The sequence below is a fragment of the Exiguobacterium sp. Leaf196 genome, assembly GCF_001423965.1.
Taxonomy (GTDB): Bacteria; Bacillota; Bacilli; order Exiguobacteriales; family Exiguobacteriaceae; genus Exiguobacterium_A.
In genome coordinates this window covers 1-57,671 of sequence record NZ_LMPV01000008.1, presented here as the reverse complement: position 1 = coordinate 57,671, position 57,671 = coordinate 1, and the positions used below count along the sequence as shown (strand labels likewise).

Here is a 57,671-nt window from a genome sequence, read left to right as displayed (position 1 = left end):
TTTTCATCTACGAGTAACCCAAGCTATGGTTTGCCGACGTTACCTGAATTCGAAACAGATTGGTTGACAGCTGAGGTTCAAGTACGTATCGTTAAAGATGCCGAGCACCGCCTTGGAACATTAAACCGAGAGGAAGAACGTGTATGATTCAGCAACGCACTGTTCGCGCTTGGCTCGCTAGTCGCATCAAAAAATAATTTAATCACTTGATTACGTATTTTCCAAAACGATATAGTGCGTCAGCGCGCATACAAAAAGAGCCGAAGCGGATTCCCGCCTCGGCTCTATCTGTTTATTTAGAAATCAATCCTTCTTTAATCAAGAAATCACGCGCGACTTTTTCAGGACGCTGCTTCTCAACATCTGCTTTGTAGTTCAGTTCTTGCATCGTTTCATCCGTGATTTTATCCTTCAATGTGTTGAGGACTTTTTTCAGCTCTGGATGTTCTTTAAGGGTTTCTTGACGAACAAGTGGTACCGCATAGTATGGTGGGAAAAACTCTTTATCATCTTTGAGTACAGTCAAATCAAACTTCTTTAAAAGACCGTCTGTTGAAAAACTATCGATGACATTCGTTCGACCGTTCGTCAATGCTGTATAGCGAAGTCCTCCATCAACTGGTTGTACATCTTTGAACTTCATATCCGGATACTTCTTCTTTAGACCAAGATAACCATCCTCACGGTTCGCGAATTCAATCGTTGAACCGAGAATCAAGCGATCACTGACTTTTGACATGTCCGACACTGTCTTCAAGTCGTACTTCTTAATGTCTTCTTTTGTCATGGCAAGAGCATACGTATTGTTGAAGCCGATCGGATCTAGGACATCGACCTGACTTTTTTCGGGAATCATCTTCCCGACTTTTGCATAGACCGTTTTCGGATCCGTCTCGACTTCCTGCTTGAGCACGTCGATCAACAATGTCCCTGTGTACTCGACATACGCGTCAATCTCCCCTTTTTCAAGCGCCCCGTAAGCGACCTTCGTCCCCCCGAGATTTAATTGACGTTCGACTTGTAGATCCGTTTTATCTTCAATTAAATCCGCTAACATATTTCCAAGAATCAACTGTTCCGTAAAGTTCTTCGATCCGATGACGATCTTATCTTCCTTGAGGAAAGAATAAGCGACTGTACCACCAACCAATAGGAAGACGATGCTTGCGATTGCGATCTTGCGTCCCGCTGACATCGCTTTACGGCGCTTCCGTGCCTTGTTTTTAATTCGACCATCTGCGAGCGGAATACCGTTCGGCGCCACCGAATATTCAATCCGGCTGACGACGAAGTCGATGATAAGCGCTAAGATACCAGCTGGAATCGCTCCGGCGAGAATCTGGTTATTATCAACCGTTTGAATACCTGAAAAGACAAGGTAACCAAGACCACCGGCACCGATGAATGCTGAAATCGTCATTAAACCAACCGCTGTGACGGCTGAAATCCGAATCCCTGCCATCATGATCGGTAAGGCAAGCGGAATCTGGACCTTACTGAGGATTTGACGATCCGTCAAACCAATTCCTTTTGCTGCTTCAAGCGTATCTCCCGGAATACTCGATAGACCTGTGTACGTATTTTTGACGATTGGCAAGAGTGAATAGAGCACGACCATGATGATCGCTGGTGTCGATCCGATACCGATGAACGGAATTAAGAAACCGAGTAAGGCAAGACTCGGGACGGCTTGCACGACGCTCGTCAGCGCGAGGACCGGTTTTGCGAACTTTTGATAGCGCGTGATTAAAATCCCGATCGGAATCCCAAGGACGACGGCGATGACGACGGCAAAGACCGTCAGCTGTAAGTGCTCCAGTAATAAGTCACCGATTTGATCGGTATTATTTTTTACATAATCAAAGAAACCGTTCATTGAACTTCCTCCTCATGAATGAATTGCTCACTCAAGACGGAAAGTAAGCTACTACGCGTGATTAATCCTCTTAGTTTTCCTGTTGCATCTGTTACCGGCAGATAACCTGTCTCTTCCTGATTCATGACTTCAAGGACATCAAGTAACGAATCGTGTTCATTGACGGCAATGATTTCGCCCTCCATTACTTCTTCAATTCGTTGGCTCTTATCCGGGATCGTTTGGATGTTCTTTAACTTAATCAGCCCTTGTAAAACGCGGTCACGATCAGTGATCAATAGACTGTCGACTTTTCGCCCACGCATGATTTCAATTCCCTGTAGCAATGTACGTTTGCCACTGATTGAAACTGGATTCTCAATCATGATATCTTCTGCCTTGATGAATTCTGGACTACTCCAAATTTTATTTTTTCCGATGAACGATTCGACATATTCATCTTTTGGATGACGCAGGATTTCTTCTGGAGTATCGAACTGAACGATCTCCCCGTCACGCATGATACATATCCGATCCGCTAACTTGATCGCTTCATCCATATCATGAGTGACGAAAACAATCGTCTTTTTCACTTCCTCTTGTAAGTTGAAAAGCTCTTCCTGCAAATCATTACGAGTAACGGGATCGAGAGCACTGAACGGCTCATCCATCAGGATGACATCAGGATCATTCATCAGAGCACGCGCGAAACCGACACGTTGCTGCTGTCCGCCACTGAGTTCGCTCGGATAACGATCAATAAATTGTCTCGGATCAAGCCCGACCATCGTTAATAGTTGTTCTGTCCGCTGATCCATCTCATCGTGATCTTTCCCCTCAAGTCCAGCAATCAATTGAATGTTTTCCCGGACCGTCATATGAGGGAACAGACCAGTTTGCTGAATGACATATCCCATATGGCGTCTTAATTCAATCGTATCCGTCTTCATGATATCCTTCCCATTGACCAAAATTGTGCCTGAAGAAGGTTCGATCAATCGATTGATCATTTTAAGTGATGTCGTTTTCCCACAACCACTTGGTCCGATGAAAACAACGAGTTCACCCTTTTGAATCTCGAGCGATAAGCCTTTTAAGACGACATTTTCCTTAAACTGCTTGCCGACGTTTTTGAATTCGATCATTCCTTCTCACTCCTTTTTACTATTTCCATATATTATGTTTTCCCAAAAAGGTTACGGTTTAAACAAATTTCCATTAAATCAGTTTTATTTCTTTGAAAAAGGGGAAATTTTTAGTTCTTTTTTTAAAAATAAAGGGAATACGTAAATAAAGAGTACTGATAAAGCATGTTTTGATGAAGGAGGCCCTTAACGATGAACATCAAGAAACCCACCATCATGATGATCGGATTGCTTCTCCTAACCCCACTTTCAATTCCCTCACAGGTCGATGCAGCGAGTTCTACGTTTGTCACAAAAGGAACGACGACCAAAAAAGTCGTCGCATTGACATTTGATGACGGTTCAGATGGAACGAACATTGCCAAAATATTAAGTGTCTTAAAAAGTAATCAAGTGAAAGCTACTTTCTTTTTAACAGGCAGTGGTGCAAACAACCATCCTCAATCGATTAAAAACATCACAACCGCCTCTCCAACACATCAAATCGGCAATCACTCGTATTCACATCCGGATTTTACGACTTTATCAGCAAGCCAAATGACAAGTGAATTATCCCGGACGGAGTCGCTCATCCGATCCTTGACCGGAAAAACGACGAAACCGATTTTTCGGGCGCCGTTCGGTGCGAGTAACAGTAAGGTATTGAGTGTCGTCGGAGCGGCTGGTTATACGAAAACGATTCAATGGAATATCGATTCGACGGATTGGAAAGGCATCTCTTCAACAGCTATCTTGGATCGTGTGTTACCAAAAGTCGTTCCTGGATCAATCATCCTCATGCACACTGGGGCTGGTGCGAAAGGAACACCAACCGCCCTGCCGACGATGATTTCAAAACTAAAAGCAAAAGGCTATTCGTTCGTTACGATTTCAGAACTGTTGCGTTCTACGGTCCCAACCGGTACGACGTATACTGTCAAAGCGGGCGATACACTCTATTCGATTGCCCGTAAATACAATGTCTCGGTCTCTGCCCTCGCGAGTGCGAACAACATCACGAATTGGAGTCTACTCAATGTCGGTCAAGTCTTAAAAATCCCGACAACGACGTATACGGTTAAAGCGGGTGATACACTTTACTCGATTGCGACACGTTACGGCGTCACCGTCACAGCATTAATGCAGGCGAACGGCATCACAAATCCGAATCTCTTACTCGTTGGACAAGTCTTGAAAATCCCAAAATGAATATACTGATCACAGCAAAAAAAACGATTCCTCTCTAGTCGCGAGAAGAATCGTCACATGTATGAAAAACCGGCGAGATTGCGCCGGTTTTTTTGTCGTCAATCGCTTGACCCCTCACCTCTTATGACTCCGAACGGACCCCATTGATTCCAAGATCACACTGAACTAAGTCCGCATATGTTTGTCGACGGACGACTTCGCGGGATTCCCCGTCCCGAACGAAGACGAGTGCCGGACGTAAGAATTGATTGTAGTTGCTTGCCATCGAGAAGTTATACGCTCCCGTTCCAAATACAGCGAGGGTATCGCCACTCTTTGGCGTAACTAACTGCGCTTTTTCAGCGACGAGATCACCTGATTCACAAGCTGCTCCAACGACAGTCATTTCGGTCGTTTCGCCACTCATCCGGTTAGCGATGACGGTTTCATAAACCGCTCCGTAAAGTGCGGGACGAATGTTATCCGTCATTCCACCGTCCACCGAAAGATATGTCCGGACGCCTTCGATCTCTTTGATTGCCCCAACTGTATAAAGTGTCGTCCCTGCATTCGCAACGACCCAGCGTCCTGGTTCGATACCGATTCGAGGACGTTCGATGCCAAGTCGTGCCGTTTCCGTCTCAATGACATCCATGACGCGTGCGATCGTCGCTTCAAAATCAAGTGGCTGGTCGTCCTGCGTATAGGCAATTCCGAACCCACCTCCAACGTTGACTTCGCTGACTGTGAAATCATGTTGTACACGAATTGTTTCGACGAAGCCCATCATCGTCCGAGCCGTCTGTTCGAACAGCGACGGATCTTGGATTTGCGAACCGACATGACAATGGATGCCAAGTAACGATAGATGTTCTGATGCTAAAATCGCTTCGATTGCGTCCAGGTAATCTGACGCATGTGTCGAGAAACCGAATTTCGTATCGACACCACCTGTCTGAATTTTCGCATGCGCTCCACCGATGACTTGTGGCACGATCCTAATCAAGACATGAACCGTTCGACCAGCTTGTGCCGCAATCGCTTCCAGTTGTGCAATCTCTGCAAAGTGATCGATGACGATTCGTCCGACACCTTCTTCGACAGCATACTGAAGATCAGCCGTTGATTTATTCGAACCATGGAAATAAATTCGCTCTGCTGGAACGCCCGATTGACGGGCGATGAAGAGTTCCCCGCCCGTGACGACGTCAATTCCAAGACCATGACGCACGACTTGTTCATACACCGCACTGACAGTCAATGCTTTAGAAGCGAAGGAAGCATACGTATTCGGATACTTATCAAGGAAGTGTTCCCGGACGGTCGCCAGTCGATCCGTCAGCTCCCGTTCTGCCATCACGTACAATGGTGTTCCGTACTGTGCTGCAAGATCGGTCGCTGCGACACCATCGATGTGCAACGTGTTGTTTTCTTCTGTCAGGTATTGACTTCCATACATAATAAGTTCCTCCTTATAGATACTGATGCGTCAAACGCCAAGACCGGGCACACATCTGCTCTGAATTGTTCGCTGCTCCTGTCCGAGTAATATCGTCAATTTCAACGCCATCCCCGTATAGCACGACCTCGTCTCCGACCTCAACCGTCCCATCGACAGCGACGAACGTATGACTCATGAATAATTTATTGATGACCGGATAAGGTTTTTCTTTAATATGAACAGGCAGAGCGGCACGCCCACGGACGACACCGTCTCCATAGCCGACTGGTAAGATGGCAATCCGCATCGGTTCTGTACTCGTAAAGTTCGTCCCGTACCCAACGTGTTCACCCGGTCCGATTTCGCGAATTTCAACGACCTCCGTCGTCATCCGGAGCGAAGGAACGAGCCAGTCCATCTTTTCAATCGGTGAATAGCCGAATAAGAAGATTCCAGGGCGGACATAATTACAAAATGCGAGACGCGGATCGTGTTTGACGATCGTCGCACTGTTTTCCGAGTGCATATACGTAAACGTATGGCGCTTTCGTAACACATCGGCAATGGCGACGAAACGTTCGACTTGTCCATCGTGATCCGCATCCGGCTCATCGGCAAGCGGAAAATGTGTATATAAACCTGTTAAAGCGAGCGAATCTGCTTGCGCAAGCGCAAGAACAGCTTCCGCCTCTTGAAGCGAACTGACACCAAAACGATTCATCCCGACGTTGATCTTCAAATGTAACTCGATTCCTTGCAGCTGTTTACTGTTTAGGGCGAGCCATTCTAGCGATGAGACACCGAGTGCAATTCCGAAACGTCGTGCTGTTTCAAAATCCTCCGTCGGATTCATCACCAGTACATAACTGTCTGGAAAATTCGTTTTGATTTCAATGGCTTCATACAACTCGGCGACAGCAAAGTGCTGAACATCAGACGCCGTCAGCGTTTCGACCATCTCGAGCATGCCTAAGTTGTACGCATTGTTCTTGACCACGGCAAAAATATGTTTACGTGATCGAGCGAAGACCGATGCGACGTTCTGTCGCACCGCCTTCCGATCGATCGTGACGAGTGTACGCGTCGTCATTCTGCGACAGCTGGTGTCACATACGTCAACCAATCCGCATATTGCGGCAATTGACCTGTGACGGCTTGACGGTAAAGATCGAGCAATTCATCTGCGACGTTCCGTGTTCCGCCGTTGATGGAGATATGATCGATTTCACCGACACTCGTGATTTCAGCAGCTGTTCCTGTTAAGAAAATCTCATCTGCGACATATAACTCATCGCGTCCGATGTGACGTTCGACGACAGGATAGCCTTGATCTTGTGCCAAACGGATGATGACTTGGCGTGTGATACCGTCGAGTACTGAACAATCAAGTGACGGTGTATGAATCGTTCCGTTTTTAAGAAGGAAAAGATTCGCAACACTCGCTTCACTAACGTTTCCGTTCATGTCGAGCGCGATTGCTTCATCAAATCCATCACGGATGGCTTCACCTTTTAAGAGTTGTGAGTTCATATAGTTGGCAGCCGCTTTCGCTTGCATCGGCATCATCGTTGATGAGACGCGGCGGTATGATGCGACTTTAGCACGGATGCCAGCACCTTTATCGAAGTATTCCCCAAGCTCCCAGCAAGAGATGCCGACATGAACCGTCGTATCTTTCGCCATCAATGCTTGCCATGGCGTACCGAGGAACACGAATGGACGGATATAACAAGATTCGAATCCGTTTTTCGCAACTAGATCAATCGTCGCCTGGACGAGTTCATCAACCGTATACGGAATTGTGACGTGGTAATAGGCGCAACTACGGAAAAGACGTTCGATATGTTCCTTCAATTGGAAAATCGCCGGTCCGTCCGGTGTCGCGTAGGCACGAATTCCTTCAAAGAATCCACTACCATAGTGAATCGCATGTGACATGACGCTCGTGTTCGCATCTTTTGGATCATGAAAGACTCCATCTAACCAAATTGCTTCTCCATACTGTGTATCCACTGCCATGTGTTTTCCTCCTCTTCGACGTCAATCAGAGTGAACGTAAATCATCCACCAATTGCGTCTTCTCTTCTGTTTTCGCATCTTTCTGTTTGATGACACGTGCAGGTGTTCCGGCAACGACGCTTCCAGCAGGTACGTCTTCTGTGACGACACTACCGGCAGCGACGACGGCATCTTTACCGACTTTGACGCCTTCGAGAATGACTGCATTCGCACCAATCAAGACACCGTCTTCAATGATGACAGGTGTTTTTGAAGGCGGTTCGAGGACACCCGCGACCACGGCACCTGCGCCAACATGAACGTTTTTCCCGATCGTCCCACGTGCACCGACGACAGCGTTCATATCAATCATTGTACCATCTCCGATCGATGCGCCGATATTAATGATGGCACCCATCATAACGACCGCGTTGTCACCAATGACGACATGATCACGAATCCATGAACCTGGTTCGATTCGCGCATTCAAATGACGTGTATCAAGCATAGGTACCGCACTGTTGCGACGGTCATACTCCACATGAACATCCGTGATGCGATCTGAATACTTTTCTAAGAAAGTAGCCGCAAGTCCTGCATCTGCGAAGAAAATTTTTGATTCATCTGATCCGAACGCTGTAGCACCTTCGATCGTCAAGCCCGCCAAATCGCCGTTGACATAAAGTTTTACCGGTGTTTGTTTTTTTGCATCTTTAATGAATTTAGCAATTTCGTAAGCATCAGTGAGTAACATGTGAATCCTCCTGTGTGTAGAGCGTCTCTAACGTATAGAGTCCCGCTGTTTTTTGAATGAGTGCTTCAGCTGCTTTGATCGCACCAGAAGCAAATACTTTTTTCGATAGCGCTGTATGTTTGATTTCAATCAACTCGTCGACACCTGCGAATAAGACTTCGTGTTCTCCGAAGATCGTTCCACCGCGCATCGCATGCATCCCGATCTCGTTCGTCTCCCGCTTTTGCCGCGTCTGTGACCGGTCATACACAGGTGTGACGTCACGTGCCGTCTGAATCGTTTGCAGTAACAACTCGGCCGTCCCACTTGGAGCATCGACTTTTTGATTATGATGTTTCTCAAGCAATTCGATGTCATACGCCCCTGCCAGTGGCACCAGTGTCTTCAGTAGTTGCTGTACCATTGCGATACCATACGACATGTTATACGACTGGAAGATCGGAATTTCTTTTGCAGCGTTCTTGATGGACGCAAGCTCCGCTTCAGAAAAACCAGTCGTCGCGATAACGAGTGGCGTCTTTGTCGCCAGCCCGTATGCGAGTAGATCCGGTAGCAAACTCGGATGCGAGAAGTCGATGATCGCATCGACCGTTTCTGACATCTCCGTCAGCTCGGCATATGAAGCGATTGTATCGGATGACTTCGTCCGGTCAACGATCGCAACGACACTTTGCGCTGCTAGTTCGACGACGTATTGTCCTGTCGCCCCATAACCGTGTAACGCGAGTCTCATCGAACCACTCCTTTGTAAGCACGCATTGTTTCAAGTAAATGGGCATGACCCACTTCCGATTGACGGACGAGTGGCAAGCGCGGTGCACCGACAGCAAAGCCAAGTTCTTCAAGCGATGCTTTAACTGGAATCGGATTGACGTCACTGAACAAAGCACCGATGACTGGTAACAAGTCTGCCTGAATCCGGCGGGCCGTGGCGAGATCTTGCGCGAGTAACGCTTCAGCAAGTGCTTGTGTCTCTGCTGGATACGGATTTGAAAGAACCGAGATAACCCCCTGTGCCCCCCATGCCATGTAAGGTAGGATTTGATCATCATTTCCACAGAAGACCGCGAAGTCTTCCGGAATCGCCGCCATCAGTTCGCCCATGAAGCTGACGTCTCCACTCGCTTCCTTAAACGCTTGGATGCGTGGATGACGTGCTAACGTCACTGCGGTTTCGACTGCGATCGCAACGCCTGTCCGCGACGGAACGTTGTACAGCATGATCGGTAATTCGGTTGCATCAGCGACCGCCGTGAAGTGCGCGACGAGACCGGCTTGTGATGTTTTATTGTAGTACGGTGTGACGAGCATCGCTGCATCCGCACCAAGGCGTTCTGCGAGTAACGTCTTCTCGATTGTTACTGCCGTGTTGTTCGAACCCGTTCCGGCAATGACGGGTACTCGTCCTGCTGTGACTTGAACGGCAGTCGTCAATAGTTGTTCAAATTCCGTGTTTGTCAGTGTCGAACCTTCTCCTGTCGTCCCTCCGACGACAAGTGCCTGAATCCCTGCTGCGAGTTGTTGCTCGATCAAGCGTTCGAATACGTGTAGATCCAACTCGCCTGCTTCATTAAATGGTGTGACGAGCGCTGTACCTGCTCCTTTGAACATGAAGAACTCCTCCTTTTTTATGAATGAATCGACTGTTCGATTGCTTGGCGTGCGACTTGTACGGCGTTTGACGCGGCACCTTTTCGAATGTTGTCGGCTACACACCAGAGATGGAACGTGTTCGCGAGACTATCATCTTGTCGAATCCGACCGACGTAGACGTCGTCCGTCCCGCTTGCGTCAAGTGGCATCGGATAACGCGTATTTGCGACATCATCGATGAGGACGACGCCCGGTGCGCCTTCCAGTGCTTCACGGATCGCTTCGACCGTCGTCGGTTGTGTAAACGTGACGTTGATTGCAACCGAGTGAGAATTCGTGACTGGAACCCGTACACATGTCGCACTGACTGGTAATGCTGGAAGATTGAAGATTTTCCGTGTTTCATCAATCATCTTCTGCTCTTCTTTCGTATAGCCGTTCTCAAGGAACACATCGATATGCGGCAAGATGTTATCGTGAATCGGATGCGGATAATTGACGGGCTCTTCTCCGCGTGCCCCGCGTGCCAGATCCTCGATTCCTTTTTGACCGGAACCGGATACGGCCTGATACGTCGTATAGTTGATCCGTTCGAATCCCAGTGACTGGAGCGGTGCTAAAGCGACGACGGATTGAATCGTCGAACAGTTCGGATTTGCGATCAAGCGGTCTGTCGCTTGAATCGCTTGCGGATTGACTTCTGGCACGACGAGTGGAATCGTCTCCTGCATCCGGAAGGCACTTGAATTATCAACGACGAGTGTTCCGTTTTCAGCTAGTAATGGGGCATATTGCTCACTGATCGTTCCGCCTGCTGCGAACAACGCGACATCGATCCCGTCTTCCGTGATGTTTGGCGTCAGCGCTTGGATCGTAATATCTTCTCCCTTGAACTGCACCGTGTTCCCTGCTGAACGAGCAGAAGCGTAAGCGGACAGGCGGCTGACCGGGAAGTCCAGTTCTGCAAGTACTTGTAACATTTTTTGACCGACGGCGCCGGTTGCTCCGATGACGGCTACATGATACATGCTGTTTTCCTCCTTATAACTCGAACGCGTTTGCAATCGCTGCAACCGTCCGTTCGATATCTGCTTGTGCAATCGTATACGAGATACTGATTTCTGATGTCGTGACTTGATAGAACGGGATGTTCTCCGCTCGGAAGATCGCGAACAACTTTGAGGCAACACCTGTCGCATCTCGCATTCCGATTCCGACGACAGACAACTTCGCGTGCTGATCGTGGCGGTCGACCTTGACTGTCGTGAAGCGATCCATGATATCTTTCAATGCTTCGTCGAGGAACTCTTCCTCGTCGAGTGGACAAGAGAACGATAAGAAGATGTCACTGTCGAACGTCGTTTGACTGATCATGTCGATATTGACGTGACGGTTCGATAAGAGTTCGAAGATATCGGCTACTGCTGCGTTCGTTTGCGGTACGTGTTTAATTGATACCGTCAAGACGTTCTTCGTGACACTGACACTCGTGACCGCTTTTTGTTCCATTGTTTCCGTCGCTTCCATGATCCATGTTCCCCTTTTTGATTCAAGTGTTTTCCCGACGAAGATGTGTACGCCGTATTTTTTTCCTAATTCGACACTCCGCATTTCCATAACCTTCGACCCGAGAGCGCTCATCTCCATCATCTCATCATATGAGATGTGCGGAATCGGTTGAGCAGTGGCATGGATTCGTGGATCAGCCGTATACACACCGTCGACATCAGTGTAGATTTCACACCGTTTATCAAGGACTGCCGCAAGAGCAACAGCCGTCGTATCCGATCCGCCTCGTCCAAGTGTCGTCACGTCACCAAGTTCGTTGACACCTTGGAATCCGGCGACGATGACAACATCGTACGTTTCGAGTTTTTGTCGTAATAGATCTCCATCGATCTGTTTGATTTTACTTTTCGTATGCACGCCCATCGTGCTGATCCCTGCTTGCGCGCCCGTTTGCGATAACGCTTTGACGCCAAGTGAGTTGAGAGCGATGCTGAGTAATGAAATCGTCTGTTCTTCTCCGATGGCAAGCAACCGATCGAGTTCTCGCCGCTCAGGGCGATCCGTGATGGCTTGTGCCTGAGCGATCAAAGAATCTGTCATCTTGCCCATCGCCGAAACGACGACGACGAGTTTTTCACCTTCGGCTGCGCGACTCTTCAAATAATTCGCAATAGACTGAATCTGTTCGACAGTCGCAACCGAGCTTCCACCAAATTTAAGTACAGTTGTCACAATCCTATCTCCTTTGTCCCGATACAGAAAAAAACGACGGGCCGGTAGGAGCGTTCCTACGGCCCGTCGTTATCACGATCGGACAAACGAAGACAAAGTCATTCGTTCTTTTACGTAAGATAGCGCTCCGAAACATCGGTTTCGGCAGTACAACGGATCTTAACCGTTGTACCAGCAAATAAGAAGAAGCATCTTCTCGTTCACTTCGGCGGACTTCCCCTTTCACATCATTCAGCATGCTTGCCTTCAAGAATGATGCTACTCATGTCATCCGCGCCTCTATCTGTCGGTTGTTAGTTACAGTTATAGCAGACATCTTTTGTTAAATCCAGTCATTTGACTGATTTTTTTCAAAATTCGTCAATTCGCAAGATGCTGTTTCGCGAGTTCGAGTTGCTCCGAAACGGCAGCAAACCCTGTACCGCCGTAGCTTGTCCGGCGTGCCACTGCTTGAACCGGATCGAGGAGCGGATAGACGTCTTCTGTGATATCAGGATGGAACGTTTGATACGTCTCGAGATTCAAGTCCTTCAGGAAACAACCGTTCTGCACACAATAAAGGACGGCTTTCCCTACGATTTCATGCGCTTCCCGGAACGGTATGCCTTTCGTTACAAGGTAGTCGGCGAGTTCCGTTGCATTCGAGAAGTCTTGCATTGTCGCCTTCTTGAGCGCTTCGGTCTTAAACGTCGCGGATTCAATCATTCCGGTGAAGATTTGAACGGACTTGAGAACGGTATCTGCTGTATCGAAGACCCCTTCCTTATCCTCTTGCATGTCTTTGTTGTAAGCGAGTGGTAATGCCTTCATCGTCGTCAAGAAGCCCATCAGGTTGCCGTAGACGCGACCTGTTTTTCCACGAATCAATTCAGCAAAATCAGGGTTTTTCTTTTGTGGCATCATGCTCGAACCTGTCGAGAAGGCGTCAGACAACTCGATGAAGCCGAATTCTTGCGACGCCCAGATGATGATTTCTTCACAAAAACGTGAGAGATGCATCATGACGGTCGAGGCGATTCCGAGATATTCAATGACGAAGTCGCGATCGGAGACAGCATCGAGACTGTTCGGATAGACCGACTCAAAACCGAGCAACTCGGCAGAACGGAAACGGTCGATCGGGAACGTGGTCCCCGCGAGCGCGCCTGCCCCGAGTGGTGATTTCCGGATCCGTTTTTGATTGTCCGTCAATCGTTCGACATCGCGTTCGAACATCCAGAAATAAGCGAGCAAGTGATGCGCAAGCGAGATTGGTTGTGCCCGTTGCAAATGCGTATACCCCGGCATAACCGTCTCGATATGTTGCTCAGCTTGTTCCGTAATGACCGATTGGAGCTCGCGTAATGCCGTCGTCAACGCTTCGACATGCTGCTCCATCCATAGATGTAAATCGGTTGCGACTTGATCGTTTCGGCTCCGTGCCGTATGCAGTTTCCCTGCAACTGGACCGATCTGTTCCGTCAACAAACGCTCAAGATTCATATGAATGTCTTCGTCCGCTAATGTGTAGGAATGGTCCTTTAACGTCGCTTCGAGTTGCTTTAATCCTTGCTGGATTTGTGTCCACTCATCTTGAGCGAGAATCCCTTGTTCAAATAACATCTGTGCATGTGCGAGACTGCCTCTCAAATCAACGCTTGCTAATTTTTGATCGAACGTGATTGATGCTCCGAAGGCTTCCGCTTGAGCGGAAGCACTTTCCGTAAAACGTCCACCCCAGAGTTTGGTCATTTCGTTACACCCGCCTGACGATGTACACTCGCATGCGTTGAAACGGCAAGACCGTGTAATTTGATGAAGCCTTTTGCTGCTTCATGATCGAATGCATCTTCTTTCGTGTACGTCGCAAGTTTCTCATCATAAAGCGAGACAGCCGACTGACGACCTGTGACAGTTGCATTTCCTTTGAACAGTTTAACGCGAACTTCTCCTGTGACGTCCTGTTGTGTCGCCGTCAAGAAAGCTTTCAATCCTTTCGTCAATGGCGCATGGAAGAGACCGTTGTAGATCGTTTCTGCATATTGTTTGCTGAGTAATGGTTTGAAATGCGCGACGTCCTTCGTCAATGTAATCGTCTCGAGTGCAGCGTGCGCTTTGAGTAAAACAGTTGCGCCTGGGCACTCATAGACTTCCCGCGATTTGATACCGACGAGACGGTTCTCGACGTGGTCGATCCGTCCGACCCCATGTGCTCCAGCGATGATATTCAGTTCCGTAATCAGTTTCGCTAATGGATACGTCGTCCCGTTGATAGAAACTGGAACACCTGCTTCAAAGCCGATAATGACTTCTTCTGCCTGATCCGGAGCGTCTTCTGGTGCTACCGTCAACGCATATGCGTCTTGTGGTGGTTCTGTCCATGGATTTTCTAGGACGCCACATTCATTACTCCGTCCCCAAAGGTTCATGTCAATCGAGTATGGGCTATCGAGGTTGATCGGGATTGGCACATTGTTTTCTTTCGCGTAGGCGATCTCTTCTTCCCGTGACCATTTCCATTCCCGAACCGGTGCGATGACTTCGAGTGACGGATCAAGTGCCGCGACCGAAACTTCGAACCGGACCTGGTCATTCCCTTTTCCGGTACATCCATGTGCGACCGCCGTTGCACCATATTCATGCGCGACTTCGACGAGTTTTTCTGCGATCAACGGACGCGAAAGCGCTGAGATCAACGGATAGGCATTTTCGTAATGGGCGCCATATTGAAGTGCTGGCAAGACAAAGTCTTGTGCGAATTCTTCTTTGACATCGAGAACGATTGATTCGATCGCACCGACGAGGAGTGCTTTTTCCTTGATGACGGATAAATCTTTTCCTTCTCCGACATCCATGCATAAGGCAATGACATCATAGTCCTTGCTCAACCATTTGATGGCTACTGATGTATCGAGTCCTCCAGAGTACGCTAAGATTAATTTTTGCTTTGACATGTATAATTCCCTCCTGGTTTTTAATTCATTTGTCTGTATAAAAATTCACTATGAATTATATATATACATAGAAAACAAAAAAAAGAAACCCTTTTTGCAGGATTTCTTTCAAAACAACTTACATTTTCTTCTCCATCGTCCGGTGTGGAATGCCCGCATCGTCGAATTCATCGGAGACGATCGTATACCCAAGACCTTGATAAAACGGGATGGCTTGGACTTGTGCACCGAGTGTCAGCAGTTGTTTTCCTTCACGTCGCGCGATACGTTCCATCGCCTGCATCAACTCACCACCGTATCCTTTTCCTCGGGCTGTCGACAGCGTCGCCACACGTTCCACCTTCATCCGTTGGTCGTCATATGGACGTGTGCGACCCGTTGCAACCGGTCGACTCTGTTCATCGAGGACAAGCAGATGAATCGCTGTTTCATCATGTGTATCGTATTCAAGATGACGTGGTACGCCTTGTTCCTCGACAAAGACACGCTCCCGGATCATCCGAACGGCTTGTTGTTGTTCTGCTGTACGTACTTGAATGACTGTCATGACTGATATTCCTCCCGTAATCGATCGACATATGCCATCGCATCATCCCGATTCGTAAATTGTGCTTGTGCCTGAACTGCACTTCCTCCACCTCGTCCATTGAATGCTTGGACATGCGCTTTAGCGAACTTCCCAAGATGGGGTTCCCCTGGACTACTCATCAGTAGTTTGTTTGTCGTCGCATTCCAGACGACGCCGACGCGTCCCGCTTCTTGGATCGCTTTAGCGAGTTGCTCGGACGTTTTGATTTCTTCATTCAGATGTTCAAATACCAGAATGCCTTCTTGTTGTTCTAAAGCTTGAGCGAGCGTGAATGTTGCAAGTTGTTCCTGGGCGTGTTCGACCTTTTTCGTTAAGCGTTTCTGTTCTTCTTGTAACGCTTGAACGGCTTCTAGCATTTGAACCGGCTTGACTGACAAAGCTTGCGCCGCTTCCCGTAAGACTCGTCGTTCTGACTGAACGGGTTGGTATGCCCGTTCCTTTGCGACATAGGATAGACGAATGTTCCCACGAATCCGTTCGACCCCAGTAAAGAGAATCAACTCGAGCTGTGCCGTCGAATCGAGATGCGTCCCACCACAGGCACTATAATCAAGTGTGCCGATTTGAACGACACGAATTCGTCCTTCAACTTGTGGTGTTTTTCGTAATGGTAAGCGTAGCGCTTCCGCCTCGTCATACTCTGTCGCCGTGATCGGTAATCCTTGTTCAATCACATGTCGTAATCGTCGATCCAGCTGTTCTTGTTGCATAGTTGTCCATTCAGGTGTCTCGATATCAAGCGTCGAGACCTCACTTCCCGTCCGAAAACTGAGTGTCTTGATATTTGATTCATCTTGTAGGATTGCAGAGATGACATGTTGTGCCGTATGTTGCGCCGCATGATCAATTCGGACTGCATCATCTATGATCCCGGTGACGTCTCCTGTGAGCGGATTCGCCAGTTGATGCCAGACGACACCGTCTTCGATTTGAACGTCAAGGACAGGTTGGTTGTTCAATGTTCCACGATCCGCCGGCTGTCCACCGCTCTCCGGATAGAAGTAACTTTTCTCTAAAGCAACCCAATAACCATCTACTTGTTTTGTCGCACGAAGGGATGTCTGAAAGGTTCGGACATCGGATTCTATTTGTTCGGGGCGCATGCCTCGACCACCTTTCTCTGTCAGTTTCACTCTGTATTATGCCATATTTCATCCAGAACCGTTTGTCGACTTGCCTTTTTCCTAGTACACTAGACGAAAGACTACCGATCGCGAAGGGACGAAATGCCGTGATTCAGCATATCAATAAAAATTCACCACTCCCCATTTACTATCAAATTGAAGCTGCCTTAAAACAACAAATCGAAAGCGGCGTCCTTCAACCTGGAGATTTGATTCCGTCCGAGCGCGAATTCGCCGAGGCCCACCAAATTAGCCGAATGACGGTTCGTCAAGCCATTTCAAACTTGGTCAACGCTGGTTACTTGATTCGTCAAAAAGGACGAGGAACATTCGTCGCGAATAAAAAAATCGTCATGCAACTTTCCGGTTTGACGAGTTTCTCGGAAGAGATGGAACATCTTGGACTAGAACCGACGAGTGCGCTCCTCTCCTATCAAATCATCGACGCGTCGATGACGATCGCAAATAAGCTCCGGATTCGTGAAGGCGCATCCGTATATGAATTGAAACGTTTACGTATTGCTGATGAGCAAGCTCTTGCTCTTGAGACTGTCTACATCCCAGAGCAACTCCTGCCTGGACTCGATCAAGACGTCGCGACCGCATCACTTTATGCATTTGCTGAAGCGAGTGGATTAAACCTCGGACGTGCGAGTCAAACATTTGAATCACGTCTCGCGACAAAGGAAGAAGCGAGTCACCTTGGCTTGTCGACCGCTTCGCCTGTCTTATCCGTCGAGCAACTGACGTATCTCGCGACGGAACAACCGTTTGAATACGTCATCTCTGCTTACCGAGGAGATCGATATACCTTCACTGTCGAAATGGAACGCCAACGCTGAAAAACCCCTCGAACCGCCGTACTGTGACGGTGATTCGAGGGGTTTTCGTGTATAGATTACTGCGCAGGAATCGTTTCTGTCTCTGGTGCTTGTTCTGTCGTATCTTGTGCAGCGTCCGTTTCATCTGCGATCGGCTTGACTTCTTGACCTTGCATCGCTTTCGCTAAGTTGCTCTTCACTTGTTCCAGTTGATTCGGATCGAGGTGGTATTCCCATTTCCCGCTAATGCCGATATAGCCTTCTCCAGCGAGCTGATACTCCGTTGTGTCACGGAGTGCTGCAGTGAAATCTGCTAAGCGTGTGTAATCATTCGGTCCTAAGTTTGTTTCAACATTATCACCCACGGCATCCAAAATATCACGGTATGCAGTGAGCGAACGGAAACTTGCCGCTTCTTTTGCGACCGCTTGAATGACTTGCATCTGTTTTTGTCCGCGACCGATATCACCGAGCGGATCATCATGACGGTTCCGGACATAGGCCAGTGCCTGTTCCCCCGTCAAATGTTGCTTTCCTTTATCAACGGTGATGGTCCCCGCTTTACGTTTTGAATCTTGTTCTTTAAATGCATACCGTACATCGATATTGACACCATCTAATGCATCAATCAATTGAACGAATCCTTGGAAATTAACTTTGATGACGTGATCGATTTGAATCCCGAGTAGGTTTTCTGTCGTTTCACGTGCTAATTTAATGCCATTATAGGAATTCGATTTATCCATCGAACCGAAGTAATGGGCATGTGCGATTTTATCTTGCTCAACTCCCGTCTTGCCATACGGGATGTCATACTTCGAATAATCGATGTTCACGAGTGAATCACGCGGAATACTCGTCAACACTAGTTGCTCCGTCTTTTTGTTCAAAATTCCGACGATCATGACGTCTGAACGAGCTGGTTCATGACGTTCCTTGCTTTTTTTCGTTTCATCCGTTCCGAGAATCAAGAATGATTCAGACGGAACATCATCATATTTAGAGCTCACTTTTGAGCCGGGAATCTTAATCTGCGTCTTTGCCAATGTTTCTTGCGTTTTGATAAAAACAGCTCCAGCATAACCAGAACCGATGATTGTGACGAGCAGGACGAGTGCAGCGACGACTTTCATGAACATCTTGCCAGCACTTGGCTGTCTCTTTCGTGCGGATCGTGTTTCCATCATGTAAACCCTCATTTTCATGTAAATTTTCCGTAAAGTTCGCTAATCTCCATTATCCGGACATTTAATGAAATGTCAATTTACGTTTCGATTAAAGAAACTGCACAGAATAGTTGCATCTAAAATAATTCCGGCATCGTAGCACTTTGCCTGATTAGCATGAATGCTACCAGTATGTCGTCTTTCGTGATTTCCTTACCTATCTCGCCTTAAAATATAAAATCGCATGAGACCGGGCTTTATTCCCTTCTTTCAAGAACTACAAAAAAGGTACAAAGCCAATTGATGGGGTGGCTCTGTACCTTGTAATTCATTCGTGTTTCTCCATCATGCTTTCATGAAATTCAAATAAGCAGCCCGCCCTGTACGTTTAGCGTCATCTGACAATAAAGAGGCGGCCTCTTCGTCGAGGATCACCATGACATCGGCATGGCGTTTGAGTACGGTCGCCGGACAATCCGTTGTCGCGACCCCTTCCATCATATCGCGGACGGCTTCTGCCTTTCGTTCGCTTGAAGCAACGAGAAGGATTTTTTTTGCTTCCATGATCGTACCGATTCCCATCGTGATCGCTTTCGTCGGCACTTCCTCCAATCGATCAAAGAAACGTTGATTCGCTTCTCGCGTCGATTCCGTTAATTCCGTCACGTGTGTCTTCGCATCGAACGGCGTACCCGGTTCATTGAAGGCGATGTGTCCATTCGCTCCGATTCCGAGCAATTGGATATCGATTCCTCGCTTGCGCACGAGCGCCTCGTATCGTTCACTTTCTTTAACCGGATCTTCTGTATTCCCGATTGGTACGAAAGACTCCTTGAAACGTACGTCATTAAACAAGTGTTCTTGCATGAACGTATGGTAGCTTTGTGGATGTTCTGGGCTGAGACCGACATATTCATCTAGATTGACCGTCGTCACATGTCTGCAGTCAAGCGAGTCCTTCCGCCATTCTTCATACACACCGACTGGTGAACTGCCCGTCGCAAGCCCTACTGTTAATCCTTCCGGATGACGCTCAATTTCCTGTTTCAAAAATTGATACGCCACATGCGCTAATTCTTCTCCTTTTTCTACAATCATCCATTTCATGAGGTAGACTCCTTTCCGTTCGTGATCCGGTATCGCGTACCACGATGAATCGTTTCTTGAATGTGTAATCCCTCGTCGAGCAACACAATATCCGCATCCTTACCGATCGAGAGACTTCCCTTTTGTGTCAACTGAAGCTCTTTTGCCGCATTGACCGATGTCATACGAACCGCTTCTTCGAGCGTACAACCTGTATAGGCGATGATGTTTCGTAAAGCGGCGTCCATCGTCAAAATACTTCCGGCTAAACTACCGTTCTCAAGGCGTGCCGCACCGTCTCGAACGAATACAGCTTGTCCCCCTAACTCGTATTCACCTTCTGCGAGTCCTTTGGCGCGCATCGCATCCGTGATGACGATCAATCGATCTGCACCCTTTATCCGGTAGGCGAAGTCCACCATTTCCGGTGCACTATGAATCCCGTCCGGAATGATCTCGGAATAGACTTCCGGTGTCAGGAGACAGTACCCGACTGTTCCCGGTTCCCGGTGATGCAGCGCACGCATTTGATTGTAGAGATGAGTACCATGGGTGACATGACCAGCTTGGTTTTGGGTATACGTCGCATCCGTATGGCCGGCAGACGGAATCGCACCCGTTAATCGCACTGCCTCTTCGAATGCACGCGCTCCCGGGCGTTCTGGGGCATAGGTCACGATTTTGATCGTATTGCCAGACGCTTCCTGCCATTTCAGGAACTGTTCGACATCGGGTTCAACGATATATTCGCGCGGTTGCGCACCAGCATAATCCGGGTTGATGAACGGTCCTTCGAGATGAACACCGACGATCGTCGTGTCCTCTTCCTCAACGACTGTTCGCACCGTCTCGAGCGCTCGTGTGATGTCTGCCCAATCTTGGGTGATCGTCGTCGCTAAAAAGGACGTCACGCCTTCTTGTAACATCTGTCGGCTGAAATGATGCAACCTCTCGGCATCTCCATCCATGACATCGACATCATATCCCCCATGAATGTGCACATCGATCATTCCAGGAATGAGTGATTGATGGTGCGCATCGATCGTCTCTTCTCCTGCGATTTCCTCAAATTCCGACATTGTTCCAATCGCCTCGATGGTTCGGTCAAAGCGAATGAACCCGTCTTCAATCGTCTGCTCTCCCGTGTAAATCCGGGCATTGATGATCACTGTCATCTGGCATCACCCTTTCTCTATCCGTTCCATGACTTGCTTTCGTATTTAGTATAACGTGATTATTTCTAGTTGTATAGACCTTTATACATTTGAACTGAAATTGCAAAAGGGCGATCCCGTTTGTCATTAGACAAAGGGTCGCCCTTTGTATACCCGTCTACTGCCATCTTCATGCGTCAGTCGATCAGGGTAATAAAATTCGGTCTTTCTTTCGAGAAATCAGACGCGTCGCTTTTAAGATTGCTATCGGTAACGATTGCCGCTTTCGGTAAGCAAGGTAGCGCCCTTCCCATTTTGGATCGTATTTTTCTTTGTATCGTCGTAGACCCGTGAAACTATACATGTAACGAATATTATTGAAGACATCTGCCGCCACACGTTCTTGCCAGAAGGACGTTTCATCCTCGCCAACGGACGAGAGTGGCGCCATTCCCATGTTGAATGTCCGGTAGCCTTCTTCTTTCGCATATTCGAATAGCCGAATGAACATCGCATCCATAATCCCGTTCGGTCCGTCCGGTCGAAAACGCATCAAGTCAATCGATAGGACTCCCTCTTGGTAAGCAGGCATGAACGTCATGAATCCGATCAACCGTCCTTCCGCTTCACGCATGATGCCGATTGGTGCTCGATTTAAGTAAGGTTTGTGGAAGTAACCGAGTGAGAAGCCTTTTTCAGACTTCCCACCTAACCATTCATCCGAGACCTCTTGCAGTTCTGCTAACAATGTATCCGAAAAAGGTGGCTCGATCACTTCAAACGTCATACCTTCTCGTTCAAAGCGATTTTTAATCGAGCGAAGTCCAGCTCGTTTTTTTCCTGATACGGTGAAAGACGGAATATCGACGATCGCTTCTTCGCCGAGTTTGAAGAAGTTGAAGCCGAAATCATGATACAGCGACATGTTTTGTGCTTGAATCTGATAGATGTTCGGAATGTATCCGAGATCTTCGACACGGCGCAGGAAGGAGGCGATGACTTGTGAATGCTCCTTTGGATCTCCACTTGGATCACCGAGTACCATGATCCGGTTGCCAGTCTGACTAAACTGAATGAACGAACGACCTGTTTCGGAAAAGAAGAAGCGCTTATCTCCGAGAAACGCCAAATGGCTCAAATAATTGCCACCCTGTTCACGTAATACCGTTTCGATTTTTTCAGCATCAAACTGCTCCCCGAGCACCGGTTGATTAAATGTGTTAAACAAGCGTATGAAAACTAATCCATAAACGAGCGCAAAGATGGATGAGCTCGCGGCAAACATGAAAATCTCATGCGACGGATACACTTCTGTTCCGTCTGCCGACCCGAGTGTATAAAAAGCGTATCCGAAAAAGACGAACCCGCCAATGTACAACAGACCAACGAACGCAACCCGGATGAAACGCGACGTCGTAATCAGTGTCCGTTCCCGATGAAACGCGTTACGAGACATCAGTAACAATCCGAGGACGACGACGACGGCAAGGAAGGAAATCAAGTTAAATCCACGAAGTGCCATCCCGACCAGCGCGAAGAACGATGCGCCATACATCATATACAAGGAACGCTTCGTTCGACGATAGAGCGCCGTCGATAAGAGGACAAATAATAGTCCGCCCATCAAAAAGAAACTGTTTGCGAGCAACAACGCTTCATGGGGCAATTTAGATTCCAGATATTCATATTGTGTCGAGACCGGTGGCAAAATCGCTAGCCCCCAGATCGTGATACCCGCGACAAGCGTAATCAACGCTAAGGTGAAGTGACGAATTTTACTGAGGAATCGCAATTGCAAGCGCCAAATGACACCCCCGACCTCAACCGACGGACCAACAATGGGTTTATCTTCGATCATCTTGACGACTGGACCACTAAACTCTCGAGCCGAGAAGACGACACCGATTAAGAAGGGAATCAAGTAATAAACGAGACGATAAATCAATAATCCCGTCAAGACGATGCCTTCCTCGACTCCGGCACGCTGCATACCGATCAAAAAGACTAAGTCGAATGAACCGAATCCGCCAGGTACCATCGAAATCAAACCGGCTGTCGCAGCGATGATGAAGACACCGATCACTTTTGCAAAACTGACGTCTGTTCCGAGTGCTGCCAAAATGAGATAGACGACGACACCGGCACTAAACCACTCCGCAAACGATACAACGGAGTATAAGGCAATCGATTTCGGATGAATGCTGCTGTTCCCACGTCGAAACGAGAACAATAGATAGAGCGGGAAGAATAAGGCAACACCGATGATGACAGGCCATAACCATTTCTTCATTTCAAGCACTTCAAACGCTGGGAAGATGTGCAAGAGGGATAATGTCGATAAGATTGACAAACCGCTAATCAATGTCGGCGCCATCCAACCGATCGCTTTCAACAGGCGTCCGCCTTCAACGAATGGTCGATACAGGGCGGACCGGATGGCCATCCCTGCGAGACCTCCGAAACCGATGATGCCATTAAAGGAGTTCGCAATCCAGGACGCTCGGAAAATCAATCCGACTGGTGCTTTTGCTTCTAGCGAGCGCAACAAAAAGAAGTCATAAAAGAACATCGTCGAGACTGCCACGAGACCTGCGAGAATCAACAGGATGAACTGCCAAGATGGTACTTGGCGGATCGCTTGAATTGATTCCTTTAGAGACAAACTGCGTAATTCATTTTGTCCTTGATAAAAAATGAATCCGATCAAGACGATCGGCAAGATGATCTTCGCAATCGTCATGAGCCGTTGTTTTGAGAATTTCAAGATGCCAGCCTCCTTGATTTACGGATTAAGTACATAAGACGAACAAGCAATAGTGTCGCTCCGACCGCAAGACCGATGATCAATCCCCACCAGTATCCATCTGGTCCAAGTGCTGTGTAGCGTTCAAGATAAAAACCTAATGGTAGTCCAATGACCCAGTAGGCTACGATCGTCAATAAGAAGGTGACGTTGACGTCCTTGAACCCACGTAGTGCACCTTGCGTTGGTGCAGCGACGGCATCTGACAATTGGAAGAAAATCGCGAGAATCATAAAGTGTGCAGCTGCTTCGATGACTTTTGGGTCTCGACTATATAACGCTGCGAGTTCTTCATTCTTTAAGTACAACAGGATACCGGAAAACACGGAAACCGCAACACACATCGTCAACCCGATGCCAACATACTGAACCGCATCCTTGATCCGTTTAGCACCGACCTCGAAACCGACTGTGATTGTCAATGCGGACGCAGCGGACAACGGAATCATATAGACGAACGAGGCGAAGTTGATGGCAGCCTGATAGGCACCGATGATGACGTCGCCATACGCTCCAAGCAACAAGGTGACGGCTGAAAAAATACTGACTTCTGAAAAAATCGCGAGACCGATCGGCGCACCGAGTAGAATCAATTCCTTGATCCGCTTCATGTCCGGACGGTAAAAACGTCGGAGAACACCAAGACGCTGGAACAGCTCTCCTTTCATGACGACAGCAATGATTGCTAGACAAAGAATCCAGTACGTGATGGCAGTCGCAACTCCCGCACCGACACCACCGAGTTCCGGAAAACCGAAGTTTCCGAAAATGAATAGATAATTGAAAAGGACGTTAATGGGTAAAGAGATTAGTAGTAAGACCATCGTAATGTTCGATTTTCCTAATGAATCGATGAGTGTTCGTAAGACGAAGAAAACGAACATCGGCACGATGCCGAGCGCTAGCATCAAGAGATAGTTCCGTGCGACTTCGCGCGCTTCTACCGATAACTCCATCCGCTCGAGAATCGGATTGACAGCGAGAAGTCCGATGACGACTGTCAATCCGATGATTACGACAGCGACGTACAACGCCTGCATGACGATCCGTTTGACTTCCCGCTCGCGTTTCGCTCCCATCGCTTGGGAAACGAGCGGCGCGACGGCAAGTAGAATACCAGTCAACCCTGTGTAAACAGGTGCCCATAGACTTGCTCCGACACCGACTCCAGCTAAATCAGCAGAGCCATATCGACCGGCCATGACCGTATCAAAAAAACTGATTAAATAAAACGCGACTTGCGTTACGAGAATTGGAAAGAAGATTTTCACAAATTGCTTCATCTTTCCTGAGAACGTAACTGTTTCTAACATGTTTCCACCACATTTCAGGAGGAGTCCTCCTTAATTTTAAAACGCATCATTCTTGAACTCTTACGAAATCAATCCAAGGAGGGATTCATCTCATGAACCATCGAGATACTGAAAAGCTAACTTTTGAACTACTCGAGACCTGGTCTACCTTCAATCATTATGCCAAAGAATCACAAACGTTTGAAAATCCGGAAGATATCCATCAAGCTCGGATTCGCTTGCGGAAACTGATCACGTTCGCTCGATTGGTCGAGTTGACGGAAGAACCCGTCTATTTGATTTGGAAGCGTCTGATGCACGCCTTCGGTGAAGTGCGCGATCTCGACGTACAGCTCGAAGCGACTTCGAAAAAAACAGAAATCGACCAATTGTTCGCAAACCATGTCGCCTTACAACTCCAAGGAAAACGTTCGACCTTGATTGAGACGATGCATCTCTTGATCTCAAATGAACTGGATCGATCCGTCCGTCGATTTTTAGCGAGTCCGATGACAAAACGCCTCAAGCGGATGTCAGAAAAAGAACTGATTCATGCCGCGGAGAAACGCTATGAGAAAAAACGTGAACAATTTGAAAAAGTACAACGAAAGGATGGTCCCAAACGTATCGAACGGATGCATGAGTTGCGGCTTGCGACGAAAGCGTACCGCTATACGGTCGAGTACTTGCGTCCCTATACAAATCAACCGAAGTCCGCTGTCGATCGTCTAAAAACAACCCAGACGCAACTCGGACATATCAATGACACGTATCAGCGACTGGAAAGATGGCGGTCATTCGAGGTTCCGACTGCTTATCAAGCAGAGCGCTTGCATCAGATCAAACGCTTAGAGGATGAACTGCGTAACGCACTCGATCAAGTTGAGATCGCTCACGGGTGACGTTGAACAAGTAGTTCAAGCATCTTTGTTCCGGCAATCGAATTGCCTTTCGCGTCAAGGGAAGGACCAAACACACCGATTCCGAGATCAGCCATATCGAAATCACTTCTACCACAGGCAACGACCGCACCGGAAACACCACTTTTTCCAGGAAGTCCGACTTGGACAGAAAATTCTCCAGATGCATCATACATGCCACATGTCGTCATGATGGCCCGGATGATTCGTGCGTTACGTCGCGAGATGACTTGACGCCCGGATGGCGTTTTTCCAGATGTACTTAAAATTTTCCCCATCATGGCAAGTCCTTTACAGTTCGTCAAAATCGCACATTGTTTCGTGTAGACGTCGATGATCTCTTCAACGTTGCCTTCGATGACGCCGTGATAGCGCATGAAGTAGAGCAACGCTCGATTCAAATCTGTCGTTTCGAATTCTGATTCAGCGACATCTGCGTCATATTTTACCATTTCTACTTTAATATCCAATAGTTTTGCGATGAATTGACGCAATTGTAGTAATTTATCCGCAGCATCCGTTCCCGGCAACATGCTGGTCACTGCTAGTGCTCCTGCATTGATCATTGGATTGAGCGGTTTTGTCGGAATCGTCTCTTCAAGTTTCGCAATCGAATTGAACGCATCACCCGTCGGTTCCATCCCAACTTTCGAAAAGACATAATCTTCTCCGAATGTCTCGAGGACGAATGCCAGTGTAATGATCTTCGACACACTCTGTAATGTAAACATCGTGTCCGCATCACCTGCCGAAACGAACGTCCCGTCGGCATTACAGACAGCGATACCAAGTTGGGTCGGATCAACTTTCGCAAGCTCTGGAATGTAACTTGCGACTTGTCCAAGCACCGTATACGGACGACACTCCTCAATCAACTCCTCGAGTTGGGCTTGTGTAACATTCATGGCGTTCCCTCTTTCTCTTTTTTTCTAGCTTATCACGCATCTGGTGGATGCGGATATGGTTCTTCCGTAAACGCTAAAAGGAGTCGACTCGTTTCAGCCGAGTCGACTCCTTTTTCTAGCATCTGCTTTATCCGTTTACGACTAGTTCACCGTCTGCTACATCGATCGCAATCTGGGAACCATCTTGAATCGCCCCACTGATCAAAGCTCGGGCAAGCTTCGTCTCAATCGTCCGTTGCATATAACGGTTGATTGGACGCGCACCGTATTGCGGTTCGAATGCTTCTTCAAAGATCAGCGTCTTCGCAGCATCCGTGACATCAATCGTAATGCCGCGTCCAGACAAGCGAGAAGTCATCTTCTCGACCGCTTTGTCGATGATTCGTTCAATCTCTGTCCGGTGGAGTGGATGGAACAAAATCGTATCATCAATCCGGTTTAAAAATTCCGGTCGGAAGTGACGCTTCAGTTCTTGGCGAACGGCTTCTTCTTCCGCCGCATCGATGACACCATCTTTTGCTGCTTCAAGCAAGATGGTCGCACCGATGTTTGATGTCATGATGACGATCGTGTTCTTGAAGTCGACGACACGTCCTTGCGCATCTGTTAACCGACCATCGTCGAGCAACTGAAGCAAGATATTGAAGACATCTCCGTGCGCTTTTTCGATCTCATCGAATAGAAGAACCGAATACGGGCTCCGTCGGACGGCTTCCGTCAATTGACCGCCTTCTTCATAACCAACGTATCCTGGAGGCGCACCGACGAGACGGGAGACATTGTGTTTTTCCATATACTCCGACATATCGATGCGGACGATATGATCTTCACTATCAAACATCGCTGCCGCCAAGGCTTTTGCAAGTTCTGTCTTCCCGACTCCTGTCGGACCGAGGAACAAGAACGAGCCGATCGGACGATTCGGATCCTTGATACCTGCTCGCGCTCGAATGACAGCATCCGCGACGAGACGAACCGCTTCGTCTTGACCGAAGACACGCTCATGAAGCGTATCCTCGAGATAGAGTAGCTTTTCCCGTTCGCCCTGCGCGAGCCGCGTCACTGGAATGCCGGTCCATTTCGAGACGATGTCGGAGATCTCTTCTTCCGTCACCGCTTCTCGAACCAGTTCGTGGGAGACGTGTTCAGATGATTCTTCCGCGACTTTCAGACGCGCTTCAAGGTCTGGAATTTGACCGTACTTGATTTCTGATGCCCGGTTTAAGTCATAGCGCCCCTCGGCTTCTTGTAACGCCAGTTTCGCTTTCTCAAGATCCGCGCGTAACTGTTGGACACTTTGCGAACTCTCTTTTTCCCGTTCCCATCTTGTCCGAAGCGCACTCTCATCTTCTCGGGCAGAACTGAGTTCTTGCTGTAAGACGGCAAGTCGTTTCCGGGATGCTTCATCCGTCTCTTTCTTTAATGCTGCTTCCTCGATCTCGAGCTGCATGACCCGGCGGACGAGGGAATCGAGTTCAGCCGGCATCGACTCCATATCCGTCCGAATCATCGCACACGCTTCATCGACGAGATCAATCGCTTTATCCGGCATGAACCGATCCGTAATATACCGATCGGATAACATCGCCGCCGCGACGAGTGCATTGTCATGAATCCGCACACCGTGGTGAATCTCGAACCGTTCCTTTAATCCACGCAGAATAGAGATCGTATCCTCAACATCCGGTTCCGCGACGAGGACTTGTTGGAAGCGACGTTCGAGCGCTGGATCCTTTTCGATATACTTTCGGTACTCGTCAAGCGTCGTCGCACCGATACAGTGCAATTCTCCTCGCGCAAGCATTGGCTTGAGCATATTTCCAGCATCCATTGCGCCGTCCGTCTTCCCGGCACCAACGATCGTATGCAGCTCATCGATGAATAAGAGAATCTGTCCTTCGGCCTCCTTGACTTCATTCAAGACTGCCTGCAGGCGCTCTTCGAACTCACCACGGTATTTTGCACCAGCGACGAGTGCACTCATGTCTAAACTGAACAACTGCTTGTTCTTCAGACTCTCCGGTACATCTCCTCGGACGATCCGTTGCGCGAGCCCTTCAACGATTGCCGTTTTCCCGACACCAGGTTCTCCGATTAAAACGGGATTATTTTTAGTCTTCCGACTTAAAATCCGGATGACACGTCGAATTTCGTCGTCACGACCGATGACCGGATCCGTTTTCCCCGATCGGAAGTCCGCTACGAGATCGCGTCCATATTTTTTCAGCACATCAAACGTCTCTTCGGGATTTTTCGTCGTGACCTTCCGATTGCCTCGCATACTGACGATCGCTTCCCGAAGTGTCTCTTCCGTAATGCCTTGACGACGTAAATACTGAGCTGCTGGACTTGATTGTTTGATCAGGGCTAATAATAAGTGTTCGACGGAGACGTAGTCATCCTGCATGAGTCGCGCTTCCGTCTCCGCTTCCGTCAACACGTTCAGCAACGAGCCCCCAATCCGTGGCGTCGTCGCCTGGGACAAAGCCGGAAGCTTACCAATCGCTTCGTCAATCGCTGCATTCAATGTCTCAATCCGTTGATTCAACTTTTCAAAAATGACCCGTGCAATTCCCTCTTCTTGAGCAAGTAAGGCAAGTAACAAATGCCACTCTGTGATTTCACTATGACGACGTTGTTTCGCAATCGCTTGGGCAGAGACGATTCCCTCATGTGCCCGATCCGTTAAACGTTCAAAATCCATCCTTGATCACTCCTTCACTGCAAGTTGACGTTCCCACTCTTCATAAAAGGCGCGGTCCATCTCAGGTAACTTGACTTCGAGTTGGACGAGTAATGCCCCACGATGACCATTCGCTTGACTCAGACCACGATTTGGAATCCGAAGTCGTGCTCCTGGTTTTGTGCCCGGTTTGACTTTCAGTTTAATTCGTTTTCCTTCAAGTGTATCTGCGACGACTTCTCCTCCAAGTACAAGTGTCGTCGGATGAACGCGGACGGTCGAGATGACGTCTTGGTCGACCCGTCGGAACTGATCGTCATCCTTCAGGTGAATCGTCACGTAAACATCTCCCGCGACACCTTGTCGGTTACGCATCGAACTTTTTCCACGTAAGCGGACTTTTTTGCCGTCATAGACATCTTTCGGTAGCGTCAACTGAATCGAACCAGTCGCAAGACGCACCGTGACTTTTTCATTCGTACTGAGATGACTGAGTGGAACCGTCAATTCAAGCTCTTCATCGGTCGACACTTCTTCCTGACTAAAGAACGAACCGAACATGTCTTCAAATCCGAACGATTGTCCAGGTCGTGTCCGTCCACCACCTCCGAACTGTCGGAACAGATCTTCATAATCTCCAGCGCCCCCAGCTCCAGCACCTGCCATCCGGTCGAAGTTACTGCCGTATCGATCGTACTGTGCTCGTTTCTCCTCATCCCCAAGCACATCGAAGGCTTCTTGGATATCCTTGAAGCGCTGGTCCGCACTCGCCTCCTTGTTAACGTCTGGATGATATTGCTTCGCCAGTTTGCGGTACGCGCGCTTAATATCTTGATTCGATGCATCCTTTGCGACACCGAGTGTTTGATAATAGTCTTTTGCCATTCGAGTTCACTTCCTTTTCCTATACTTCATTACCTTAATTATAAAAGTCACATCTTAATTGGTCAAATATAGTCAAACTTTTTTCTGACATTCTGTTCTCTTTTCACTTTACGTCCTTGCGACAAACAAGTTTCACCGGCTGAACCATGTTATACTGATAGCCAAACAGGAAATGAACGATGGGAGGATCTACAGATGGACGGTAAAACACGTAAAAATATCACACCTGGTCTTAAAGTCAGCATCGTGTTGAAACAAGATCAACGAACAGGTAGACGAACAGAAGGAATCGTTAAAGACCTTCTCACGAAATCACCGCAGCATCCGCACGGGATCAAAGTACGCCTAGAAGACGGACAAGTTGGCCGTGTTCAAGAAATTTTAAGTTAAGAAGACAACAATCGCTCGCCCTGATTCCTTTTCGGAGTCAAGACGAGCGATTTTTTCATGCTTCAGCAGTTTGTTCTAAATACCGCCACGTTGCTTCGACCAGAATACGCGCTGCGTCAAGCATCGCTGGCTCTTTAAAATCAAACTGGGGATGATGATGCGGTGGATACGAAGCGTCCCCGGCTCCTGTAAAGAAGAACGCACCGGGTACGTGTTGCAGATAATACGCGAAGTCCTCGCCGCCCATCGTCGGTTCGATTTCAAATACATGCTTGTCTCCTAAGATTTCTCGTGCGACGGATTCGATCAATACGGTGGGTACCGCATGGTTGACGACAGCTGGATACCCTTTTTCGTATGTAAATTGATACGTCGCTCCGACCGCCTGACAGATTCCTTTGATCGTCTGCTCCATCCGCTCAATGATCTCGTCCGCTGTCGCTTCATTAAACGTTCGGACCGTTCCTGTTAATGTCGCTTGATCTGCGATGACATTAAACGTATCCCCCGCGTGCAACGTTCCGACGGTCACGACTGCCGGCTCTAGCGGATTAAGTTGACGACTGACGATCGATTGTAATTCCTTGACGATCGTTGCCCCGAGTAAGACAGCATCAATCGTCTCGTGTGGCTTCGCACCGTGTCCGCCTTTTCCATATAAGATCAGCTCGAACTTATCAGCCGCTGCCATGATCGGACCGATTCGAATACCGACGTGTCCTTGATCGATCGTTGACCAAAGATGCGTTCCGAAGATGACATCGACCCCTTCAAGACAACCGTCGGCAATCATATCTCGCGCACCACCCGGGACGACTTCCTCCGCATGTTGATGAATCAAGACGACATTCCCCGGTAACGATTCCCGCTGTTGCATGAGCGTCTTTGCGACGGCAAGCAACGTCGCCGTATGACCGTCATGACCGCACGCATGCATCACGCCCGGAACTGTCGATCGATACGCGACCTCTTTTCCGTCAGCAATCGGTAAAGCATCGAAGTCGGCACGTAACGCGACGGTCTTCCCCGGTTTTCCTCCACGAATGTACCCAACGACACCACGTCCACCCACTCCTGTCTTGACTTCGATTCCGAGCGTTTTTAAATGTTGCGCGATATAACGCGGTGTCTCGACTTCTTGAAACGATAACTCCGGGTGCTGATGGAGATAACGACGACGCTCCACCATTTCCGGATACAACGCGTCTAGTCCGGCAGTTCGTTCTGACATGTATGTATCCCCCTTATTTTTTTTGATGCAGTGTTTTAACGCTCTCCCGCGTAAATTGAAGACGTTCGAGTGTATCTTCATAGTGTCCCGCAGCATAGGACAAGAATAAGACGTCAATCGCAAACAGTTGAGCCAGTCGTGAACTGAGTGCCGCGCTACGAAGCGGTGCTTCCGGTGCGCGCGAAGTCCAAAGCGCAATATCTGCTAGTTGGCTGATCCGATTGTCCCCAAAACGCGTCAGACTAATAACCTTTAACCCTTGGATTTTCGCCAAGCGAATCAACTCAACGACTTCTTCTGTCTCACCACTGTAGGAAATCGCAAAAAAGACATCTTCTGGGCGTGCATTTGCTAAAATCGTCGCAAGCAGATGTTGATCCGTTTCTTGAATCGCCAGTTTCCCAACACGCGTCCATTTTTGCGCCGCGTCTTCTGCGACGACATGCGATGCCCCAATCCCGTAAAAATAAATCGCGCGTGCCTGATCAATCACATCAATCGCATCCGCAATCCGTTCATCATTCAACTGCTTCGCTGTATCCTGCAACGCTTGAATACTGTTACTAAGCGTTTTTTCAATCAAGTCGACCGGACGTTCATCCTTTTCGATATCATGATATCCTTTTAAATCCGTGCGTGCCGTATCAGCCGAAATCCGCATCCGCAGCTCTGGATATCCCTTTAATCCGAGTGCACGGCAAAAGCGAACGACTGCAGCAGCACTTGTATCCGACTCCCCTGCGAGTTGGTGGATCGTCATGCGCGCAATTTGGTTCATATGCGTCAAGACGTAGTCTGCGACTTTTCGTGAGGACGATGGTAGTTCTTCTCGAACTGCTCCGATTTGTGAATAGATACCGCCATTCATCTAGATCTCTCCTTTATCATCTTCTTTAAAAGAACTGGCGATTCATCGCGCCGTCCCCGTTTATAGAACTGTTCTTCTTCCATTATGCTCTCTCCTACTGACTTTCGTAAACCTAAAAAATGGGAAAGTGAAACAAAATATCATTCTTCTTCCATACCCTTCCTTTCATACTCATATACTTCTATCTTCAAGCGTTCGTCATACAAAAAAGCGACATTCCGCTAAATAAGGAATGTCGCTTTATAAAGTAAATGGAGAAATCAACGAATCTTGACGATTGGTTTTTTTGTATCCGGATCGAGGAATAGCATCGCTTCCGTATCACCGTTCAAGTTCGTCACAGTGATCGTCGTCGGAATGTTTCGATTATATTCCCAACGATTCTCAAGCAGGTACGTCACGTACTGAACGAATGCGACGAGTTCTGCTTTTCCGTAAAATTGAACGGGAATCTTCATTTCAAGCTTTTTAAGTTCATCTTCTTGATAGAAGCCTTCCCCCATCATACCGGTGTAGTTCGGGAAGTAGTCTTCTAGACGGTCTTTGAATAAATCAAATTTCGCCGCATCATCACGAACATCATTCGTTGCACGTGCTGACGGGTAGTAGTAATAGCGTTCATTGTAGTTCTTCCAATCATTCGCGCTGATTTGATTCCCGCGACCGATGAATGCAGACGAGAGATAATGACCGGAAACCGGTGAACCTTCTTTTTCCTGGAGGTAGAGGGCGACGTGAATCGGTGTCGTCTTCATACCCTGCGTCTTACGCATTTTCTTGACTAAATCGTTTGCCATCCGCTTCCCTTCAGCAACGACTTTCTTTTCATCAAGTTTAACGGTATAGGTCGGTCCATAGTTTTCATCTTGGAAAACATACTCACTATTTAAGACGAGAGCGATTGATGTACCACCGAGTTCAAGCTTCTTATCTTCTTCAAGCATGTAGTCTTGCTCTAAGATATGCGATAGAATCATAGGTGACTTTTGATTTTTTTCTTTATATGACTTACCTGACGTGTAGGCTGGGTTTAAACCTTCAGGATCGCTGACGCCATCGCCTGCTTTCCCTTTTCGTAACAACCATTTTGCGATTTGGTCGGCTTCGAGTAACTGACCTTCTTGGTAATAGTATTTTTCCGGATCAAAAAATTGTGTCGAATGACGCATCAATCCTGTTTCGATTTCATCGAGCTCAAGACGCGAACTGACACGCTTTTGTGTCATTCCACGTGCGACGCTTGGACGAAACGGTAAGACCGTCCGGTAATACGAATCCGTCGTATCAATGGCTGGACTGACGACGGCTTGGACTTCCTTACCTTGTTCACTTTCAGTAATGACTTCTTTTGTATCGCTACTTGGCGAAAGGTCGAACGAACAAGCACCCAAAAATAACGTGCTCGATAACGTCAACGCTACTGCTTTTTTATAGTTCATCTCTATTTGCACCCCATGTTTTCAAATCGTTCTCTTTATCATAACAGAATCGTTTTCCATCGGGGAAGGACAAGTTTTCCCCTGTTTTTCAAAAAAGATGATGCGCCCTCACGCATCCGAAAGGACTTTTTATCATGACACGCCGTAAATTCATCGGTCTGCTTTTTTTGTTAGCAGGCATCGCTCTCATCGTTTGGCCCTTCATCAGTGATTATCAGCGCGAACAAGAAGCTGAACATTTAAAGAAACAATGGACCAACAGTCTAAAAATCGTCGATGCAAAAGAAACCAAACAACCTCTTGCAAAATCAGGTGTCGGATTACTCTCGATACCAAGCATTGATTTTGAACAAGTCATCTTAGAGGGATCGACGACAGCAGTCCTCGATCGAAGTATCGGTCATATTCCGAAAACCGGATCGCCTGGAAAAGGCAATTATGCGCTCGCCGGACACCGAAGCTTCACAGAAGGTCTTCACTTCAATCGTCTACCTGACGTCAAGAAAGGCGATACCGTTATCGTCACGACGAAAACACATCGGTATACGTACCGGATCACGTCAAGTCGTCTCGTCACACCGACGACATTGTCCGTCCTCGACCAATCTGTCGCTTCTCCAACCATCACATTAATCACATGTGATCCTCCGGAAACGGCAACGAATCGTCTCATCAAACAAGGTACCTTGATTCGAAGCGAGACGATTGCTTCGTGACAATTGGATCAATACGAATAAAGGAAGGCGGAATCCCGCCTTCCTTTATTTAGTTCATATAGCAGTGGTCTTAAGCCTCGTGTTTGGCTAATTCTTCTAACAGACGCGCTTCATCCCAAATTTCGATGCCGAGCGATTCTGCTTTCGTCAGCTTAGAACCTGCCTTTTCCCCTGCGACGAGCACGTCTGTCTTTTTACTGACGCTTCCCGTCACATCGGCACCAAGTGCTTCAAGACGCTTCCCTGCCTCTGACCGTTTTAGGCTTTCGAGTGTTCCCGTCAAGACGATCGTTTTTCCACCGAGCGGTGCATTCGTCTGATCAACTCGTTCACCAAGGAACTGTTGATTAACACCGAGTTGTTCCAAATCACGAATCAATGCTTGTGCTTCTGGGTGCTCGAAGTACTTTACGATGGAGTCCGCGATTTTCCCACCGATACCATCGATCGCGACGATCTCCTCGTAGCTAGCTGCCGCAATCTCTGCTAACGAATCAAAACGTTCCGCTAGGAGATACGCCGCTTTTTGACCGACGAGTCGAATTCCGAGACCAAACAAGAGACGTTCGACTGAGTTCTGCTTCGAGGCTTCGATCGCCGCAAGTAATTTATCGACGGACGTCTCACCCATTCGGTCGAACGTCAACAACTCGTCGCGATCGAGTCGATATAAATCGGCAATCGTCCGGATTGCTTCATGGTCATACAATTGACGGACGACTTTTTCACCGAGACCATCGATGTTCATCGCTTGACGCGAAACGAAGTGAATGATACCTTCCATCAATTGCGCTGGACATTCCGGACTGACACAGCGGATGTCGACTTCGCCTTCGAGACGGACGAGTTCCGATTGACAGGCCGGACAATGGGTCGGGAAGACGATTGGTGTCTCTTCTCCCGTTCGCTCTGCCGTGACGACTTGTACGACTGCCGGGATGACATCTCCCGCTTTTTTGATGATGACCGAATCCTGAAGGCGGATATCTTTTTCGGCGATGAAATCAGCGTTATGCAGTGTTGCATACGTCACCGTCGATCCTGCAACGACGACCGGTGCAAAACGGGCACGCGGCGTCACTTTCCCGGTCCGACCGACACTGAAATCAACGTCTTCGACTGTCGTCATGACTTCTTCCGCCGCAAACTTATAGGCTGTCGCGAAGCGGGGACTTTTTGCTGTGAAGCCGAGCTCTTCCTGATCATCGTATCGATCGACTTTCAGGACGATTCCGTCGATCTCATATGGCAGGCTCGCACGTGCTTCTGTCCAATGTGCGATGTAGGCAAGAATCTCTTCGACCGTCTCACACGTCTGCATATGTTGATTGGTCGGTAAGCCAAGTGAAGCGAGTTGCGCCATCGCTTCGCTATGTGAACGAGCCGTCAACGTATTGACGCCGACGCCATACACGAACAACGACAGATTACGCGACGCCGTGATCGACGAATCCAACTGACGCAGACTACCTGCTGCCGCGTTACGTGGATTCGCGAATAACGTCTCTTCCCGGCTTGCCCGGTCTTCATTCAATCGTTCGAACGATTGTTTCGGCATATAGGCTTCACCGCGGACTTCGACCGTCTCTTCTGCCTGTAGACGAAGCGGTAACGCTTTAATTGTCCGTAGATTCTGCGTGATGTTTTCGCCGACTGTTCCATCACCGCGTGTCGCTCCACGAACGAATCGACCGTCTTCGTATTTCAGCGAGATGGCAAGTCCATCGAATTTCAGTTCGGCGACATAAGTGGTCGAACGTCCGAGCGACCGCTCAATCCGAGCGACCCATTCGCGAATTTCTGTCTCATCAAAGACGTTTCCGAGCGACAGCATCGGTAAGTCATGCGTCACCTTCTCGAAGGCTTCAAGCGGTGCTGCGCCGACGCGCTGCGTTGGCGAGTCTGGCGTGATTAGTTCCGGATGCGCTGTTTCTAGCTCCGTCAGTTCACGAAGCAATTGATCGTACGTCGCATCCGGTACCGTTGGTTGATCCAGTACGTAATATTCGTAGCTGTAGCGATTCAATGTTTGACGAATCTCATCTATACGCTGGCTTGCATCCATCTGTGGACCTCCCGTCATACCTTTTTAATCGGTGCGAATTTTGCGAGCAATCGTTTGATTCCGACTGCTGGGAATGCGATATCGATTTCAAGATTATCTCCTTCACCCCGAGTCTGGACGACTGTACCGAGTCCCCATTTCCCATGCTCTGCCTTATCTCCGACCGACCAACCGAGCGTTTCCGCACCTGACGTCTTCATCGCTGTCGGTTTACTGATTGAACGACCGATGACCGCTTTGCCTTGTGGGACAGGGCGATCTTCCCATGGGAGTGGCTTCGCTTTTTTACCGGTCCGCTCGATGACGACTTCCGGCAGCTCCGCTAGGAACCGTGATTCTTGGTTTGCGTTCGTTCGTCCGTACAGGGAGCGCATCCGCGCATGTGACAAGTAAAGGCGTTTCTCAGCACGTGTGATCCCGACATACGCGAGGCGACGTTCTTCTTCCATCTCGTCTTCATCTTGAAGCGAACGGCTATGCGGGAACAAACCTTCCTCCATCCCAATCAAGAAAACAACCGGAAACTCGAGTCCTTTTGCCGAGTGGAGTGTCATCAACGTGACTTGTTCTTCCGGATCCGTCTCGTCGAGTGAATCGACATCGGCGACGAGTGTCAAGTCAGTCAAGAAGGCGATGATCGTCCGGTCTTCCGGATCGGCTTTTGCCGTCTCCTTCTCAAAGTTCTGTGCAACGGTGATAAACTCGTTGATGTTCTCAAGACGACTCTGTGCTTCAAGCGTCTTATCTTCCTTCAGCACTTGACGATAGCCCGATTTCTCAAGCACTTCTTCAACCAGTTCCGAAAGACTGATGAATTCTTGCATTTGACTGAGTCCGAGAATCATCGTCCGGAAATCCGTCAATTTCGCTGCCGTTTTTGGTGCGATACTCGACAATTCGATATCGCGAATCGCTTCCATCAGTGACACGCCTTGTAAATCGGCGAAATCACGCAGCTTATCAATTGTCGTCGCGCCGATACCGCGTTTTGGTTCATTGACGATTCGTGCGAAGGACAGGTCTTCGTCCGGATTCGAAATTAAACGGAGATAAGCGAGCACGTCTTTGATCTCTTTACGATCGTAGAACTTCGTGCCGCCAATCATTTTGTACGGAACGTTTGATTTGAGAAGTGTTTCCTCGATCGCACGCGATTGTGCGTTCGTCCGGTATAAAATCGCGATATCACTCAGTTTCATCCCATAGCGAAGTGAATTCCGAATTTCCTGGACGATATAAAATGCTTCTTCCCGCTCGTTCTCTGCCGTATGAACGATCAGCTTCTCGCCTTCGTCGTTATCCGTCCAAAGTTTCTTATCTTTACGGGTCGAGTTGTTTTGGATGACATGGTTGGCCGCTTCCAAAATTCGTTTCGAGGAACGGTAGTTTTGCTCGAGTAAGATGACGGCTGCACTCGGATAATCCTCTTCGAACGAGAGGATGTTCGCAATGTCAGCGCCACGCCAGCGGTAAATCGACTGATCCGAGTCCCCAACGACACAGAGATTCTGATGTCCCGAAGCTAACAGATTGACGAGATCATACTGAGCTTTGTTCGTATCTTGATACTCATCAACATGGATGTAGCGAAACTTCTTTTGATAGTACGCAAGGACATCCGGACTCTTCTTGAATAACTCTGTTGTTTTTCCGATTAGATCATCAAAGTCGAGCGCGTTGTTCCGGCGTAGGACCGCTTCGTATCCTTTATAGATTTCAGCAACGGTCTTCTCATACGGACTCGTCACGATCGAGGCGTAGAATTCAGCACTGCGTAATTCATTTTTCTGTGACGAGATGATCGTCAGCATCGATCGCGGATCCCATTTTTTCGGGTCCAAGTTTTGTTCCTTTAAGACGAGCTTGATCGCCGATTGCTGATCACTTGAATCAAGGATCGTGAAGTTGCGATCGTATCCAAGCTGATCGATGTCGCGACGTAACATCCGGACACACATCGAGTGGAAGGTCGAGACCCAAATATCGTTTGCGACACCACCGACCAAACGACCAATCCGGTCCCGCATTTCCCGCGCTGCCTTGTTCGTGAACGTAATCGCAAGGATGTTCCACGGCGCGACTTGTTTAGCCGCCATCAAATAAGCGACCCGGTGTGTCAGGACGCGTGTCTTCCCGGAACCGGCTCCTGCCATGATCAGCAGTGGACCTTCCGTATGCTTGACTGCTCTTGCTTGCTCAGGGTTTAGTCCACTGACGAGCTGTTCACTCAAATTAAACATATCAATAGCCTCATTTCTTATATTCCGAACTTTTGTTCCTATATTTTATCGTGTCGCTGCGACGGTCGCAAGCGCTGCTTTTAAATCCTCATAAATGACGTTCCCAACGACGATCGTATCCGCATACTGCAACATCTCACGCGCCCGCTCCTCGGAGTCGATGCCGCCGCCGTAAAACAGGCGTGCCTGCTTCAACACATCGCGAACGGCTGCTACTCGTTCTGGTTCCCCGTAAACGCCACTGTATTCGAGATAGACGACCGGTAAGCGGAAGACGCTATCCGCAAGTTGTGCGTAAGCGACGGTTTCATCCAACGTTAACGGCTTTGCTTGTGTCACACGCGCGACCTTCGCATCAGGATTCAGGACGATATACCCTTCCCCGACAAGATCAGCGTGCGCCAGCATATGACCGACTTGTTCTAATGCCTCGACCTGTTTTTCGACGACATACTCTAATGTTCCCGCATTCAGGACTGTCGGCGTCAAATACGTATCGAATCCCATCGTTGCGGCTTCGAGTTCTGAAATCTCAAGTGCCACTGCGACTGGATATCGTCGCAAACGCATTAAGAGATCAAGCGTTGCATCGAGTGTGATGTCATCTGTTCCACCGACAAGAATCGCATCCGTTCCAGACGTCGCAATCGCCTGTAGGCTAGCATCATCAATTGGTTTTGCTGGATCTAGTTTAAAGACATGTCGCCATTCATTAAAAGGTAATAACACGGTTCGTCCCATCCTCTCTTTCTCATTCCACATTCAGTATAAAACAAAAAACCATCTCGCGCAGAGCGAGATGGTCAGACGTGTGTCCGTCGTTTCGTCAACAGTGACGCCAGTAACAACGCAAAGACGGCATATACCGGCACGAACGCCCACGGTTCTGCTAAAAAGAAGCCGAGTACCGGAACGTCCAGTAACGGTGAATCTGGTGAACAGAGTGCTCGCCCATTGATGAGCGCCAAAAACGGTAAGACAGGTACAGCAAAGATATACGCGAAGTTGATCCAAAAGGCACGTTTCATACAAGAGCCTCCTTATCCGATAATGACGGATTCCTTCGGATAGTTGTAGTTACGTTTCGGTTGGTTCGCTTTCAACAGAAGAACGAACGAGATGACACCGATTCGACCAATGAACATCAGCACAGACAACGTCCATTTTCCGATATCCGATAATTGATCCGTGATGCCGAGCGATAGACCGGTCGTACCGAACGCTGAACACGCTTCAAAGAACAGCACCAGGAACGGCGCGTCCTCAACAATCAACAATACGATCAATCCAACCATCGTCACGCCAGTCGAGACGACGATGACGACAAAGGCCTTCCAAATATCCGATTGACCAATCTCACGACCGAAGATTTTGATCCCATATTCCCCTCGTATGAAGGCGATGACACTCAAGACAGCGACGGCGAACGTCGTCGTTCGAATCCCCCCACCAACGGAAGACGGTGACGCTCCGATGAACATTAAGAGCGACAAGACAAAAATCGAGGCTTGTGAGAAGGACGTGATATCGATCGTCGTCAATCCACCGTTACGAGTCGTAACGGATTGGAACAAGGCGTCGACGAGCTTCTCATCGATTGGTAAGCCTTTAAAGGATTGGTTCCATTCGAATAGTAGTAGTGCTACCATTCCAAAGAGAACGAGAATGAAGAACGTCGACGCCGTCAATTTCGTGAACAGTGAAAAATGATACGGTTGACGTGTCGCCTGACGTGTTGCCCGGTACGAAATATAACGCCGGACTTCAACGAGTACCGGAAAACCGATCGCGCCGAGCGTCAAAAGCAGAATTTGCATGAAGACGACGAATAGATCACCGCGAAACGGTAGTAACGATTCTCCCGTGATATCAAAACCGGCGTTCGTCGTCGCACTGACTGACCCGAATAACCCTTGAAGCATCGCTTCACCTAACGTCGGAAAATACTTTGTGTAGTACAGCCCGAGAATCAATGCTCCGATCAACTCAATCGAGACGATGATCAAGATGACTTCCCGAATGTATTTGACGACACCTTGCATCGTCGTCTGGTTTTGATCTCGGACGACAAGTTGACGTTCCCGAAAGCCAATTCGTTTTCCGAGGATGACCCACATCGCGATATGAAGCGACATCAAGCCGATCCCGCTGACTTGTACTAAAATCATGATCATGAAGTACCCGAACGTCGTAAAGGTATCCGAAACCGAGACCGTCGTCAGACCGGTGACACTAACACAACTGACCGCCATGAAGACCAGGTCCGTGAAGTCCCAGTCGTAATTTCCTTTCGTCGACCACGGTAAGCCGAGCAGAATGATCCCAATGATGACAGCAACGAAGTAGATGATGACGAGCGACTGGATAGGCGTCAGCTTTCGAATGAAATGTTGAATTCTTTGTTGTAACGCAAAATCCATATCGGTGCGCCCCCCTTCATAGAAGTAGCGGATAACATTAGTTATCCGCTACTTCTTGCTCGATAAGACCTAAACGGGCGAGTGCTAAGTCATAACCACCAGAACCGTAGTTCAAGCAACGTTTGACACGCGAGATCGTTGCTGTTGAAGCACCGGTCGCCTTTTCGATTTTGTGATACGTATTGCCTTCACGTAATTGACGTGCGACTTCCAGACGTTGGGCGAGCGCCTGGATTTCGTTGACGGTCGCTAAGTCTTCGAACAACGTATAACAATCTTCTAATGAATCCATCTTCATGATGGCTGTAAATAACTGATCTAATTCTTTTCCACGCAATTTATCGAGTTGCATCTTGTGACTCCCTTTCCCATTCAATTGCTCTTTAATAGTTTAAAGCGCGACGTTTTAAAATTCAAGCATCATCGCAAAATCGCCGGGAAAAGGACTTTTTTCCGAAGGACTTCGTAAATACCTTGTGGTGTGATTCGCACATATGGTAGATGTGTCGACGCTAGGAATAGCAACGTATAGACCGGATCTTCAAAGGCATATCCACGGGCAAATAATGCCTCCCGTAAAGCGGTTTCTTGAACGATCAAATCCTCGAGTGGTAAGTCGGACGTCTGCCCCATTAAGGTCAATGGAACTTCAGCGATGACTTCTCCGTCTTCGACGAGAACGATTCCACCGCCAAATGTTTTCATCCGCTCAAACGCGACTTGCATATCTCGTTTTGATTTACCGATCATCAAAATATCACCACTAATCGAGTACGAACTGACGAGACCTCCGACTTGTGTCGCAAAGTTCTTCAAGACGGTATTCAAACGCCACTTCCCTTCGCGGTCCAGTAGCATCAGGAAGGATTCATCGCAACCTGCTGGTAGCATAGGTACACTCGTGTCATGCTCGACTTGATAGAGCTTCATGATGACGGAATTGACCATTTCAAGACCAACCGGCATGCTGAATGAAAAATCCTGCTCCGTTAAGGAAATCTGGACTTCTGATCGTGGCATAAGGGCATAAGCAGCATCAAGCGCTTCTGCTGGGTAACATGGAATGTCGGCTTGACGGACCCATATGCCGCGCGCAAGTACAGCGACAGGTGTCGGAGCATCTTTTGCCTCAAGGAAATTGAGATGTGCAATCCGTCCTGGCGCGATACTTCCGAGTAGATGATCGAGATTAAAGTGACGCGCTGCATTGTATGACGCAATCCGGTACGCTTCTTCGACCGGAATGCCTGCCTCGAGCATCAGTCGGATCGTCTCATCCATCATGCCCGCTTTATAGAAGGAGGGTGTCGAACCATCTGTTGTCACTAGTACCTTATCGAACTGCGTCAATCCCGCTTCGACAAGCCCCTTAAAGATATCCGGTAGATCCGGACGAATCGATGAATAACGAATCGTCGTCGTATAACCAAGTTCAAGACGTGTCATCGCTTCTTCGACCGTCATTGCCTCGTGATCACTCGTCACACCATACAGCGCCATCTTTGTCAGCGTCTTCGCTGAAGCACCAGGGAAATGACCTTCGATTGGTTTTCCAAGTTTGATCGCATCCTGCATCCAGTGGAGCAGTTCATCGTCCCCTTGCGAGAGACGTGGCCATCCCGTCAACTCACCCGCTTGGATGACTTGTGGATGTTTGAGCCATGCTTGAATCCGGCGATTATCGATCGAGATACTATCGGCATCAAGCTCGGTCTGCGCGTCGAGTCGTGCCCACCAGTACATCGAGGTCGGTAGGTCCGCTAGCGCCTCGACTTGAGCAAACGCTTGCTCCGTCGGCTCTAATAATAACAACATGTTGTCGTTGACGAGGGTCGATGTTCCTCGCTCTGCTGCGAATTTTGCAAGACTCGCTGGATTATAAAGTTGAAACGGATGGGCATGAGGTTCAATGTAACCGGGTACGATATATTGACCTGTCGCATCATGGTAGGCATCGGCTTGTTCCGGCATCTCTGGACCGACATAGACGATCCGGTCGCCACTGATCCAGATGTTCGCCGTCCGCCATGCTTTGACGCCATGATTTAGGTAAGTGGCATTCTGTATGACAAGTGTCGGTGCAAGCTTTCCGCTGATGACCGCTTGGTGTGTTCGTACTTCAGATTTCGTCCAAGGGGATCTTCCACAATTTTTTTTCACGAAAGCTCGACCTCCTTTATTTTATTGAAAACGCTTTCTTATAGTTCTTATACTAAAATGTTGCTAAGTAAGTTTCAAGAAGTTTTGCCCCGTTCCGGATTCATTTGGTCAAAATAACACAAATTCGCCATGGAAGACAAATCTTTTCGTGCACTTCGCCAAGAAATAAAAAAACCAGACGAGACTCTGTCGAGTGCGTCTGGTTCAACTATCATGATTCATGTGAGGAACGAAAGGCTTTTTGAGCGATATCAGTTCGGTAAAAGAATGGCTGATCCGTTACGTCTGGTAAGTTCGCATAGACCTGTTCGACAGCTTGCTCGATCGTCTCTGCAAGACTGACACAGACGAGGACACGTCCACCGGCTGAGACAAGTTGACCGGATTGTTCTGCTGTTCCGGCATGAAAAACGAGAAGGGCATCCCCGATCTGATCGAGTGGAATCATTTGTCCCGTTTTTGGCGCTTCTGGATATCCTTCTGCAGCGACGACGACACCGACAGCTGCTTGGTCCGTCCAAACGACTTCTGGTGTCTGTCCGTCCATCAGTGGTCTGATGACATCAAGTAACGGTGTCTCTAAGCGTGGGAGAATGACTTCCGTTTCCGGATCACCGAACCGAGCATTGAACTCGATGACGAACGGTCCTTGTTTCGTCAACATCAGACCGGCATAGAGGAAGCCAGTGAACGGTATTCCTTCGCTTGCCATCTGATCGACGAGCGGCTGTATGATGCGATCAACAGCTTCTGTCGTCAACGCTGCTTCGTCCCACTGAGGTAACGGTGAATACGCGCCCATTCCTCCTGTGTTCGGACCTAAGTCACCGTCAAATGCCCGTTTATGATCTTGCGACAACACCATCGGAATGACCGTCTCTTCGTGGACGAACGCCATTAACGAACACTCTTCCCCGACCAAACACTCTTCGATGACGACGCGGCTTTGCTGCCCGTACTCCCCGGCAAACGTATCGTGGATCGCTGCAAGTGCCTGGTCCACAGTTTCTGCGACCGTGACCCCTTTTCCGGCAGCGAGGCCGTCGGCTTTGATGACAATCGGTGCACCCGCTTTGCGAACATACGCTTCTGCCTCTGCTGCTGAAGTAAAGACGGCGTGAGCAGCGGTCGGAATACCGGCACGCGCCATCAATTCCTTCGCGAACTGCTTACTTCCCTCGATTGCCGCAGCTTCCCGTGTCGGTCCGAAAACCTGCAGTCCCGCTGCCTGAAAGGCGTTAACGACCCCGAGAACGAGTGGTCCTTCTGGTCCGACGATCGTCCAATCAATCTGTTCGTCTTGTGCGAACGCCACGAGTTCATCGATGGCATTTTCGGCGATCGGAACACATGTAGCTTGTGTCATCCCGGCATTCCCAGGCGCAGCATACACTGTCTCGATCCGTTCATCCTGTGCCAGCTTCCAGACGAGCGCGTGTTCACGCCCTCCTTTACCAATCACCAATACCTTCATTCAAATCGCCTCCGCTTAGTGTTTGAAATGTCGAACGTTCGTAAAGACCATCGTGATGCCGTGTTGGTTACATGCATCGATCGACTCTTGATCGCGAATCGAGCCGCCTGGTTGAATGATTGCTGTAATACCAGCTGCTGCTGCCGCTTCGACCGTATCGCCCATTGGGAAGAAGGCATCGGAAGCAAGGGACGCGCCGATCGCTTTTTCTCCAGCTTGCGTGATTGCAATGTTCGCTGAACCAACACGGTTCATCTGTCCTGCACCGACACCGACGGTTACTTCGTCTTTTGCGAGAACGATCGCATTCGACTTGACGTGTTTGACAGCGCGCCATGCGAGTTTCAAGTCTTCCCATTCCGCTGCTGTCGGTTTGCGGTCTGTCACGACACGTGCTGCTGCATCATCTAATGTCTCATCGTCACTGTCTTGGACGAGCATACCGCCGGCAACTGCTGTATAGCGGATCGCTTGGACACGTTTGACGTCGAGTTCAAGCAGACGAATGTTCTTTTTCGCTGACAATAAGGCGAAGGCTTCTTCCGTGAAGGACGGGGCAATGATGATCTCAAGGAAGATACCGCTTAGTTGTTCTGCTGTCTCTAGGTCGACTTCACGGTTCAAGGCGACGATGCCTCCGAAAATTGAAACCGGATCGGCTGCATGCGCGCGACGGAATGCCTCTCCGATCGTTGGACCGACGGCAACACCACACGGGTTCATGTGTTTGACGACGACGGCTGCTGCTTCGCGGAACTCGTCGAGAATTTCGAGTGCAGCGTTCGCATCTTGGATGTTGTTATACGACAACTCTTTACCATGCAACTGTTTCGCTGAAGCGAGGGAAGCCCCACGGTAAATTGGTGTTTTATAAAAGGCTGCTTCTTGGTGTGGATTTTCTCCGTAACGGAGATCCTGGACTTTCTCAAGCGTGATCGTCAACTGGTCCGGGAACTTCTCGCCTGTTTGCGTCAAGAAATAATCCGCGATCAACGCATCGTACGCCGCTGTATGACGGAAGGCTTTCGCTGCAAGACGTTGGCGTGTCTCAAACGTTGTTCCACCTTCACGAACCTCAGCAACGACTGTTTCGTAATCAGCTGGATCGACGACGACCGTCACAGCCGCGTGGTTCTTCGCTGCAGATCGCAACATGCTTGGACCACCGATATCGATGTTCTCAATCGCATCCGCATAAGCAACGTCTTCTTGTAAAACTGTCTGCTTGAACGGATACAAATTGACGACGACGAAATCAATTGGTTGAATCTGTTGCGCAGCCATCTGTTCGCGATGGGATTCAAGATCACGACGACCAAGTAGTCCACCGTGGACCATCGGATGAAGTGTCTTGACACGTCCATCGAGCATCTCTGGGAATTGTGTGACTTCACTGATACCAATGACCGGAAGCCCAGCTTCCTCTAATGCTTGATGTGTTCCGCCTGTCGAGACAAGCTCGATCCCTGCTTCATGAAACGCTCGTCCTAGTTCGACGATCCCTGTTTTATCCGACACACTAATTAACGCTCTCATACGTTTGCCTCCTCTTTCATCCACTCTTCGATGACTTGCGGATACAGTCTATGTTCGACACGCTGAATCGCTTGTTGCAACGTTTCACGCGTCATCTCTTCTGTAATCCGAACGGCTTCTTGAGCCATGATGGGTCCTGTGTCCATTCCTTCATCGACTATATGAATTGTAACACCTGTGATTTTAACTCCGCCACGAAACGCTTGTCCGATCGCATCTTTTCCCGGGAACGCCGGAAGCAGCGACGGATGAATGTTGACAATTCGCCCTGCGTATCGTCCGAGCAACTCTTCCCCGATCAAACGCATGTACCCGGCAAGGATGATCCGTTCAACACCTTTTGCTTCAAGACGAGCGATGATCTCCCGCTCAAAGCTCGGTTTATCCGGATAGTCCTTTGCTCGAAAGACGAAGATGTCACATCCACGTCGTTTTGCTCGCTCGATGACTGTTGCGTCCGGTTGGTCGCAGACGATTAGTTCGATCGAGGCATGTAACGTCCCTGCCTCGATTGCTTCAAAAAGTGCTTCGACATTACTACCGCTTCCTGATGCAAAACAGGCGATCTTCATGCGTCGACCCCTTGAATCCGGACACCTTCTTGATCGGTCACGTGACCAATCACGTACGCCGTCTCATTTTCACGAGCGAGACGTGTTGTTACTTCCACGACATCTTCCGGTTTGACGATCAACATGAAACCAATCCCCATGTTGAAGACATTATACATGTCATGTCGTGGCAGATCACCTGCTTGCTCGAGCCAGTCGAAGACCGGTAACGTCGGCCACTTTTTCGGATCAAACGATGCACCAAGACCCTCTGGCAAGACGCGTGGTACGTTTTCGTAGAAACCGCCACCTGTAATATGGACCATCGCTTGAATCTTTTCCGTCTCAAGGGCAGCTTTGACCGCTTCGACGTAGATACGTGTCGGCATGAGAAGCGCATTACCAAGTGTATGACCGAGCATCATGACTTCATCTTCGTAGCTAAGGCCACTCTCGGCGACAATTTTACGGACAAGTGAAAAGCCGTTCGAATGGACACCGGACGAAGCAAGACCGAGAATGACATCGCCTGCTGCGACCTTGTCACCGGTAATCAATTTTTGCTTCTCGACGGCACCGACGGCAAAACCAGCGATGTCGTATTCGCCATCCGCATACATCCCTGGCATTTCTGCCGTCTCACCACCAATCAACGTACAGCCCGCTTGGACACATCCTTCAGCAACACCGGCGACGATTCGTTCGATCTTCGCTGGAATCGCCTGACCGAGCGCGATGTAGTCGAGAAAATAAAGCGGTTCTGCACCTTGGACGATGATATCGTTCACACACATCGCAACACAGTCGATCCCGATCGTATCGTGTTGTTCGAGTGCGAAGGCAAGCTTGAGTTTCGTACCGACCCCGTCTGTCCCACTGACGAGGACCGGTTCTTTCAACTGCAATTGGCTGAGGTCGAACATCGCACCAAAGCTACCGAGTCCCGTTAATACTTCTTTGCGCATCGAACGGGCGACGTGTTTTTTCATTCGAGTGACGGACTCATATCCTGCCGTCAGACTCACACCTGCTGCTTCGTAATGTTTGCTCATGTTCTTCCCCCATCTATCAAAGTTTAGCTTCTAACTCGAGCGAACCGAGCGGTGTCGGATACTCTCCTGTGAAGCAAGCGGTACATTGTCCTTTTAATGGTCCATCGAACGGGCGGTCGATTGCATCGACCATACCCGGTACAGTTAGGAATTCAAGTGAATCAGCACCGATTTCTTGACGGATTTCTTCCGGCATCAACCGGGCAGAGATCAACTCGTCTTTTGACGATGTATCAATCCCGTAATAACATGGATTCGTAATCGGTGGTGCCGTGATACGGACATGAACTTCCGTTGCACCGGCTTCACGTAATAAACCGACGATGCGGCGACTCGTCGTTCCTCGGACGATCGAATCATCGACCATGATGACACGCTTCCCTTGTACGACACCGCGTAACGCAGACAACTTCATTTTGACCCCACGTTCCCGTAACTCCTGTGACGGCTGGATGAACGTCCGTCCGACATAACGATTCTTGATCAATCCCATTTCATACGGAATACCACTCGCTTCCGCGTAACCGATCGCTGCCGAGATACTGGAATCCGGTACCCCTGTAACGACGTCTGCTTCGACCGGTGCTTCTTCATACATCTTTTTCCCGAGTGCTTTCCGGGCCGTATGGACGTTGACGCCATCAATGATTGAATCTGGACGTGAGAAGTAGATGTATTCCATCGAACACATCGCTCGTTCGCGTGGTTGCATGTATTGACGAGACGACATGCCGTGTTCTGTGATCGTCACGAGCTCCCCCGGCTCGATATCACGAATGAACTCTGCACCGACGATATCAAAGGCACATGTCTCTGACGCAAATACGATGCCGCCGTCCGGTGTCTTCCCGAGTGACAGTGGACGCAGTCCGTGTGGATCAACCGCCACGAATAACGTATCTTCCGTTAAAAAGAGGAAGGCAAATGCCCCGACAAGACGCGCGAGACTGTCGGCAATCCGGTCTTCAAGTGTATCGAGCTTACTGCGTTTGACGAGATGGGCGACGACTTCCGTATCGCTCGTCGTCTGAAAGATTGCACCTTCTGCTTCGAGTAGATGCTTCAGTGAATCCGCGTTGACGAGGTTCCCGTTGTGTGCGAGAGCGAGATCTCCCGTCCGCGACTTGAAATGCAGCGGTTGGGTATTCTCAAGTGTGTTTCCACCTGCTGTCGAATACCGGACGTGTCCGATCGCATGATGTCCTTTAAGATTCATCAGTATCTCTTCCGAAAAGACTTCCGTCACCAGTCCTTGCCCGCGGTGCGGGAAGAGGTCGTCGCCGTCACTCGTGACGATGCCTGCCCCTTCCTGTCCCCGGTGTTGCAAACTATGCAAGCCGTAGTAAGCGAGTTGCGCTGCATTCGGTTGTCCGAAGATCCCGAAGACGCCACACTCCTCATTTAGTCCTTTGATGTCATATAACACGCGATTGCTCCTTCCCAGTCTCCCTGTAAGGTCGAACGGTCTGCTTCGATCCGTGTCTCTGCCGTTTCGATGACAAGAAGCTCATCGTTCGTGACGACACCGATCGCTTGAGCACCGGTCCGTTGTTCGAATGCTGCAACGTGCGTTTGTGGCACAGTGACGACGAAACGTGATTGCGATTCACTGAACAGATGTAACGTTGGTCCATCAAACTGAACCTTCAACCCAAAGTTCGTTCCAAACGTCATCTCAGCGAGGGCGATTGCGAGACCACCTTCTGATACATCATGCATCGCATTGACTTCACCTGCTTGTACTGCTTGTTGTAACACTTGTAAGCGTGCATGTTCGACTGCTAAATCGATTTGTGGTGCGCGACCGAATGATTTACCGAATTGCATATATTGAAGCTCACTACCACCAAACTCGGCTGTTGTTTCACCTAACAGATAAATCTGGTCACCTGCTTGTTTGACGTGTTGCGTTGTGATCCATTCGGTTTGCTCGTGTAATCCAACCATTCCGACGACCGGTGTCGGGTGAACCGCTTGACCAGCTGACTCATTGTAGAGCGAGACGTTTCCACCGATAACAGGTGTCTCAAGGACACGACATGCTTCTGCCATACCGGCTGTTGCTTGCTGCAACTGCCAGAAGCCTTCTGGTTTATCCGGATTTCCGAAGTTCAGGCAATCCGTGATGGCAAGTGGTGTCGCCCCACTCGCGACGATATTACGAGCTGCTTCTGCAACGGCGATCTGTCCACCGACATATGGATCCAAGTAGACGAAGCGACTGTTGCAGTCGGTCGTCATGGCGAGTGCCTTGTTCGTACCACGGACACGGATAACGGCTGCATCTGATCCCGGTGCGACGACCGTCGATGTCTGGACCATATGATCGTACTGATCGTAGACCCAGCGTTTTGAAGCGATCGTCGGCTGACGGAGTAGTGCTCGCCATGTCTCAACAATGTCCTCGACGACTGGAAGTGTCTCTTCCATCGCTTGAAATTCTTCATAATACGCAGGCACGCGAGATGGTTTTTCATAGACTGGTGCTTCTTCCGCTAACGCGTCAACCGGAACTTCCGCCACGATATCCCCATGATGGATCAACCGTAAGACTTTCTCTTCAATGACTTCTCCGACGTGAACGGCATGGAGCCCCCATTTGCTGACGATTGCTTCAATCTCTGCTTCGCGCCCCCGTTTGACGACGAGTAACATTCGCTCTTGTGATTCTGAGAGCATCATTTCGTAGGCTGTCATCCCTGTCTCCCGTTGCGGGACGTCATCGAGGTGCATCTCGATGCCCATGCCTGCTTTTGAAGCCATCTCTGCTGAAGAAGATGTTAGTCCAGCAGCGCCCATATCCTGCATCCCGACCAGTGCTGGATGACCAACGATCTCAAGACAAGCTTCAATCAATAGCTTCTCCATGAACGGATCGCCGACTTGAACAGCTGGACGTTTTGCTTCCGTATCTTCTCCGAGATCTTCCGAGGCAAATGTCGCACCATGAATACCATCGCGCCCAGTCGCTGCACCGACGTACATGACTGAGTTCCCGACACCTTTTGCCTGACCTTTTTGAATATCGGCATGGTTGATCAAACCGATACACATTGCATTGACGAGTGGATTTCCTTCATACGAACGATCAAATCCGATTTCGCCACCGATCGTTGGAATACCGACACAGTTGCCATACCCCGCGATCCCTGCAACAACTTGTTCGAACAGTTGATTAACACGTGGTGTACCGAGATGACCGAAGCGGAGCGAGTTCATGAGCGCAACTGGGCGCGCACCCATCGAGAAGATGTCACGAATGATACCGCCGACGCCTGTTGCAGCACCTTGATACGGTTCAACAGCGGATGGATGGTTGTGGCTTTCAATCTTAAAGACGACAGCCTGCTCATCACCGATATCAACGACTCCTGCTCCTTCACCCGGTCCCTGTAAGACACGTGGTCCAGTCGTCGGGAATTGACGGAGGACCGGTTTAGATGTCTTGTATGAACAATGCTCAGACCACATGACCGAAAACAATCCTGTTTCCGTATAGTTCGGTTGGCGTCCGAGTAAATCGACGACCATCTGGTATTCCGTATCACTTAATCCCATCGTGGCATAAACGCGTTGCTCTTGAATCAATTCTGGTGTTGGTTCAGACTGTTGTTTTAGCATGGTGTGCCCCCTGTTTGACGAGTGAAGTAAAGAGTTTCAATCCATCTGTTCCGCCAGTCAATAGCTCGACTGCTCGTTCTGGGTGTGGCATCATCCCAAGAACATTGCCAGCTTTATTCGTGATCCCGGCGATATCGCCGCGCGAACCGTTCGGATTATCGACATATGTGAAGGCGATTTGCCCGTTCGTTTGGAGCATCGCGTAAGTCGCATCGTCGCAGTAGTAGTTTCCTTCGCCATGTGCGATTGGAATCGAGATCGTCTCGCCTGGCAGATAATCTGATGTAAACCGTGTCTTCGTGTTTTCAACCTTCAGTTCGACCGTCCGACACATGAACTTCAAACCGTTATTTCGATGCAAGACACCTGGTAAGAGTCCCGCTTCGACAAGAATCTGGAATCCGTTACAGACACCGAGGACGGTTTTTCCTTCTGTTGCAAAACGTTTGACCTCTTCCATAATCGGTGAGAAGCGTGCGATTGCCCCGCAACGAAGGTAATCTCCGTAGGAAAATCCACCTGGTAACAGGACACCATCGTAGCCTTCAAGTGATGTTTCGGTATGGAAGACGTATTCGGCTTCTTCTCCGAGCGCATCCTTAACCGCATGGTACATATCTAAATCACAGTTCGATCCCGGAAAGACGATGACCGCGAACTTCATGCTGGCGTCACCTCTTCGATCGTAATCTGATAATCTTCCATCACCGTGTTAACGAGTAGTTTTTGACACATCTCATGAATCATCGCTTCTGTCGTTTCCGTTTCAACGAGCAGTTCAATCTGTTTTCCGATTCGAACACTCTCGACACCCGTAAAACCAAGCTGTTGCAATCCGCCTTTTACAGCAACTCCTTGTGGATCTAAAATGCTTTCCCGTAATGCGATCGATACGATGACTTTTTTCATTGTGTGTTTCCCCCTAGGCGATTGAATAGTGTTTGGTAAGTCTCTGTCAGTGAACCGATATTGCGTCGGAAGACATCTTTATCGAGATGTTCTCCAGTTTCCTGATCCCACAGGCGGCATGTATCAGGTGAGATCTCATCAGCCAGTAGAATCGTTCCACCTGCCGTCTTGCCGTATTCCAATTTAAAATCAATCAACGTGATTCCGTTTTGACGGAAGTAAGGTTGCAAGACTTCATTCACGCGAAGTGCTTTGTCCGACAGCTCTTCTAGCTCCTCAGAAGTCGCAATCTTCAGTAAATTGATGTGCGATGAGGTGACGAGTGGATCGCCTAACGTATCATCTTTATAGTAGAACTCAACGATTGGTGTTTCGAGCACCGTACCTTCTTCGATACCGAGCCGTTTACTCAAGCTTCCTGCGACGACGTTCCGGACGACGACTTCGAGTGGAATGATAGTGACACGACGTACGAGCTGTTCGCGCTCCGAGACACGCTCAATGAAATGTGTCGGAATGCCCGCTTGTTCGAGGATTTCAAAGAAATGACTCGTCAATCGGTTGTTCAATTCGCCTTTTCCAGCAAATACTTCTTTTTTCTCGCCGTTGAATGCCGTGGCCTCGTCTTTATAGACGATCCGGAGCACATCCTGCTCCTGCGTCGTGTACAATCGTTTTGCTTTTCCTTCATAAAGTGGTTGCATCGCTTTCGTCCCCCATGATCCTAAGATGTAGACGGGGCAAATGCCCCGTCTCAGGTTGATTAGTTCAAGCCACACCGTTCAAAAATTTCATCGACACGACTCGTATGGTACGTCGGATCGAAACACGCATCGAGCTCTTCTTCTGTGAACAGCTGTTGAATGTCCTGTTCTTGCCACAATAAGTCACGGAACATGATTTGTTCTTCCCACGCCTGCATCGCACGCGGTTGAACGAAATCATACGCTGCTTCACGCGACCAGCCTTTTTCGATTAAAGCGAGTAAGACATGTCCAGAGAAGATGACCCCAAACGTCCGGTCCATGTTCCGCTTCATGTTGTCCGGGAAGACCGTCAAGTTCTTCACGATGTTTCCGAAACGGTTCAACATGTAGTTGAGCAGTCCTGTTGCGTCCGGAAGAATGATGCGTTCTGCCGAAGAGTGCGAGATATCCCGTTCGTGCCAGAGTGAGACGTTCTCGTACGCCGTCACCATGTGTCCACGGATGACTCGGGCAAGACCTGTCATGTTCTCAGAGCCAATCGGATTCCGCTTGTGCGGCATCGCCGATGATCCTTTTTGACCTTTAGCGAAGAATTCTTCGACTTCACGCGTTTCCGTCTTTTGTAGACCGCGGATCTCCGTTGCCATCTTTTCAATCGATGTCGCGATCAGAGCAAGCGTCGACATATAGTGTGCATGACGATCGCGTTGTAACGTCTGTGTGGAAACTGGAGCTGGTTTCGTTCCTAACTTTTCGCAGACGTATTTTTCAATGAACGGATCGATATTCGCGAATGTTCCGACGGCTCCTGACATCTTGCCGTATTCGACCGTCTCACGTGCTGCTTCGAAGCGGACTTTGTTTCGTTTCATCTCTTCGTACCAAAGCGCTAGTTTCAGACCGAACGTCGTCGGTTCTGCATGTACGCCATGCGTTCGTCCCATCATGACCGTATATTTATGTTCGTTCGCTTTGACCTTTAAGATGTCGATGAATCGATCGAGGTCTGCAGCAAGAATGTCGTTTGCTTGCTTCAACAGATATGAGAGTGCTGTATCGACGACGTCCGTTGACGTTAGTCCGTAATGAACCCATTTACGTTCTTCTCCGAGTGTCTCAGAGACAGCACGCGTAAAGGCGATGACATCATGACGTGTCTCTTGTTCGATTTCAAGGATCCGGTTGACATCAAAAGAGGCATTGTCCCAAAGTAATTGAACGTCCTCTTTCGGGATGACTCCTAGTTCACTCCATGCTTCACACGCAAGAATCTCGACTTTTAACCAAGCCTCGAATTTGTTTTGTTCGGTCCAGATCGCTTTCATCTCAGGACGTGTATACCGTTCGATCATTGAACTGTCTCCTTCCATATCGACAGGCGTTCGACTTCTGCCAAAGCATCGTCGACCGTGTCCGCAAGGATGTTTAAATGTCCCATCTTGCGACCTGTCTTGGCTTCTGCTTTTCCATATAAGTGAACTTTCGTCCGAGCGCTTAGTCTCGGTAGTTCCTCGTATAATGCTGTGACATGCTGACCCAGGATGTTCGCCATGACGACCGGTGTCGTCAGACGGGTATCACCGAGTGGAAGACCACTGATGGCACGGATATGTTGCTCGAATTGGGATGTTTCGCAAGCATCGATTGAATAGTGACCCGAATTGTGTGGTCGGGGTGCTAGTTCATTGACGATTAGTCTAGAACCGACGACGAACAACTCGATGGCGAGTGTACCGATCAACCCGACAGCATCCGCGATCGATTCAGCGAGCGCAATTGCTTCTTGTTCGAGCGATTCGGAAATGCGAGCCGGTACGATTGATAGATGCAAGATATTTTCCCGATGAATGTTCTCACTGACTGGGAAGACGCGTGTTTCTGTTGCGCTTCGCGTCACGATGACGGAAATTTCCTGATCAAACGGTAACCACTGCTCCGCGACATACTCTGTCGGTTCGAATCGTTCGATTGCCGCTTGGAACTGTTCTTCCGTCCGAATGACGGTCTGTCCTTTTCCGTCGTATCCGAATCGTGCTGTCTTCAAGACGAACGGTAATCCGAGTCGTTGCTTCGCTTCCTCTAAGTCAGCAGGATCTGTCACCGGATAGTATGGAGCGACGGAATGCCCGATGCGTTCAATCATCTCTTTTTCTCGAACTCGATGTTGCGTTTGAAAGAGGAGATTCGTTCCGTGAATCAGTTTCGTTCCGATCGCTTCAGCGACTTCCGTTGAGATATTCTCGAATTCGTAGGTGACGACATCCGATTCAGCTGTAAGTTGCTTCGCTGCTTCAATATCCGTGAAAGCTGCCTGAATGTGTTGATCCGCCACTTGCGCACACGGTGCGTTGTCTGTTGGATCAAGCGTCAGAATCTCAAAGCCCATCTTACGGGCGGACAGTGCCATCATTCGACCGAGTTGACCTCCACCTAATATTCCGATTCGCTTCATAGTAGGTTCCCTCCAGATGCAATGACGTCCCCTTCGAGTTCGACACGCATATGATCGAGCTTACGGGCAAGTCGTTCATCTTGAATCGACAGAATTTGAGCGGCTAGCAATCCAGCGTTTTTTGCGCCTGCTTCTCCAATCGCGACTGTTGCAACCGGTACACCACCTGGCATTTGAACAATCGAGAGCAAGGAATCAATTCCTTGGAGCGCTTTACTCTTCACAGGAACACCGATGACGGGTAATGTCGTTTTAGCGGCGACCATGCCTGGTAGATGAGCGGCACCGCCTGCACCGGCAATGATGACCTTCAGTCCTCGTTCACGTGCTGATTCAGCATAACGAAACATCAGATCCGGTGTCCGGTGTGCGGAGACGACTTTTTTTTCATACGGAATCTCAAGTTGCTCCAACACATCGCATGTATGTTTCATCGTTCCCCAATCCGATTGACTTCCCATGATGACGCCGACTTCTACATTTCCCATCGCTGTTTCCTCCTTTGTGCATAAAAAAAGCCCAAACCACGGCTAAAAGGGTGGCTTAGGGTATAAAAAGGTACGCCAAAGAAATATCGACGAACATCCATATACCCCATAGTCCAACGATTTAGGGTCGTTGGGTAGAAACTTGCAAGCCATATCCCTGCTATTATACGAGGTGTTTATATTCAATCATCCTGTCACGACTTCATCTTAACAAGTCCATCCCAAGGCGTCAACCAAAGGCGAACAATTTAATTGTCTGAAAATTTATCGTTCGGTTTTAAAAGAGGTTTTTCTGATTTCATTGATTGTCCATTCGGAGTTTATTTTCTTGAAAGGCATCACATGGAATCAAGAACGAAAAGAGCACCCTCCACATGAATCGGAGGATGCTCTAGGCAGTTACTCATTCTCTTTCACTTTACAATCGAAGACGATTTGTTGACGAATTGGATACGGTTCGCCATTAGCGTCTAATCCAAAGATCGGTTCTTCTCGTCGGACCGTCGGGCGGTATCCCATGGCATCGATACGATCCAAACAAGCACCAATCGTCTCGTTCTCTTCGACGGCTACACGTAGTTTCGTTTTTTTCGCCATATCCCTGTTCAGTCCCTTCATTAAAATGGATACGTGTCTTTCTACAAAAAGACACAAAAAAGCGGCGGCCCTTGAGCGTATGCTCCAGAACCACCGTTTGCCTGGCAACGTCCTATCCTCACAGGGGGAAGCCCCCAACTACTTTCGGCGTTCAAGTGCTTAACTTCCGTGTTCGGCATGGGAACGGGTGTGACCACTTG

51 protein-coding genes, 1 rRNA gene and 2 riboswitches (1 of these 54 running past the window's edge) are annotated in these 57,671 nt (G+C 48.8%); of the genes, 6 read left to right on the top strand and 46 right to left on the bottom strand.

What is annotated here, in order from left to right:
- Positions 1-147: the 3' portion of a hypothetical protein gene (locus ASG02_RS11060; protein WP_035412391.1), read on the top strand. Its footprint begins 39 nt before the window's first position; the window shows 147 of its 186 coding nt (coding positions 40-186); the start codon falls outside the window, past its left edge; its stop codon occupies positions 145-147.
- A gap of 145 nt (positions 148-292) precedes the next feature.
- On the opposite strand, the gene ASG02_RS11055 is transcribed toward ASG02_RS11060, so the two are convergent.
- Together ASG02_RS11055 and ASG02_RS11050 are read right to left on the bottom strand one after the other, a co-directional pair.
- Complete coding sequence (locus ASG02_RS11055) at positions 293-1,876, bottom strand: glycine betaine ABC transporter substrate-binding protein (RefSeq protein WP_056063467.1); 1,584 nt, start codon at positions 1,874-1,876, stop codon at positions 293-295.
- The gene (locus tag ASG02_RS11050) at positions 1,873-3,000 is read right to left on the bottom strand and encodes an ABC transporter ATP-binding protein (protein ID WP_056063465.1); all 1,128 of its coding nucleotides are present in this window, start codon (positions 2,998-3,000) and stop codon (positions 1,873-1,875) included. Before ASG02_RS11050 ends, ASG02_RS11055 begins: the two co-directional genes overlap by 4 nt.
- 192 nt (positions 3,001-3,192) lie before the next feature.
- Between ASG02_RS11050 and ASG02_RS11045 the strand changes: the two genes are divergently transcribed.
- Positions 3,193-4,188 carry a LysM peptidoglycan-binding domain-containing protein gene (locus ASG02_RS11045; RefSeq protein ID WP_056063464.1) on the top strand — a complete coding sequence of 332 codons (996 nt, stop codon included), beginning with the start codon at positions 3,193-3,195 and terminating at the stop codon, positions 4,186-4,188.
- Positions 4,189-4,309: 121 nt separating this feature from the next.
- Here ASG02_RS11045 and lysA read toward each other — a convergent pair whose 3' ends face one another.
- From lysA to ASG02_RS10985, 12 genes are all read right to left on the bottom strand, one after another.
- On the bottom strand, positions 4,310-5,626 hold the full coding sequence (gene lysA / locus ASG02_RS11040; protein WP_035412379.1) for a diaminopimelate decarboxylase: 1,317 nt from the start codon (positions 5,624-5,626) through the stop codon (positions 4,310-4,312).
- 13 nt (positions 5,627-5,639) lie between these two features.
- Complete coding sequence (gene alr, locus ASG02_RS11035) at positions 5,640-6,698, bottom strand: alanine racemase (RefSeq protein ID WP_056063461.1); 1,059 nt, start codon at positions 6,696-6,698, stop codon at positions 5,640-5,642.
- Positions 6,695-7,627: a branched-chain amino acid transaminase gene (locus tag ASG02_RS11030; protein WP_023467124.1), complete on the bottom strand. Its 933-nt coding sequence runs from the start codon at positions 7,625-7,627 to the stop codon at positions 6,695-6,697. The genes alr and ASG02_RS11030 overlap by 4 nt, the downstream gene beginning before the upstream one ends.
- A 25-nt stretch (positions 7,628-7,652) precedes the next feature.
- A complete protein-coding gene (gene dapD, locus ASG02_RS11025) occupies positions 7,653-8,360 on the bottom strand; it encodes a 2,3,4,5-tetrahydropyridine-2,6-dicarboxylate N-acetyltransferase (protein WP_029340774.1) in 708 nt (235 codons plus the stop codon).
- The gene (gene dapB / locus ASG02_RS11020; protein ID WP_056063458.1) at positions 8,347-9,093 is read right to left on the bottom strand and encodes a 4-hydroxy-tetrahydrodipicolinate reductase; all 747 of its coding nucleotides are present in this window, start codon (positions 9,091-9,093) and stop codon (positions 8,347-8,349) included. The genes dapD and dapB overlap by 14 nt, the downstream gene beginning before the upstream one ends.
- On the bottom strand, positions 9,090-9,971 hold the full coding sequence (dapA, locus tag ASG02_RS11015; RefSeq protein ID WP_056063455.1) for a 4-hydroxy-tetrahydrodipicolinate synthase: 882 nt from the start codon (positions 9,969-9,971) through the stop codon (positions 9,090-9,092). The genes dapB and dapA overlap by 4 nt, the downstream gene beginning before the upstream one ends.
- A 17-nt stretch (positions 9,972-9,988) precedes the next feature.
- The gene (locus tag ASG02_RS11010; protein ID WP_056063452.1) at positions 9,989-10,981 is read right to left on the bottom strand and encodes an aspartate-semialdehyde dehydrogenase; all 993 of its coding nucleotides are present in this window, start codon (positions 10,979-10,981) and stop codon (positions 9,989-9,991) included.
- 13 nt (positions 10,982-10,994) lie between these two features.
- Positions 10,995-12,194: an aspartate kinase gene (locus ASG02_RS11005; RefSeq protein WP_056063449.1), complete on the bottom strand. Its 1,200-nt coding sequence runs from the start codon at positions 12,192-12,194 to the stop codon at positions 10,995-10,997.
- A 112-nt stretch (positions 12,195-12,306) separates the two neighbouring features.
- Positions 12,307-12,484, bottom strand: a riboswitch (Lysine riboswitch).
- A 70-nt stretch (positions 12,485-12,554) separates the two neighbouring features.
- Positions 12,555-13,925 carry an argininosuccinate lyase gene (argH, locus tag ASG02_RS11000; protein ID WP_056063446.1) on the bottom strand — a complete coding sequence of 457 codons (1,371 nt, stop codon included), beginning with the start codon at positions 13,923-13,925 and terminating at the stop codon, positions 12,555-12,557.
- Positions 13,922-15,127, bottom strand: a complete 1,206-nt coding sequence (locus ASG02_RS10995) for an argininosuccinate synthase (protein WP_035412353.1) — start codon at positions 15,125-15,127, stop codon at positions 13,922-13,924. Before ASG02_RS10995 ends, argH begins: the two co-directional genes overlap by 4 nt.
- A 118-nt stretch (positions 15,128-15,245) precedes the next feature.
- Positions 15,246-15,674 carry a GNAT family N-acetyltransferase gene (locus tag ASG02_RS10990; protein ID WP_056063443.1) on the bottom strand — a complete coding sequence of 143 codons (429 nt, stop codon included), beginning with the start codon at positions 15,672-15,674 and terminating at the stop codon, positions 15,246-15,248.
- Positions 15,671-16,819: an alanyl-tRNA editing protein gene (locus tag ASG02_RS10985; RefSeq protein ID WP_056063440.1), complete on the bottom strand. Its 1,149-nt coding sequence runs from the start codon at positions 16,817-16,819 to the stop codon at positions 15,671-15,673. The genes ASG02_RS10990 and ASG02_RS10985 overlap by 4 nt, the downstream gene beginning before the upstream one ends.
- Positions 16,820-16,947: 128 nt before the next feature.
- On the opposite strand from ASG02_RS10985, the gene phnF reads away from it, so the two are divergent.
- Entirely contained in the window at positions 16,948-17,682 is a 735-nt protein-coding gene (gene phnF, locus ASG02_RS10980; protein WP_081780439.1) for a phosphonate metabolism transcriptional regulator PhnF, read from the top strand.
- A 56-nt stretch (positions 17,683-17,738) separates the two neighbouring features.
- Here phnF and ASG02_RS10975 read toward each other — a convergent pair whose 3' ends face one another.
- From ASG02_RS10975 to ASG02_RS10955, 5 genes are all read right to left on the bottom strand, one after another.
- The gene (locus tag ASG02_RS10975) at positions 17,739-18,848 is read right to left on the bottom strand and encodes an LCP family protein (protein WP_235514031.1); all 1,110 of its coding nucleotides are present in this window, start codon (positions 18,846-18,848) and stop codon (positions 17,739-17,741) included.
- Positions 18,849-19,172: 324 nt separating this feature from the next.
- Entirely contained in the window at positions 19,173-19,934 is a 762-nt protein-coding gene (gene nagB, locus ASG02_RS10970) for a glucosamine-6-phosphate deaminase (protein ID WP_056063434.1), read from the bottom strand.
- Positions 19,931-21,088: an N-acetylglucosamine-6-phosphate deacetylase gene (gene nagA / locus ASG02_RS10965; protein WP_056063431.1), complete on the bottom strand. Its 1,158-nt coding sequence runs from the start codon at positions 21,086-21,088 to the stop codon at positions 19,931-19,933. Before nagA ends, nagB begins: the two co-directional genes overlap by 4 nt.
- Before the next feature lie 184 nt (positions 21,089-21,272).
- On the bottom strand, positions 21,273-23,831 hold the full coding sequence (mprF, locus tag ASG02_RS10960; protein WP_056063428.1) for a bifunctional lysylphosphatidylglycerol flippase/synthetase MprF: 2,559 nt from the start codon (positions 23,829-23,831) through the stop codon (positions 21,273-21,275).
- Positions 23,828-25,183 carry an MATE family efflux transporter gene (locus tag ASG02_RS10955; RefSeq protein WP_056063425.1) on the bottom strand — a complete coding sequence of 452 codons (1,356 nt, stop codon included), beginning with the start codon at positions 25,181-25,183 and terminating at the stop codon, positions 23,828-23,830. Before ASG02_RS10955 ends, mprF begins: the two co-directional genes overlap by 4 nt.
- 92 nt (positions 25,184-25,275) lie before the next feature.
- Here ASG02_RS10955 and ASG02_RS10950 point away from each other — a divergent pair, with 92 nt between their 5' ends.
- Positions 25,276-26,064 carry a CHAD domain-containing protein gene (locus tag ASG02_RS10950; protein ID WP_035412333.1) on the top strand — a complete coding sequence of 263 codons (789 nt, stop codon included), beginning with the start codon at positions 25,276-25,278 and terminating at the stop codon, positions 26,062-26,064.
- Here ASG02_RS10950 and glsA read toward each other — a convergent pair.
- The 3 genes from glsA to ASG02_RS10935 all read right to left on the bottom strand — a co-directional run bounded on the left by glsA (position 26,055) and on the right by ASG02_RS10935 (position 30,555).
- Complete coding sequence (gene glsA / locus ASG02_RS10945) at positions 26,055-26,987, bottom strand: glutaminase A (protein ID WP_035412330.1); 933 nt, start codon at positions 26,985-26,987, stop codon at positions 26,055-26,057. The two genes, ASG02_RS10950 and glsA, sit on opposite strands and share 10 nt — an antisense overlap.
- A 127-nt stretch (positions 26,988-27,114) precedes the next feature.
- On the bottom strand, positions 27,115-29,691 hold the full coding sequence (gene clpB, locus ASG02_RS10940) for an ATP-dependent chaperone ClpB (protein WP_056063422.1): 2,577 nt from the start codon (positions 29,689-29,691) through the stop codon (positions 27,115-27,117).
- Positions 29,692-29,697: 6 nt separating this feature from the next.
- Entirely contained in the window at positions 29,698-30,555 is an 858-nt protein-coding gene (locus ASG02_RS10935; protein WP_035412324.1) for a DnaJ C-terminal domain-containing protein, read from the bottom strand.
- A gap of 195 nt (positions 30,556-30,750) precedes the next feature.
- On the opposite strand from ASG02_RS10935, the gene ASG02_RS10930 reads away from it, so the two are divergent.
- The gene (locus ASG02_RS10930; RefSeq protein WP_056063418.1) at positions 30,751-30,945 is read left to right on the top strand and encodes a YwbE family protein; all 195 of its coding nucleotides are present in this window, start codon (positions 30,751-30,753) and stop codon (positions 30,943-30,945) included.
- 55 nt (positions 30,946-31,000) lie between these two features.
- Here ASG02_RS10930 and ASG02_RS10925 read toward each other — a convergent pair whose 3' ends face one another.
- The 3 genes from ASG02_RS10925 to ASG02_RS10915 all read right to left on the bottom strand — a co-directional run bounded on the left by ASG02_RS10925 (position 31,001) and on the right by ASG02_RS10915 (position 34,483).
- Positions 31,001-32,176, bottom strand: a complete 1,176-nt coding sequence (locus tag ASG02_RS10925; protein ID WP_035412321.1) for a M20 family metallopeptidase — start codon at positions 32,174-32,176, stop codon at positions 31,001-31,003.
- Between the two features lie 13 nt (positions 32,177-32,189).
- Positions 32,190-33,044: a MurR/RpiR family transcriptional regulator gene (locus ASG02_RS10920; protein ID WP_056063417.1), complete on the bottom strand. Its 855-nt coding sequence runs from the start codon at positions 33,042-33,044 to the stop codon at positions 32,190-32,192.
- Between the two features lie 260 nt (positions 33,045-33,304).
- The gene (locus ASG02_RS10915; RefSeq protein ID WP_056063414.1) at positions 33,305-34,483 is read right to left on the bottom strand and encodes a CamS family sex pheromone protein; all 1,179 of its coding nucleotides are present in this window, start codon (positions 34,481-34,483) and stop codon (positions 33,305-33,307) included.
- A 134-nt stretch (positions 34,484-34,617) separates the two neighbouring features.
- On the opposite strand from ASG02_RS10915, the gene ASG02_RS10910 reads away from it, so the two are divergent.
- The gene (locus ASG02_RS10910; RefSeq protein WP_056063411.1) at positions 34,618-35,199 is read left to right on the top strand and encodes a class D sortase; all 582 of its coding nucleotides are present in this window, start codon (positions 34,618-34,620) and stop codon (positions 35,197-35,199) included.
- Between the two features lie 70 nt (positions 35,200-35,269).
- Here the strand turns inward: ASG02_RS10910 and ligA are convergent, their stop codons facing one another.
- From ligA to rrf, 21 genes are all read right to left on the bottom strand, one after another.
- Positions 35,270-37,264, bottom strand: a complete 1,995-nt coding sequence (gene ligA, locus ASG02_RS10905; RefSeq protein WP_056063410.1) for an NAD-dependent DNA ligase LigA — start codon at positions 37,262-37,264, stop codon at positions 35,270-35,272.
- Between the two features lie 14 nt (positions 37,265-37,278).
- Positions 37,279-39,504 (bottom strand): DNA helicase PcrA, encoded by a 2,226-nt coding sequence (gene pcrA / locus ASG02_RS10900; protein ID WP_056063407.1) that lies wholly within the window; start codon positions 39,502-39,504, stop codon positions 37,279-37,281.
- A gap of 45 nt (positions 39,505-39,549) precedes the next feature.
- Complete coding sequence (locus ASG02_RS10895) at positions 39,550-40,245, bottom strand: heptaprenylglyceryl phosphate synthase (protein ID WP_023467081.1); 696 nt, start codon at positions 40,243-40,245, stop codon at positions 39,550-39,552.
- A 62-nt stretch (positions 40,246-40,307) separates the two neighbouring features.
- Complete coding sequence (locus ASG02_RS10890; protein WP_056063404.1) at positions 40,308-40,532, bottom strand: hypothetical protein; 225 nt, start codon at positions 40,530-40,532, stop codon at positions 40,308-40,310.
- 12 nt (positions 40,533-40,544) lie between these two features.
- The gene (locus ASG02_RS10885) at positions 40,545-41,924 is read right to left on the bottom strand and encodes a TrkH family potassium uptake protein (protein ID WP_056063401.1); all 1,380 of its coding nucleotides are present in this window, start codon (positions 41,922-41,924) and stop codon (positions 40,545-40,547) included.
- A 37-nt stretch (positions 41,925-41,961) separates the two neighbouring features.
- Complete coding sequence (locus tag ASG02_RS10880) at positions 41,962-42,276, bottom strand: YerC/YecD family TrpR-related protein (RefSeq protein WP_023467078.1); 315 nt, start codon at positions 42,274-42,276, stop codon at positions 41,962-41,964.
- A gap of 68 nt (positions 42,277-42,344) precedes the next feature.
- Positions 42,345-44,084: an adenine deaminase C-terminal domain-containing protein gene (locus ASG02_RS10875; protein WP_056063398.1), complete on the bottom strand. Its 1,740-nt coding sequence runs from the start codon at positions 44,082-44,084 to the stop codon at positions 42,345-42,347.
- A 211-nt stretch (positions 44,085-44,295) separates the two neighbouring features.
- Positions 44,296-45,558, bottom strand: a complete 1,263-nt coding sequence (purD, locus tag ASG02_RS10870) for a phosphoribosylamine--glycine ligase (RefSeq protein WP_056063396.1) — start codon at positions 45,556-45,558, stop codon at positions 44,296-44,298.
- A gap of 15 nt (positions 45,559-45,573) precedes the next feature.
- Positions 45,574-47,094, bottom strand: coding sequence for a bifunctional phosphoribosylaminoimidazolecarboxamide formyltransferase/IMP cyclohydrolase (gene purH / locus ASG02_RS10865; RefSeq protein WP_035412295.1), 1,521 nt, complete (start codon positions 47,092-47,094; stop codon positions 45,574-45,576).
- Entirely contained in the window at positions 47,091-47,666 is a 576-nt protein-coding gene (gene purN / locus ASG02_RS10860; protein WP_056063393.1) for a phosphoribosylglycinamide formyltransferase, read from the bottom strand. The genes purH and purN overlap by 4 nt, the downstream gene beginning before the upstream one ends.
- Entirely contained in the window at positions 47,663-48,697 is a 1,035-nt protein-coding gene (gene purM, locus ASG02_RS10855; protein WP_056063391.1) for a phosphoribosylformylglycinamidine cyclo-ligase, read from the bottom strand. Before purM ends, purN begins: the two co-directional genes overlap by 4 nt.
- 16 nt (positions 48,698-48,713) lie before the next feature.
- Positions 48,714-50,123 carry an amidophosphoribosyltransferase gene (purF, locus tag ASG02_RS10850; protein WP_056063682.1) on the bottom strand — a complete coding sequence of 470 codons (1,410 nt, stop codon included), beginning with the start codon at positions 50,121-50,123 and terminating at the stop codon, positions 48,714-48,716.
- On the bottom strand, positions 50,099-52,318 hold the full coding sequence (gene purL, locus ASG02_RS10845) for a phosphoribosylformylglycinamidine synthase subunit PurL (protein ID WP_056063388.1): 2,220 nt from the start codon (positions 52,316-52,318) through the stop codon (positions 50,099-50,101). The genes purF and purL overlap by 25 nt, the downstream gene beginning before the upstream one ends.
- Positions 52,299-52,982 carry a phosphoribosylformylglycinamidine synthase subunit PurQ gene (gene purQ / locus ASG02_RS10840; protein ID WP_035412283.1) on the bottom strand — a complete coding sequence of 228 codons (684 nt, stop codon included), beginning with the start codon at positions 52,980-52,982 and terminating at the stop codon, positions 52,299-52,301. Before purQ ends, purL begins: the two co-directional genes overlap by 20 nt.
- Positions 52,979-53,227 carry a phosphoribosylformylglycinamidine synthase subunit PurS gene (purS, locus tag ASG02_RS10835; protein ID WP_023467069.1) on the bottom strand — a complete coding sequence of 83 codons (249 nt, stop codon included), beginning with the start codon at positions 53,225-53,227 and terminating at the stop codon, positions 52,979-52,981. Before purS ends, purQ begins: the two co-directional genes overlap by 4 nt.
- The gene (purC, locus tag ASG02_RS10830) at positions 53,224-53,931 is read right to left on the bottom strand and encodes a phosphoribosylaminoimidazolesuccinocarboxamide synthase (RefSeq protein WP_056063385.1); all 708 of its coding nucleotides are present in this window, start codon (positions 53,929-53,931) and stop codon (positions 53,224-53,226) included. Before purC ends, purS begins: the two co-directional genes overlap by 4 nt.
- Positions 53,932-53,990: 59 nt before the next feature.
- A complete protein-coding gene (purB, locus tag ASG02_RS10825) occupies positions 53,991-55,286 on the bottom strand; it encodes an adenylosuccinate lyase (RefSeq protein ID WP_035398969.1) in 1,296 nt (431 codons plus the stop codon).
- Entirely contained in the window at positions 55,283-56,386 is a 1,104-nt protein-coding gene (gene purK / locus ASG02_RS10820) for a 5-(carboxyamino)imidazole ribonucleotide synthase (RefSeq protein WP_056063381.1), read from the bottom strand. Before purK ends, purB begins: the two co-directional genes overlap by 4 nt.
- A complete protein-coding gene (purE, locus tag ASG02_RS10815) occupies positions 56,383-56,874 on the bottom strand; it encodes a 5-(carboxyamino)imidazole ribonucleotide mutase (RefSeq protein WP_056063378.1) in 492 nt (163 codons plus the stop codon). The genes purK and purE overlap by 4 nt, the downstream gene beginning before the upstream one ends.
- A gap of 89 nt (positions 56,875-56,963) precedes the next feature.
- Positions 56,964-57,065: riboswitch (purine riboswitch) on the bottom strand.
- A gap of 208 nt (positions 57,066-57,273) precedes the next feature.
- The gene (locus ASG02_RS10810) at positions 57,274-57,471 is read right to left on the bottom strand and encodes an NETI motif-containing protein (protein WP_023467064.1); all 198 of its coding nucleotides are present in this window, start codon (positions 57,469-57,471) and stop codon (positions 57,274-57,276) included.
- Positions 57,472-57,570: 99 nt separating this feature from the next.
- A 5S ribosomal RNA gene (rrf, locus tag ASG02_RS10805) occupies positions 57,571-57,671 on the bottom strand; the annotation flags it as partial.

Coding starts and splice junctions, on each gene's coding strand:
- ASG02_RS10990 (WP_056063443.1), bottom strand. CDS start 15,674: ATGACAGTCATTCAAGTACGTACAGCAGAACAACAACAAGCCGTTCGG.
- lysA (WP_035412379.1), bottom strand. CDS start 5,626: ATGTATGGAAGTCAATACCTGACAGAAGAAAACAACACGTTGCACATC.
- ASG02_RS10885 (WP_056063401.1), bottom strand. CDS start 41,924: ATGGATTTTGCGTTACAACAAAGAATTCAACATTTCATTCGAAAGCTG.
- ASG02_RS10935 (WP_035412324.1), bottom strand. CDS start 30,555: ATGGCAAAAGACTATTATCAAACACTCGGTGTCGCAAAGGATGCATCG.
- ASG02_RS11045 (WP_056063464.1), top strand. CDS start 3,193: ATGAACATCAAGAAACCCACCATCATGATGATCGGATTGCTTCTCCTA.
- ASG02_RS11030 (WP_023467124.1), bottom strand. CDS start 7,627: ATGGCAGTGGATACACAGTATGGAGAAGCAATTTGGTTAGATGGAGTC.
- purN (WP_056063393.1), bottom strand. CDS start 47,666: ATGAAGATCGCCTGTTTTGCATCAGGAAGCGGTAGTAATGTCGAAGCA.
- argH (WP_056063446.1), bottom strand. CDS start 13,925: ATGACCAAACTCTGGGGTGGACGTTTTACGGAAAGTGCTTCCGCTCAA.
- ASG02_RS10955 (WP_056063425.1), bottom strand. CDS start 25,183: ATGTTAGAAACAGTTACGTTCTCAGGAAAGATGAAGCAATTTGTGAAA.
- ASG02_RS10995 (WP_035412353.1), bottom strand. CDS start 15,127: ATGTCAAAGCAAAAATTAATCTTAGCGTACTCTGGAGGACTCGATACA.
- alr (WP_056063461.1), bottom strand. CDS start 6,698: ATGACGACGCGTACACTCGTCACGATCGATCGGAAGGCGGTGCGACAG.
- purB (WP_035398969.1), bottom strand. CDS start 55,286: ATGATCGAACGGTATACACGTCCTGAGATGAAAGCGATCTGGACCGAA.
- purL (WP_056063388.1), bottom strand. CDS start 52,318: ATGCTAAAACAACAGTCTGAACCAACACCAGAATTGATTCAAGAGCAA.
- ASG02_RS11050 (WP_056063465.1), bottom strand. CDS start 3,000: ATGATCGAATTCAAAAACGTCGGCAAGCAGTTTAAGGAAAATGTCGTC.
- pcrA (WP_056063407.1), bottom strand. CDS start 39,504: ATGTTTAATTTGAGTGAACAGCTCGTCAGTGGACTAAACCCTGAGCAA.
- ASG02_RS10890 (WP_056063404.1), bottom strand. CDS start 40,532: ATGAAACGTGCCTTTTGGATCAACTTCGCGTATATCTTTGCTGTACCT.
- glsA (WP_035412330.1), bottom strand. CDS start 26,987: ATGAATGTTACACAAGCCCAACTCGAGGAGTTGATTGAGGAGTGTCGT.
- purC (WP_056063385.1), bottom strand. CDS start 53,931: ATGCAACCACTTTATGAAGGAAAAGCAAAACGATTGTACACGACGCAG.
- purM (WP_056063391.1), bottom strand. CDS start 48,697: ATGAGCAAACATTACGAAGCAGCAGGTGTGAGTCTGACGGCAGGATAT.
- ASG02_RS10910 (WP_056063411.1), top strand. CDS start 34,618: ATGACACGCCGTAAATTCATCGGTCTGCTTTTTTTGTTAGCAGGCATC.
- ligA (WP_056063410.1), bottom strand. CDS start 37,264: ATGGATGCAAGCCAGCGTATAGATGAGATTCGTCAAACATTGAATCGC.
- ASG02_RS10895 (WP_023467081.1), bottom strand. CDS start 40,245: ATGGGACGAACCGTGTTATTACCTTTTAATGAATGGCGACATGTCTTT.
- ASG02_RS11010 (WP_056063452.1), bottom strand. CDS start 10,981: ATGTATCATGTAGCCGTCATCGGAGCAACCGGCGCCGTCGGTCAAAAA.
- purQ (WP_035412283.1), bottom strand. CDS start 52,982: ATGAAGTTCGCGGTCATCGTCTTTCCGGGATCGAACTGTGATTTAGAT.
- purD (WP_056063396.1), bottom strand. CDS start 45,558: ATGAAGGTATTGGTGATTGGTAAAGGAGGGCGTGAACACGCGCTCGTC.
- ASG02_RS11055 (WP_056063467.1), bottom strand. CDS start 1,876: ATGAACGGTTTCTTTGATTATGTAAAAAATAATACCGATCAAATCGGT.
- ASG02_RS10880 (WP_023467078.1), bottom strand. CDS start 42,276: ATGCAACTCGATAAATTGCGTGGAAAAGAATTAGATCAGTTATTTACA.
- nagA (WP_056063431.1), bottom strand. CDS start 21,088: ATGACAGTGATCATCAATGCCCGGATTTACACGGGAGAGCAGACGATT.
- purK (WP_056063381.1), bottom strand. CDS start 56,386: ATGAAGCGAATCGGAATATTAGGTGGAGGTCAACTCGGTCGAATGATG.
- ASG02_RS10985 (WP_056063440.1), bottom strand. CDS start 16,819: ATGCGCCCCGAACAAATAGAATCCGATGTCCGAACCTTTCAGACATCC.
- ASG02_RS10915 (WP_056063414.1), bottom strand. CDS start 34,483: ATGAACTATAAAAAAGCAGTAGCGTTGACGTTATCGAGCACGTTATTT.
- ASG02_RS10925 (WP_035412321.1), bottom strand. CDS start 32,176: ATGTCAGAACGAACTGCCGGACTAGACGCGTTGTATCCGGAAATGGTG.
- nagB (WP_056063434.1), bottom strand. CDS start 19,934: ATGAAATGGATGATTGTAGAAAAAGGAGAAGAATTAGCGCATGTGGCG.
- purS (WP_023467069.1), bottom strand. CDS start 53,227: ATGAAAAAAGTCATCGTATCGATCGCATTACGGGAAAGCATTTTAGAT.
- dapB (WP_056063458.1), bottom strand. CDS start 9,093: ATGAGACTCGCGTTACACGGTTATGGGGCGACAGGACAATACGTCGTC.
- ASG02_RS10975 (WP_235514031.1), bottom strand. CDS start 18,848: ATGATGGAAACACGATCCGCACGAAAGAGACAGCCAAGTGCTGGCAAG.
- clpB (WP_056063422.1), bottom strand. CDS start 29,691: ATGGATTTTGAACGTTTAACGGATCGGGCACATGAGGGAATCGTCTCT.
- dapA (WP_056063455.1), bottom strand. CDS start 9,971: ATGTTCAAAGGAGCAGGTACAGCGCTCGTCACACCATTTAATGAAGCA.
- dapD (WP_029340774.1), bottom strand. CDS start 8,360: ATGTTACTCACTGATGCTTACGAAATTGCTAAATTCATTAAAGATGCA.
- ASG02_RS10810 (WP_023467064.1), bottom strand. CDS start 57,471: ATGGCGAAAAAAACGAAACTACGTGTAGCCGTCGAAGAGAACGAGACG.
- ASG02_RS10930 (WP_056063418.1), top strand. CDS start 30,751: ATGGACGGTAAAACACGTAAAAATATCACACCTGGTCTTAAAGTCAGC.
- purE (WP_056063378.1), bottom strand. CDS start 56,874: ATGGGAAATGTAGAAGTCGGCGTCATCATGGGAAGTCAATCGGATTGG.
- ASG02_RS10920 (WP_056063417.1), bottom strand. CDS start 33,044: ATGAATGGCGGTATCTATTCACAAATCGGAGCAGTTCGAGAAGAACTA.
- purH (WP_035412295.1), bottom strand. CDS start 47,094: ATGAGAGCGTTAATTAGTGTGTCGGATAAAACAGGGATCGTCGAACTA.
- ASG02_RS10950 (WP_035412333.1), top strand. CDS start 25,276: ATGAACCATCGAGATACTGAAAAGCTAACTTTTGAACTACTCGAGACC.